The sequence below is a fragment of the Polymorphum gilvum SL003B-26A1 genome (assembly GCF_000192745.1).
Lineage (GTDB): Bacteria > Pseudomonadota > Alphaproteobacteria > Rhizobiales > Stappiaceae > Polymorphum > Polymorphum gilvum.
Genome location: NC_015259.1, coordinates 4,194,460 through 4,249,507, shown reverse-complemented (window position 1 = coordinate 4,249,507; position 55,048 = coordinate 4,194,460). Strand labels below are relative to the sequence as shown.

The following is a 55,048-nucleotide window of genomic DNA, read 5'->3' as shown; positions in this document are numbered from 1 at the left end:
ATTATGCCTCGATCACGCGCACGGCCCGCAACGAGACCGAACGAAGCTATCTGACCGACTGCCTGCAAACGGCGAACTGGCTGGTCAAGAGCCTCGATCAGCGGGCCAAGACCATCCTCAAGGTGTCCACCGAAATCGTACGCCAGCAGGACAGGTTCCTGATGGAGGGTATCGAATACCTGCGTCCCCTCAACCTGAAGACGATTGCCGACGCGATCGGGATGCATGAATCCACGATCAGCCGCGTGACCTCGAACAAATATATGGCGACGCCGCGCGGGATCTTCGAACTGAAATACTTCTTCTCCTCCGCCATCGCCGCCACGGAAGGGGGCGACGCCCATTCGGCGGAGGCCGTCCGCCACCGTATCAAGCAGATGATCGATGCCGAATCGCCGGATGCGATCCTGTCCGATGACACGATCGTGAAGCTTCTAAAGGGCGACGGCATCGACATCGCCCGACGCACCGTGGCGAAGTATCGTGAGGGCATGCGGATCTCCTCGTCGGTGCAGCGGCGCCGGGAGAAGCGGGGACGGGCCTGACCGGCCGTTTCTACGGGCAGGCCTGAAAAGGCAGCAAAACCCATGGGATGGCCTGTGGACGCGGGGCTCGCCCGTTCGCATCTCGGCCCTTCTGCGGAGCCGTGCAATTGACTTCGCGGACGTCGGCGCTTATAGCACCGCCCGCGAGACCGATGACCTGGGGTATGGCGCCGGAGCGCCGAGTGGTCCATGCTGCGAATATCGGAGCGCCTTGCGTTCCGCACGCCGGTTATGCCGGCAACCTGTCGGTCCAGAAAACAAGAAGAGGTCCTCATGACATTGCGGATTTCGGGAAAAAACGTCGACGTGGGTGATGCGCTGCGCGACCACGTCAACGACCGGATTGCCGATGCCCTGTCGAAATACTTCGACGGCGGATACAACGGCCACGTGACGCTGAGCCGCGAGGGAGCCGGGTTCAAGACCGAATGCGGCCTGCATCTGGATACCGGTATCGTCCTGCAGGTGTCCGGCGAGGATCATGATCCGCGCAACAGCTTCGACCGCGCGGCGGACCGTATCGAGAAGCGCCTTCGCCGCTACAAGCGCAAGCTGAAGGCCCATCACGGAACCAACGGGTCGAGCCGCGAAAGCTTCGAGGCCGCGTCCTACATTCTCGCCTCTCCGGAGGAGGAAGAGGAAGTGCCGGCGGATTTCAATCCGCTGGTGATTGCGGAGACGTCCGCCAGGATCAAGACGCTGACGGTCGGTATGGCCGTGATGGAGCTGGATCTTTCCGAGGCGCCGGTGGTTGTTTTCAAGAACGCGGCGAACGGAGGGGTCAACGTTGTCTACCGGCGCGCGGACGGCAACATAGGCTGGGTCGATCCGGCGCTCGTCGGGCAGCAGGCCAAGCAGTAATCCGGCTTTCCCCTGAACTCATCGCGGCCCCGGACGGACATCCGGGGCCTGCGTGCAGGATCATACGGACAGGAAAATGGATCTGAGCGATCTGATAACCCAAGACGCCGTGGTCGTAAGCTTGCGGGCGAACAGCAAGAAGCAGGCGATCCAGGAACTCGCGGGGAAGGCCGCCGAACTGACGGGGCTGACGGAACGCGAGATTTTCGACACGCTGCTGCAGCGCGAACGTCTCGGCTCGACCGGTGTCGGCCATGGCGTGGCCATTCCGCACGGCAAGCTGACCAAGCTGACCAGGCTTGTCGGCCTGTTTGCGCGGATGGAGAAGCCGATCGACTTCGATGCGCTGGACGATCAGCCGGTCGACCTCGTTTTCCTGCTGTTGGCCCCCGAAGGAGCCGGAGCCGACCATCTCAAGGCACTTGCCCGGATCGCCAGGCAGTTGCGAGATCCCAAGATCGCCGCCAATCTGCGCAGTGCCGCGGACGCCGAGACGATCTACGCACTGCTGACCCAGCCGTTGGCGTCGTCCAACGCGGCCTGACCCCGGCACACGAACTGTTCACACGGACCGGCCATTTGGCCGGTTTCGTCTTTTGGGGCTGGCTTGGTCTACGGGCCTGGATCGATCGGCGCCCTGACAGGGGCTGGCTCGGCCGGCAAGTCGAAGATAGGGATCGACCGTGGGGTTTGTCCTGTACCGCTCAGCGCCGGAAGCTGAAGCGGTGTCAGTGCGGCAGGAGGGTCGGTTTCCTCGGGAATACGCCAGAGAGTCGCGCCGATCGCCAGCCGGCCGACGGCCGGTGAGGACAAGGCAACCGCAAAGGGAATGGCGAGCAGCGGGCCGAGGCCGATCGGCAGCAACGGCCAGACCTGATCCAGCGGTTGGGCCGAGATCCATGCCGTCGCCAGCACACCGAACAGGGTTTGCGGCCACAGCTTGCGGGCGGCCAGCGTCACCGGCAGGCGAGCGAGAGCACGCCCCTGAGCCCCCCAGCCGACAGCCTTGCCGAAGACGAGGCCACCCATGAACAGGCTGTGGGCGATCGCCATCACCGGTGCCAGCATCGCCGAGTAGAGGATCTCCGTTGCCGTGCCGACGAGAATGCGCGGCGCGCCGCCGAAGGCCCGGCGCAGATCCGCCCTGGCGAGAATGTCCGCTACGGTGGCGAGTTTGGGCGCGAAGACCATCGTCAGGATGGCGATGAACAGGGCATAGCCGGTATCGGCCCGGAACGGCGCCTGGTGCGGCTCGGCGGTCAGGCCGAGCAGTGCGGCGCTGATCATGAAACCGATCCAGGCTGGCGAGCCGAGGAACATCAGGATCGCAAGGACGAGTTGGGCCCGACTGACCGGTTGCAGGCCGGGCAGGCCGAGCAGGCGGACATATTGCAGGTTGCCCTGGCACCAGCGCAGGTCGCGGCGGATGAATTCGAGCAGATGCGGTGGGTTCTCCTCGAAGCTGCCGCCCTCGCACGGCAGCACGCGGACTTCGTAGCCCGCGCGGCGCATCAGTGTGGCCTCGACCTGATCGTGCGACAGGACCCAGCCCGCCAGCGGTCCGGCCCCGGCCAGCCGCGGCAGCCGGCAGTGGTCCATGAACGGCCGCAGGCGCAGGATCGCATTGTGACCCCAGTAGGGCCCGCAGTCGCCCTGCCACCAGGCGCTGCCGAGCGTGTAGGAGCGCATCCCGAGGCGCATGCCGAACTGGAACACCCGCGCGAAGGCGCTCGGTGTCGGCAGGCCGACCACCAGAGTTTGCAGGATGCCGAGGCGCGGGTTGACCTCCATGTGCCGAACCAGATCGAGGATGGTGTCCGCCGACAGGTAGCTGTCGGCATCGAGGACCAGCGCGAAGTCGTGCTCGGCGCCCCAGCGGTCGCAGAAGTCCTCGATGTTGCCCGCCTTGAAGCCGAGGTTGCCGTCCCGGCGACGGTAGGTCACGGGCATGTGCGCATGCCATCTTTCCGCCAGCCGCATTGCGCTGGCTTCCTCCTGCGCGGTGATCGCTTCGTCGTCGCTGTCACTCAGAATATAGATCGAGAAAGCGCGGCCGTGTCCGCTGCGCACCAGGGCGGCGATCATGGCATTCAGGTTGGTTTCGACTCGGGTGACGTCCTCGTTGCGGATGCAGGACAAGACGGCGGTCCGGCAGGCAAGCGGGCGGTCCGGATCGGGTGCGGCGAGCGGGCAGACGGCATGCACGGGATCGCGGGCAAGCCGCATGACCAGCAGCCCGATGACCGCATTCCAGAAGCCGATCACGGTCCACGGCAGCGTCACGGCGAAACAGGCCAGCACCGCCAGGTCGAGCAGGCCGTAGCCGCCCGGCGCAAGGGTCAGCACCATCAAGGTGGCGAGGCCGAAGACGCTCGCCAGGCACAGGGCCGCGAAAAGAACCCGGCGCCAGGTCATCACAATCGGCGAGGGTTGCCGCACTGCCGGATCGATCTGAGGTCTGCCTAACACGAATTGACTTCCCAATTGCATGAACTGTCCTATTCAAGGGGGCAGTACGAACAGGATGGGCGATCAGTTCAAGGGCGAAGAGGTCCAATGCCATCACAAGAAGGTGCGCACTCCGCGACGCAGGCGACAGAGGAAACGGTGGCATCCGCACTCTGGTATGTCGGGCAGGACCGCTGCGCCATCGTTCCCGAGATCCTGCCGCCCCTTGCATCCGGCCTGTGCCGGGTGCGTGCGCTTGCCAGCGGCATCAGCCGAGGCACCGAACGTCTGGTCATGTCGGGTGCCGTGCCGCAAAGCGAGTGGACGCGCATGCGCGCGCCCCACCAGTCCGGCGTTTTCCCGTTTCCGGTCAAATACGGTTATGCCAGCGTGGGTCTCGTGGAGAACGGATCCGAAGCCCTCGTGGGAAAGCTGGTTTTCTCTCTCCATCCGCACCAGACTCTGTTCGACATTCCCGAAAGCTCTGCGGTGCCGGTGCCCGACGGTGTGCCGCCGGGTCGGGCGGTGCTGGCGGCCAATATGGAAACGGCGCTCAACGCCCTGTGGGACGCACAGCCGTCGCCCGGGGATCACATCTGCGTGGTCGGTGCAGGGGTGCTCGGCCTGCTTACCGCCTGGCTCGCGGCGCAGATCCCTGCGACCCGGGTTGTTGTGGTGGACATCAACCCAGCCCGGGCATGCGTCTGTGCCAAACTGGGGCTGGCCTTTTCGCGGCCAGAGGATGCGCCGCAGGATCAGGATCTCGTCGTCCATGCCAGCGCCAGCGCGGAGGGCCTCGCGACCGCCCTGCGCCTTGCCGGCGATGAGGCGACCGTGCTGGAGATGAGTTGGTACGGCACCCGGCCGGTACCCGTGCCGCTCGGTGCCGAATTCCACAGCCGCCGTCTGGTGCTGCGCTCGACCCAGGTCGGCAGCATTCCGGCCGCACGTCGCGCCCGCTGGACCCATCGCCGGCGCCTTGAGGTCGCCCTTTCGCTGCTTGCCGATGCGAGGTTCGACACGTTGCTGACGCCCATCGTCGGCTTCGCCGATCTGCCCGCCCTCCTGCCGAAGATCCTCGCCGATTGCCCGGAGGCGCTTGCTCCGGTCGTCGCCTATCCGCCCCAGAGGTAAGGAGCTTGTCCGTTCATGTTTGCCGTTGAAGTCCGGGACCATGTGATGATCGCCCATTCGTTCAGGGGCGAGCTGTTCGGTCCGGCCCAGGCCCTGCATGGGGCGACCTTCGTCATCGATGCCGCGTTCCTGAGCCGGACGCTCGACGCCAACGGAGTCGTGATCGACATCGGCCGCGCGCATGAGGTGCTCAAGGAGGTGCTCGGGCCGCTCAACTACCGCAATCTCGACGAATTGCCGCAGTTCGCCGGCGTCAACACGACCACCGAATACCTGACCAGGTATATCCATGATCACCTGTCCGCCGCTGCGCGATCCGGAAGCCTCGGTCGGCCGGCTGCGGAAATCGACGCCATCCGGGTCACGATCTCGGAATCCCACGTCGCCCGCGCCTGGTACGAGGCTCCGGTTGACTGAGCGGCGCGTCGCCTTCGCCGTCCCGGGCGACCTCTCCCGCCCGACCGGCGGCTACGAATACGATCGCCGGATCATCCAGGGCCTTCGCGCGTTGGACTGGTCGGTCGACCTCGTTGGTCTCGGCGACGGCTTCCCCTTCCCGCCGGAATCGGTCTCCGGCCACGCGGAGGGGCGTCTTGGCGCGCTCGAGCCGGGCACCACGGTCGTGATCGACGGTCTTGCCTGTGGAGCGCTTCCCGATGCGGTCGAGCGCCTGGCGCGCAAGCTGAATCTCGTGGCCCTGGTCCATCATCCGTTGTGCCTCGAGCAAGGACTGGCCCGAGACGAGGCCGAGGAATTGCATCGCACGGAGCGCGCCGCGCTGCGTGAGGTCCGGCAGGTGATCGTGACCAGCGCGGCGACCGCGCAACGGGTCGGCGCGCTGTTCGGACTCGCCGCCGACCGAATCCGTATCGTCGAACCGGGGACGCCGAGGGCCAGACGGGCGCAGGGCAGCGGCGGCCCCGACGTCCGTCTGCTCAGCGTTGGGTCGGTCGTGCCGCGCAAGGGCTACGACGTGCTGTTCGAGGCGCTCGCCTCGATGGCCGGCCTGGACTGGCGCCTCGACATCGTAGGGGAGCGCCGCGATCCGGCATGCTGTGCCGAACTGGAGGCGCGTCTTGTCCGCAGCGGGCTCGCCGACCGGATCCGCTTTTTCGGCGCGCTGCCACCCGGCCGGTTGGCCGCCTGCTACGAACGGGCCGATATCTTCGTGCTCGCCAGCCGCTACGAGGGCTACGGAATGGCCTTTGCGGAGGCCTTGGCTCACGGACTGCCGGTAATCGGCAGCGGCGGCGAGGCGGTGCGCGCCACGCTGTCGCGCGCAGGGGCGATCTATGTCGAACCGGAGGACAGTGCCAGCCTCGCAGAGGCGCTGCAACGCTTGATCGCATCGGGTTCGGAGCGGGTGCGAGTGGGGGATGCAGCGTGGCAGGCTGCTGGTGCGCTGCCGCGATGGGATGAAGCCGCAGCCCGGTTCGCGGCCTGTCTGGAGGAAGCACGATGACGGGATTTTCTGCCGAATGGCTCGCCTTGCGCGAGCCGGCCGACCGCGCGGCACGAAATCTCGATATAGAGGCGGCCTTCATCGCTGCGCTTCCCCAAGACGGGCCGGTTCGCCTTGTCGATCTCGCCAGCGGAACGGGGGCGACCGTGAGGGCTCTGACCGAACGCTTGCCTCGGCCGCAGGTGTGGGTGCTGACGGATGATGATCCGACGCTTTTAGCCGAGGCCCGTCGGAACGCCGATGCGACGATGCCGGCCAGCGTGACTGTCGAGGAGCGACGGATCGACCTGTCGGCGGACCTCGCGCGACTGGAGTTCGACGGCTTTCACGGCGTGACGACCTCCGCGTTCCTCGACCTCGTCTCCAGGCGTTTCCTGGATACGCTTGCCGACCGTCTCGCCGCCGCACATGTGCCGGTCCTGGCCAGCCTGACCTATGACGGCCGTGTCGCTTGCACGCCGGCGCATCCGGTCGACGAGCCGGTCCGGCGGGCGGTCAACGCCCATCAGAAGGGGAACAAGGGCTTCGGACCGGCTCTCGGTCGGGACGCTGCCGGCACCTGCTCCGGGATCCTGGCCGCGCGGGGATTCACGGTCCGCACCGGACCATCCGACTGGCTGATCGGACCCGAGGAACATGCCTTCCAGGATCAGCTGGTGCGGGGCTGGTTCGCGGCAGCGCGGGAGATGATGTCGAAGGTGGAACTGGACGCGGCTGCCCTGGACGATTGGCTGGCGTTCCGCCTCGATGCAATCGGACGCGGTCGGTCCACGATCTGCGTTGGCCACATAGACCTGGCGGCCGTGCCGGTCTGAAGCGGATACGCTGAAGCTGTCAGCCGCGCAGGTCGCAGTCGAGCAGCACCTCGTCACCCAACCGATGGGCCGTCATCGTCGGCCGCAGGGCCTGACTGAGGCACTCGATCGGGTTCAGCTCCAGGCCCGGCTGGCCGGCTCCGATAATCATCGGGGCGATCAGCAGGTGCAGTCGGTCGAGGCAGCCGGAGCTCAGGAAACGGGAGATCGTCCAGCTTCCGCCCTCGACGAGAAGGCGTCGAAAGCCATGGCTTGCGAGCGCCTCCACGATGGCGCGCGGGGCAAGGTGGCCGTCACGATCTCCGGCCAGACGGATGATCTCGACGGACTCGGGGACGTTCAGCCTCGTTCCCTCGAGCGTCACCACGAACCGTCTCGTACCGTCATCGCGCAATGCCTTCAACGTCGCCGGCAGGCGGCCGCGCGGATCGATCAGGACGCGCGCGGGATGCGGGCCGTCGACAAGTCTCACGGTAAGCTGGGGATCGTCCGCGATCGCTGTCCCTGCCCCGATCACCACGGCGTCGCAGACTGCCCGCAGCCGGTGCAGGTGGGACAGACAACCCGGACCGTTGATGTATTTCGACTGGCCGTTGACTGTCGCGATCCGCCCATCGAGCGACTGGCCGAGTTGTCCGACGACGAAGGTGGCTGAGCCGGGCGAGAAGAAGGGGGAAAAGAGCGACGTCCACCGAAGCGGCAGATTGCTGCGATTGCCGTTTCGCATCGCCAGCACCTGTGCCCAGCCGTCGCCCGTTTCCGGCAAGGCGTCCGGATGTCTCGGGTCGGGCGTGAGGGCGATGGTCACCGGTCCGTGACTCCTGCAGAACGGATTGCGGCTCTACGCGGCTGCTCTGCGTCAGGCCACGCCTTCGACATAGGTCACCCGCCGTGTGAAGTCGATGCCGCTCCGATGCCGGCATCGTCAAAACCGCTCACGACCGCGTGACAGGACTGCGTCACGTACGGCAGGCCGCAGCGGCTGTGATACGGTTAAGAAAACGGGAGAAGAGCCAGATGGTTGCATCCGCATTTCGTTATGATGCCGTTGCCCGGCTGTTCCATTGGGTTACCGTGGTGCTTGTCTTGGCCATGGTGCCGGCCGGCATCGCGATGACCCGCATCGGGCCGGGATCGTTGCAGAACACCTTGTTCGATTTTCACCGCTCGGTTGGTGTGTTGCTTCTGGTTTTGACCCTGCTTCGCTTGGTCTGGCGCTTGACCCGTCGGCCCGCGCCGCTTCCGCCGAGCGTTCCCGCCGTCCAACGCCTGGCCGCCGCCGCTGTTCATGGCGCCCTGTATCTGATCCTGATATTCAATCCGCTGCTCGGCTGGATCGCCACTTCGGCCTATGGTGCGCCGATTCCGGTTTTCGGCCTCTTCACGCTGCCGCCGCTGATCGCCCAGGACCGGCCCCTGTCGGAAAGCCTTTTTGCCGCCCACATGGCGCTTGGGATCCTGTTCACAGCGGCGATCATCGTCCATTTCGCAGCCGCGGTCTATCATGGGGCCGTCAAACGGGACGGCGTTATGTCCCGGATGCTTTGACCTTGCGAGGTGAATGGAATGCTGAATAATCCCTTGATATGACCTATAGATATTTTGACAATTCTTTCAGGAGTCGTTCATGTTAAAAAATTGAAATTTATTGTTATTTGAAAATTTACCCTGCACCTTAAGGGGAATTTATTCAAAATGACCTAGTAAGTTCTCTGGATAAGGCGGCACGCAGGAGTTTTAAGCGTGCCCGGACATAGCAGGGAAGACTAGGCATGAACACTCGGATTCGTGAATTGCTCGCCAGGCACGGCGCCTTGCCGGTCGGTGTCGACAGCCTTGCCGACGAGGCGGACCTGTACGAGGCCGGACTAACGTCCTTTGCCTCCGTTCAGCTCATGCTCGCGCTCGAAGAGGCGTTCGACATCGAGTTCCCGGACTCCCTGCTGAACCGCAAGTCCTTCTCGTCCATCGCGGCGATCAGCGCCGCGGTCGCATCGCTGCGGCCCGAACAGCAGGTTGCCTGATGAACAAGGTTTCCGAAGTCAAGGCGCTCAGCCTTGTCGAGCGTGCCCGCCGCGTGGCGGCGGTCGCGGCTCAGTGTGCCGACGACGTCGACGCCCGGGCCCGATTCCCGGGGGAAGCCGTCGCCGCGATGAAGGCCGAGCGCCTCATGGGCATCCAGATCCCGGTCGCCTTCGGCGGCGAGGGAGCGACGGCGGCGGAGATCGCTGAAGTCTGCTCGATCCTCGGCCAGGCCTGCGCCGCCGCGGCGATGACCTTCTCGATGCATCAGATCAAGGTCTCCAGCCTGGTGTCGCATGGCGCAGAAGCTCCCTGGCATCAAGCGTTCATGACCCGGATCGCCGCCGAACAGCTGCTGCTCGGCTCGGCGACCACGGAAGCCGGGATCGGCGGCAACCTGCGCAATTCGATCTGCGCGATCGAGGTCGACGGCGACATCTGCCGCCTGACCAAGGACGCGACGGTCATCTCCTATGGCGAACAATCCGACGCGATCCTGGTCACCTCGCGTTCCCATGCGGACGCCGCCCCCTCCGACCAGGTCATGACCGTGTTCCTCAAGGGGCAATACAGCCTCGAGAAGACCCACGACTGGGATACGCTTGGAATGCGCGGCACCTGTTCCGATGGATTCCTGTTCAAGGCCGAGGCGCCCGCGGAACAGATCTTGCCCAGGCCCTTCGCCGAAATCGCGGCGCAATCGATGCTCGCCAATGCCCACATTCTCTGGAGCGCGGTCTGGTACGGTATTGCCGCCGATGCAGTCGCCAGGGCGCAGGCCTTCGTGCGTGCCGCCGCTCGCCGCACGCCGGGAGAAACGCCGCCGGGCGCGCTGAGGCTCGCCGAAGTGTCGGGCCTGCTGCAGATGGTGAAATCGACCGTCGTCGCTGCCCTGCACCAGTTCGAGGCCGCCCAGGCCGACGAGGCGAAGCTGTCGTCGATGAGTTTCTCCGTGGCGATGAACAACGTGAAGATCGCCTCGTCGCAGTCCATCCTCACGATCATTAACCACTGCATGCTGATCTGCGGCATCCTCGGCTACAAGAACGGCACGCCTTACAGCCTCGGCCGGCACCTGCGCGACGCACATTCGGCCCAGCTCATGATCTCTAACGACCGCATCCTCGCCAACACGTCGACGATGCTGCTCGTGCAGAAGCAAGACACCAGCCTGTTGGGGTAAGCCGATGGACATGCAGAATTCCCTTCTGAATCGGCTGTTCGACGCCGGTCTGCTGATCGAGACGGGCGTGGATGGGCTGTACGGCCGCTCCGGCGCCTTCGAGGACGTCATCACCCGCTTCGAGGCCCTGATCGGCGCCTTCGGCGCGGCGGACAACGCGGAGGCGATCCGTTTCCCGCCGGGCATGAACCGGGCCCATTTCGAGGGGTCCGGCTACATGAAGAGCTTTCCGCAGCTCGCCGGCACCGTGCACAGCTTCTGCGGCTGCGAGCTTGACCACATGAACCTGCTGCAGTGCATGGCCGAGGGCGGCGACTGGACCAAGGGCCAGGAGGCGACGGACATCGTTTTGACGCCGGCGGCCTGCTATCCGCTCTACCCGACCATCGCCAAGCGCGGACCGTTGCCGGCCGGAGGCGGCCTCTACGACCTGCAGTCCTACTGCTTCCGCCACGAGCCGTCCAAGGATCCGGCCCGCATGCAGTTGTTCCGCATGCGCGAATATGTCCGCATTGGCACGCCCGACGCGGTCAGGGAATTCCGCCAGACTTGGATGGAGCGTGGGCGTCAACTCATTGAAACGGTTCAGCTTCCAGTCGAGATCGATGTCGCCAACGATCCTTTCTTCGGTCGTGCCGGGCGGATGATGTCCAACAACCAGCGCGACCAGAACCTCAAGTTCGAGCTGCTGATCCCGGTCACCTCGACGGCCAGGCCGACGGCGTGCCTGTCGTTCAACTACCATCAGGACCATTTCGGTACGACCTGGGGCCTGAAGACCGCGGACGGCGAGACGGCGCACACGGCCTGCGTCGGTTTCGGGCTGGAGCGGATCGCGCTGGCGCTGTTCGCCCATCACGGTCTCGACACCGCCGACTGGCCGGCGCCGGTGCGCAAAGCGCTATGGGGCTGACGGCGATGGCGGCGACAGACGACCGGAGCGCAGTATTTCCTGCCGCGAGACCAGAGACTTACGTGCGCCATGGACTGCACGCGATGACGCGCGACTGGCCGGAGACCAACTGCTACCTCGACATCTGGATCGAGGTGCTGCACGCGATGGGGTTGCCGCCGGAGGCGTGCCTGGCCTTTGCGATCACCCAGGATTTCGAGGGTGACCAGTTCACCTTCTTCAAGGTCCCGCTGGAAGACCTTGAATCGCTTTATGGAATCCGCGTGACGGAACTGGCGATCTATGACCGTGTCGAACGCCATGTCGCCGAGCAGATCGGACGAGGCCGGCTCGTGCTGGTGGAGATGGACAGTTTCCATCTTCCGGACACCCAGGGAACCACCTACCGCAGGGAGCATGGCAAGACGACGGTGGCGATCAACCGTCTCGACGTCGAGGGCCGGGTGATGGATTACTTTCACAATCTCGGCCTGCACCGCCTGGAAGGCGACGACTTCGCGGGGATATTCCGTCTGGACGCCCCGGAGGGAGCTGCGCCGTTCCTGCCCTATACCGAGTTCGTCAAGTTCCCGGAGCGCCGGCCGGACGCGAAGCGGCTGGTGGCGGGGGCGCAAGATCTGCTGCGGCACCATCTGGCGCGGCGGCCAAAGGCCAATCCGGTGCGCGCCTTCGCGGAGGTTATCCCCGCCCAGGTCGCGGCCATCAGCGAGCGGCCGTTCGGCTTCTTCCATCTTTACGCGTTCAACACCCTGCGCCAGCTCGGAGCGAATTTTGAGTTGTTTTCCAGTCACCTGGAGTGGCTTTCCGACCACGGCCGCAGAGGACTGGAAAAGGAAATCTCGAACGCCAAGGCAATTTCGGCGACCTGCAAGACGGTCCAGTTCCAGCTCGCCCGCGCAGTTATGCGACGCTCGTTCGACAAGCTGGCGCCGGCCCTTGCGCCGGCGGCGGAGGCGTGGGACGCGCTGATGGAGGGGTTGGAAAGCACCTGCGGACGGACCGGGTCGGCGGCTGCCTGAGCATGCGGCCGGACGGGCGGGAAGGAGCCATGCGGCGGATCTATCCAGCAGCGCGACAGGCCGGCGTCCGGCTCGACGCCAGCTGGCGCATGGCGGTCACCGACGCCGGCGCCGTGGCCGGCCCCGCAGACCTGTCCCCCGCCCTCGACTGGATTCCGGCGCCGGTGCCGGGCACCGCGGCCGAGGCGCTTCGCCTCGCGGGCCGGTATCGCGCCGAGGCGCCAAGTCCCTTACACGACAAAGATATCTGGTACCTCACCGAGGTCCGGTGCGAGGCGCCGGGCGACGCCGTACTGGTCCTCGACGGACTCGCGACCATAGCCGAGGTGTACTGGAACGGCGCCCTTGTCCTCCGGTCGGACTCCATGTTCCGCGCCCACGAGGTGGCGGTCGAGGCAGGGACGGAAAACACGCTGGCGATCTGCTTCCGCGCGCTCTATCCCCGCCTTGACGCGAAGGGGCCGAGGGCGCGCTGGCGACCGCAACTCGCCCTGCACCAGGGTCTAAGGCTCGTTCGCACGACGCTGCTTGGCCACATGCCCGGATGGTGCCCAGAAGTGCATGCGGTCGGGCCGTGGCGCCCTGTACATCTTATTGAAAATAAAGAATATTATTTAGAAGTCGAGCGGTTTTCGGCGATCCTGGCGGAGGACGGATCGGGACGTCTCGAGATTGTCCTGAAAGACTCCGGATTCCCGCCGGAAACCCGCCTGAAATGCGCCGGATCGTCTGCAGTCTTCGGGAAAGACCCCGATGGCAGGCGCGTCGCCCACCTGACGATCCCCGATGTCGCGCCCTGGTGGCCGCATACGCACGGCACGCCGACGCTGCACGAGGTGACGATCGAGGCTGCCGGAACGGTCGTCTCCCTCGGGCGGACCGGTTTCCGGCGGATCGAGGTCGATCGCGGAAGCGACGGCCGGGGCTTCGGGCTCAGGGTCAACGGCGTCGGCGTGTTCTGCCGGGGGGCGGTGTGGACCAGCGCCGACATCGTCCGCCTGCCGGGCGACCGCGACGCCTACCGGCCCTGGCTGGCGCTGGCCGCCGAGGCGGGCATGAACATGCTGCGAATCGGCGGCACCATGGCCTACGAGAGCCCCGCCTTCTTCGAACTGTGCGACGACCTCGGCATCCTGGTCTGGCAGGACTTCCAGTTCGCCAACTACGACTACCCGGTCGCCGACGAGGCCTTCGCCGCGTCGGTGCGCGAGGAGGCGCGCCAGCTGCTGGAGCGCACGCAGGCGAATCCGTCGCTCGCAGTGCTGTGCGGCGGCAGCGAGATCTACCAGCAGGGCGCCATGCTCGGCCTGCCGGAAAGCCGCTGGAAGGGACCGCTGACCGAGGACCTGCTGCCTTCTGTCTGCGCCGAGTTGCGCCCGGACGTGTCTTACGTGCCGAACGCGCCCTGCGACGGGGCGATGCCGTTCTCGCCCAACGAGGGCGTCGCGCATTACTACGGCGTCGGCGCCTACCGCCGGCCGCTGGAGGACGCGCGACGAGCCGAGGTCCGCTTCGCCGCCGAATGCCTCGCCTTCGCCAACGTGCCGCAACAGGCGACGCTCGACGCGCACCTTGCCGCCATGCCCGGCCACGATCCGCGCTGGAAGCAGCGGGTGCCGCGCGACCGCGGCGTTGGCTGGGATTTCGAGGACGTGAGAGACCACTATGTGCGCCTGCTCCACGGCGTCGAGCCGGCGGAGCTCCGCTACGGCGACCCGGCGCGCTATCTCGATTTCGGCCGGGCGGCCGGCTGCGCGGTGATGGAGGCCTGTTTCGCCGAGTGGCGGCGGGCGGCATCGACCTGCCGCGGCGCGCTGGTGTGGACCTTCCAGGACCTGCTGCCCGGCGCGGGCTGGGGCGTGGTCGACGCGACCGGCGAGCCGAAGCCGGTCTGGTATGCGCTGAAACGGGCGTTCCGGCCGGTGCAGGTGAGCCTGACCGACGAGGGCACCAACGGGCTGTCGGTCCATGTCCTCAACGAGACGGCCAGCGACCGGCCGGTGGTGCTGACGCTCGCCTGCCTGCGCGACGGCAGCGTGCCGGTCGTCTCGGGCCGGCGGGAGATGATGCTTGCGGCGCGCAGCAATGCCGAAATCGCCGCGACGGACCTGTTCGGCGCCTTCTTCGACACAACCTATGCCTACCGCTTCGGCCCGCCGGCCCATGACGTGACGGTCGCCCGCCTGCTCGATCCCGACACCGGCGCGGTCCTCGCCGAGGCGTTCCATTTTCTCCCCGGCTGTGAGGCGGGGCGCCTGCCGCCGGCGCTCGACGCAACGGTGGACCGGGATCTGGACGGGGCCTGGACGCTGACGCTGAAGACGGATCGCCTCGCCCGTTCGGTGCATGTCTTCGACCCGGCGTTCCGGCCGGCCGACGACTGGTTCCACCTCGCGCCGGGCGCGGACAAGCGCGTGCGGCTGGTCCGCCGCGCCGGGGCCGACCTCGAGGCCGTGCCGCAGGGCGAGATCGCCGCGATCAACGGTGCGGGGGTGCTGCGCTACAAGGCGGGCTGATGTCCTACTCGGCCACCTGCGCGGCCGCGGCGTCGGGGATCCGGGTGCGGGCGACCTCGGCGAGTTTGCGCCAATAGATCTCGCGGGCGGCCTGCGGCGTCAGATTGTGATCCGCCCTGTCGATGAGGGAGACGTCGAGATTGCCATACCCGGCGGCGCGGCAGCCGCCGGGGCCGAGAATCCGTTCGATATGGGCAATGCCGGGATCGCCGGCGCTGAACAGCAGTTCGACCCGGACGCCGCGCTCCGCCAGCGCCTGCAGGTCGCGGTGAACCTGCCGGTAGAGACGGGCGAAGGGCGTCAGTCCGAACAGCCAGGGCGATCCCTTCTGCTCGAGCCTGCGCAGGATCCGCACAAGGAGGAAGCGGGCGAGCGCGAAGACGGGCACCTGGCCGGTCAGCAGCTTCTTCAGCTTGTCGACATCGACCAGCTTGCGCGCATAGGCGGCGGTGTCGGTGTGATCGAAGCGCAGGGCTTCGGCGACGTCCTCGCGCGGGTCCCACAGCAGACGCTGGAGATTGACCGCCACGACGTCCGAGATGCGGGCGTCGGCGACCGCGCCGCGCAGGGCCAGATAGGCGCCGCCGCAGGTGCCGGCGGCGACCGCAGCCGGTTCGCCCAGGCTTTCCATCAGGTCGAGTGCGTCGCGCACGTCGTCGATCTGCTGCGCGTTGTAGTGGACGACAGCGGCGCCGCCGGCGATGGGCCGGCTGTCGCCGACATCGGCGACATCGATGCGCAGGGACGGGATGCCCTGGCCGGCGAGGCGGCGCGCGGCCTGGCCCACGCTGCCGGACCAGCCGGCGCGCGGCGTGGCGCCAGCGTTGAAGAACAGGATCGGCGTGCCGGAGCGCGGTCCGCTCGGCCGGCACCAGGTACCGACGAGATGGCAGCGGTGGCCGAAGACATGGACGGTGTCGACGAAGCCCGGACCGGCCAGGGACGCCTCGGCCGCGGTGCCGATCGCCGGGGCGGGAAGCGGATCGGCCGGTGCGGTCGCACCGATCCAGGCGGTGACCGTTTCGAAGTCGCCGGCGGGAACCTCGGCGGCGGTCGGGTCGCTCATTAAGGCGTCGTAACCGGTGAACGTCGCCGCGGCGCTGCGCGGCTCCCGGGCCGCGAGGGCGCGCGCGAAATCCTCCTCGGCGGCGCGGCCCGGCCGGGCGAGCGTGAGAACGGGCACCTGCGGCGGGAGATCGTCGGCCGACAGGCGGACGGCGCGCACCGCCGATGCCAGTCCCTCGCTCATGGCGAAGCCGGCCACGGACAGGGCCACTCCGTCGGCAACCTCTGCCGCCGCGCCGGTGACTTCGGCGATCATCGTGCCGCGTAGCTGGAGTTCGCGCACATAGGCGCGACCGGCGGCGACCGGCGCCATCAGCACCAGGCCCGCGATCCCGTCATCGGCGCGTGCCGCATGACGAGCGGCGAGCAGGGCGCCGAAACCGAGGCCGACCAGCACGATGCGTTCGACGCTGCGGACCGTGCGCAACGCCGAACAGGCGACGGCGAGAGTCGTGTCGAAAGGCTCCAGGCCGGCGATGCCGGCTGGATCGGCAAGCGAATCCCCCATGCCGGGCAGGTCGAAGCGCAGCACCGGATAGCCGTCTGCGGCCAGCCGGTCGGCAAGATGCCGCAGGCTGCGCCGCGCGCACAGGCCTTCATAGCCCCAGTCCTCGCAGACGATCACGCCGGTCGTGCCGGCGCCGCCGTGGAACAGGCCGAAGGTGTCGCCGAGCGCTACGGGCTGGCAGGGGGCAAACGGATCACGGACGGGCATTGTCTCCCTCCTTCGGGCCGCGCAACTGCCAGCCGGCGGTCGCTTCGAGTGCGGGACAGGCGCGCTCCGCCGCGGTCAGCCGCGCGACGAGCGGCTCGAGCGCGGCCATCTGGGGCCGCTCCGTGCCATCGGCCTCCGGCTGGATCGACAACGGGTAGTCACCCCACCAGTCGCCGGCCGCCCAGTAGGCCCAGCCGAACCAGGTGTCGGGACGGGCGTTGACGAAAGCGGCCATCGCCGCGATGCCGGCCAGACAGTCCGGCGAGCTGGTGCCGCCGAACTCGCCGAGGAAGGCGCGGTTGCCGGTGCGGGCCAGCCAGCCGGTGACCCGGTCGAGTGCGGCGAGCGCGTCGGCGACACGCGGGCAGTCCGCGTTGGTGCCCGAAAAGTCCCGGTCCATGTACTGGTGGACGTCGAAGGCGTAGTGATCGAGCGGATCCTCGACGCCCATCAGGACCTCGGCATTCGAGCCGCCGTCCTGGTCCTCGAACCAGTGCGAGGCGCCGGTCCAGATGGTGCCGGGCACAAGGATCAGGTTGTCGGCGCCAGCGGCGCGGATGGCGGCGATGGCCGCGTTGACCGCCGGCAGCCAGGCGCGCGCGGTGATCGATTGCGGCTCGTTCATCAGCAGATAGACGATGTCGTCGCGGCCGGCGTAGAGCGGCGCGAGGCGGCGCCAGAAATCGGCGAAGGCCTCGACCGGAACCGCCTGGGAGCCGATCATGGCCTCGCCGTACCTGGCGTAGTTGTGCGGATCGAGAATGACCGTCAGGCCGAGGGCGGCAGCCGTGTCGACACTCGCCCGGAGCAGCGTCAGTTCGGTGTCGTCGAGCCGACCGAACGGGGTCGGCTGCAGCCGTTCCCAGCGAAACGGCAGACGCACGACGTTCATGCCCTTGCCGGCGAGGTAGGCGAGCGTGGCCTCGGAGGGATAGAGGTGCGTCTGGCCGTGGCGTCCCGGCAGGGGGCCGAACTCGCCGCCTGCCGCATTGGCGCCGCGCAGGCATTCGCGCGCCGGCGCCGCGCCGGCCGAACCGAGGGCCAGGGCGGGAACCAGGGCTAGGGCGAGCGCCATGGCGCGCGGTGCCGGGCGCCGGTCAGCACGAGGCATCGGAGGCTTCCTTGCGGCCGTCGCCCGCCGCGACAGGACCTGCGCCGGCCCGCGAGCGGGCGAGATAGGGCAGGATCGCGGTGGCGGCGTTGTCGACCGACCAGCGCCGGATCACCCAGCGCCGGCTGAGCAGATGGACGGCGAGCAGCTGGAACCAGCCGGCGAAGGCAACGCCGGCCAGGCCCAACGTGAAGCCCAGCCCGCCGAGCACGCCGAGATAGACGACGAAGACGACGCTGCGCATGGCCAGCAGGTAGCGCTCGCCGCCGCCGATCATGATCAGCCAGGTGCCGGGGCCGAAGAAGGCATGGGTGATGGCGGCCAGGCACAGGATGGCCAGGATGGCGAAATGCTCCTCGAACTGCGGATCGAACAGGGCGAGCGCGATGTCGCCGGTGAAATAGAGCAGCAGCCCGCCGACGACCGCGCACAGGAAGCTGCCGGCCGACAGCAGCGCCGTGATGCGCTGGGCGCCGGCCGTGTCCCTGTCCTGGAACCGGGCCGAAATCAGCGGGATGCCGACAGTGTCGATCGCCAGCACCGGCAGAGTGAGCAGCATGGAGATGCGATAGGCGACGAAATAGACCGCCGCCGCCTCCAGGTCGAGGACGATGCCGATCAGGATCGTCTCCAGGTAGGCGGCCGCCGAATTGAAGAAGGTGTTGGCCGAGAAGAACCCGGTTTCCCGGTTCCAGGCCTTGAGCGTGCCCCGGTCGATCCGCGGCCGGGCGGCGCCGAGGAAGCCGAGGCCCTCGATCCGCACGAAGCGATAGACCTGGTAGCCGACGGCGACGCCGAGCAGCACGGTGACGACCTCCATCGCCGCGGCGCCGCTGTGCATCAGCCCGGCCCAGGCGAGCAGCGGCAGCGCCACGGCGCTGAGCAGCCGCCAGATGTTCTCGCGCGGGGCGAGGGCGAGCGCGATCAGGCCGTGGATGCGGAAATAGTTCTGAAAATATTCGCTGAGCGCGAAGGCGGCGGCAAAGGCGAAGGCGATCGGCAGGGCGTCGTAGGGCGGGCTGAGGCGGCCGGTGAAGGGCAGCATCGCGGCGGCCGCCAGCAGCAGGGCGCCGGCGCCGAGCGTCAGCCAGCAAGCGTTGACGAACAGGATGTCCTGATTGGTGCGGCCCTTGGCGTGGCCGTCGAGGCGGTAGTGCTTCACCAGCAGGACGTGCTGGCCGAAGACAAAGATCAGGCCGAGCGAACTGCCGATCGAAAACAGGAAGATGTAGAGGCCGTATTCGGCGGTCTCCAGCGACTGGCTGGCGGCGTAGAGGACCAGGAAGCTCAGCAGCGTGCTGCCGAAGCGGCTGCCCATCGACCACAGTAGGCCGACCGGGTCGATCTGGGCGAGACGCGCGCGCAGATCCTTCATTGCGCGGCCTCGGCGGCCAGCGGGGTGCCGGCGGCGTTGCGGCGGGCGAGGGTCTCCTCGAGCACGCCCGACAGCAGGCGCCCGACATGGGGCCGGAGGTAGCCCCGCGCGGCGTCGAGGGCGCCCCGCGACAGGCGTTCGTAGTCCTGCGGGTCTCCGGCCATGGCCTCGATGCGGGCGCGCAGCGCCTCGGCGTCGTCGGGCGCGACGTGATAGCCGTTGACGCCGGCCTCGACGTTCTCCGCCACGCCGCCGATGCTGGAAGCGATGACCGGCACGCCGTAGGAGAAGGCCTCGATGGTGGCGCGGCCGAAGGCCTCGCGGCCGATGGTCGGATAGACCAGCACGTCGACCTGGGGGAAGAAGCTCTCCGGCGTGGTCCAGCCGAGGAAGGTGGTGCGCTCGGGCGGGAACAGCGCGCGCGCCTCCTCGGCAAAGGCGTCGCGGCCCGTGCCGCCGACGAGGAACTCGACATCGGCGTCCGGCGACAGCATGCCCGCCGCGCGGGCGAGCGTGCCGAAGCCCTTGAAGCGCGTGTGCACGCCGAGGAAGCCGACGCGGAACGGCCGGCCGCGCGGAAAGGCCCGCGGTGTGGTCGCGTGGATCGCGTCGATCGCGGCCGGCACCCGACGCGCGACGGCGTTGGGGAAATAGCCCTCGTCGACGTGCCGGCGCAGGATGTCGTGGGATTCGCCGATCACCGTATCGACCAGGCGGGAGAACTGGCGCCGGCCGAAGGAGGTAACCTTGCAGCTCGTGCACTGGCCGGCGCAGTTCTCGCCGCGCTTCTGCATGACGCCGTTCCAGCACATCATGAAGGCACTGAAGACGGTATGCGCCACCGGGATGCCGGCTGCGCGGGCAGCCGCCCAGGTGGCGACGTTGACGTTCTCGATGCTGACCGTCAGCACGATGTCGGGAGAGAAGTCGGCGATCTCCCGGCGCATGGCCAGGAAGGCGCGCGGGTTGCCGTTCTCCAGCAGGTGCCAGGCCATCTTCTGCCAGGCCGGACGCGGGGTGTAGTAGTTCCAGTAAAGGTTCAGGCTCCTGAGCCGGTGCACCGGCACGCCGTCGAAGACCTCGTGACGGTCCTCGTCGGAGACATGCACGACGCGCAGATCGTGCCCCTCGGCCAGCAGCATCTTGGCCAGCATCAGCGACGAGACGGGACCGCCGCCGTCAATGACCGGGGGAAAGGCGGCGCAGGGCATCAGGATACGCATCGGGAGGAACTCTTTGACACTGCTGTCCGGATGAACACCGGATGTAGCGGATAAAACTTTAAAAGACGTAAGGCAGACGAAGAATTCGGACCGGCTTTTCCTGTTATTTGAAGATATTAAAGGCTTTAGAGGACATTTCGCGATAATTCTATACGTTAATCATAATGCATGGTTAAGGTAACGAATTGCACGCACACCCGGAAAGGGATCGTTAGCCATGGCGGGCGTCGCCGTGCGCATGTCCGGACTCGCAAGGACTTGTTCATTCTACCATGGGTATAGTGATCTCGTCCGGCGGTTTGCTGCCGGATCGTATTCACGGACATGGATTGCCCCGTCGCCAGGATGACCGAAATCCTTCACCGAGCCACGCCGAGACTGACTGCCATGGAAAAGATCAAGCGCCAGGTGAAGACCTACGGGCTCCGCTTCCTGTACCACAGCGGCGCGGCCGGGCTGATCGGCAGGATCTACGGCGGGCGCGGCGTGATCCTGATGTTCCACGAGTTCACCCATTGCCCGCATTCGATGCTGGACCAGGGCTGCCGGATCGACGACTTCGAGGCCGTGCTGGCGGCGGTCCGCGCCGACGGGCGCGACATCGTCGGCTTCGGCGAGGCGCTGCAACGGCTGGCCGATCCCGACAGCCCGCCGTTCGTCGTGCTGACCTTCGACGACGGCTACCGCAGCAATCTCGAGCTGGCTCTGCCGGTGATGGAGCGCTACGAGGCCCCGGCGATCATCTTCGTGCCGACCGGCATGGTGACGCGCACCGTCAACGCCTGGTGGCTGGGCCTGCGCGACATGATCGTGAGCAACGAGGCGATCGACGTCGAGCCGCTCGGCATGCGGCTCGACTGCGCCGACCTGGATGCGAAGATCGCCGCGCTGCGCCGGCTGACGGCCTGGGTTTGGGACGACTTCCGGCGCGTCGACCTGCTCGACGACGCGTTCGCCGCTCATGGCGTGCGGATGCCCGACCTAGTCGAGCGGCTGGCCATGTCCGAACGGGAGATGATCCAGGCGGACCGGCATCCGCTGATCGAGATCGGCGCGCACACCACCACCCACCGCGCCCTCGGCCTCCTGTCGGCGGACGAGGTCGCCACCGACATCGGCGACAACAAGCGCTTCCTGGAAGAGCGGCTGCAGCGCGAGGTACCCTATTTCGCCTATCCCTACGGCCCGCCGTCGATCACCGGTCGGCGCGAGGCCGACATCGTCAAAGCGCTGGGCTTCCGGGCGGCGATGACCACCGAACCGGGCTGCCTGTTTCCCGAGCATGGCGAGGATCCCTATCTCATCCCGCGCCAGGATGCCGAATACACCGAGGACGGGCTGGCGCAGGCGATGTGCGGCCTGCACGGCGTGTTCCGCGCGCTGGCGAGCCGGGGCGGTACGCCGGCCGTGCGGCTGGGCGTGGCGGCATGAACGCCATGGCGCAAGACCCCGTGGCGGTGGCGGAACCCGGGGCGGACGACGTCTTCGCCGGTCGGGTGCTGGTCCATGTCGTGCGCCAGTACCATCCGATGGTCGGCGGGCTGGAGGATTTCGTCCGCAATCTGGTGCGCCGGCAGGTCGGGCGTTTCGCCCGGGTGAAGATCGTCACCCTCGACCGACTGTTTACGGCGCCGCAGGACGTGCTGCCGGCGCGCGACACGCTGGACGGCGCCGAGATCGTGCGCATCCCCTATCGCGGATCGAGCCGCTATCCGCTCGCCCCGCAGGTCTTCCGCGAGATCCGCAGTGCCGATCTTGTGCATGTCCACGCGGTCGACTTCTTCTTCGACGCGCTGGCGCTGGGCGCGCCACTGCACGGCCGCCGGCTGATCGCCACCACCCATGGCGGCTTCTTCCACACGGACAGACACCGGGCGCTGAAGGCCGTCTGGTTCAACACCTTGACGCGCCTTTCGGCAAGCCGCTACCGGGGCATCGCCTGCTGCAGCGAGAGCGATCTCGAGACCTTCCGCCACATCGCACCCAGCCGCGTTCGGCTGATCGAGAACGGCGCCGACCTGGACAAGTTCGCCGCTGCGTCCGCATCGGAGCCGGTCAAGGGCCTGGTCAGTATCGGCCGGTTCTCCCGCAACAAGCGGCTGGACCTGCTGCTGGACGCCATGGCGGCCCTGCTGCGCAAGGACGACGGCTGGCACCTGCACATCGCCGGCAGCGCCTCGGACTGGAGCGTAGAGGACGTCGCCGGCATGATCGCCGCGCGCGGGCTGTCGCAGGCGGTCAGCCTGCATGTCCGTCCAAGCGACGAGGAGATCCGGCGGATCCTGGGCCGCTGCAGCCTGTTCGCCAGCGCCTCCGACTACGAGGGCTTCGGCATCGCGCTGATCGAGGCGCTGAGCGCCGGGCTGGTGCCGGTGGTCGAGGCCAACACGGCCTTTCGCGCGCTGGCCAGGAAGCACGACCTGATCCGTCTTGCCGCCTTCGCACAGCCGGAACGCGCCGCGCAGGAGATCCTGGCCGCCTGGGCCGGGCTGGGTGCCGCACCCGACGCGACCCGCCAGCGCGCCATCGCCTCGGCCGCGCAGCACGGCTGGGGGGAAACCGTCCGCCGGTACGACGACCTCTATCGCGACGCGCTGTAGCGTGCGACGTCGGGCGCGGGCTTTGAGCGCGCGGGCCTGCGGGCGCCGGCCGGCCCCGCCCACACATCGGCCGCCCCGGCGCAGATCCACAGCAGCGCCGCCGTCTTGATCGAATAGAGCGAGTTCGAGACGATCATCAGCAGGCAGATGTAGGTGACGGTCAGCACCTTGAACTGCCAGGCCCTGTCGGCCTTGACGCCGGCGAAGACATAGGCCGCCCACAGTCCCAGCGCGCCGACGAGACCGATCTGGTGCAGCGTGTAGGCGTAGCCGCTGTCGGCCAGGAACAGGTCTTCCGGCGAAACGCCGAAGCCGGCTGCCCAGTCGAGCTTCAGCAGAAGGCGGGCGGAATGCAGCCAGCGTCCGGCGAGATTGTCCTCCCAGACCACCTGGCCGGTCGAGGAGCCGTAGATCGCCAGCGCCAGAGCCACCATCACCGGGGCGAGCAGAAGCACTGCACGCGGCGCCAGCCGGTAGAACGGCGCCACGGCGAGGAAGGCGAGGCAGACGAACATGCCGAAGCGGGCGTCGCCGAGGACGATGATCGCAGCGGCAGCGGCGACCAGCAGCCAGCGCCGGGCCATGTCGGCGCGAAACAGCGCCCACATGAGCAGAAAGGCGCCGAAATTGCCCATCGACACCGGCTCGAGGAAGACCGAGGACACCCGGTGCGTGCCGAGGAAGGCCAGGAAATTGCGTCCCTCCATGCGCACGCCGCTGATGAACAGCTTTGAATCTTCGAGGAAATTGTCGCCCTGCTCGACCGTGCCGCGGGCGACGTAGTAATCGAAGATGTTCACGTTGGCGATGAAGGTATCGAAGAACAGGTATTCGACCAGAGCGACCAGGACCACCACCCCCGCCGACCACATCACCAGGCGGTCGACGTCGCGGATGTCGGTCATCCGGCGGCCGAGAAAGTAGAACACGATCGGGATGAGCGCGTCGCGGACCGCCTTGAGATCGAGTTCCGGTCGCATCGTCAGAATCAGGGCCATGTAGGCGAAATAGACGACGAGAACGGCATAGAAGGCTGCCTGGCGATCCAGGACCAGCAGCAGGGCAGCTCCGATCAGGGCGACCTCCGCCAGCATCACGTGGTTCGGCGAGATGCCGGCGACGCGGGTGTTGACGAAGGCGAGCACGAGATTGAACAGCAGACAGCCGAGGGCAACCGCGTAGACCAGGGCAAGCCAACGGCTCCCATCCGTGACGTCGGTCCGTGGACGTCCGACAGGCGGCAGGGCGAGGGCCTGACTCCGGCCCCTGTCAAGCGGCTTCGAGGACCACATTTCCGATCACCCGATCCTGCCAGGGCTGAAGATAGGCAAGCGTCCGGTCGAGGTCCGAAAGGCGCGTCTTTCCGATCTGGCTCACGAGGACGATGGCGTCGCAGTTCCTGAGCAGCACGGGGAGGATCGGATTGGTCTGCGTCGGACCGCAGTCGACGAGAAGGAAGTCCTGGTCCTCCCGCGTGACCGTGGCCGGCGCGGCATATTTCCGCCGGTCGTTGACCCGCTCGACGGTCAGGTAGCGCGACAGCGCGGTGTCGGAGGGAAGCGCGGCGCGGCGCGGCCGGTCCGGCTCGACCGGCCCCTTCGCCGGTGTCCGGGCGAACCAGGACAACGGGCCGCGCGGCGCCGGCCGGTCGGCCGGCGCATGGGCTGCCCTGGCAAACAGGACCTCCTCGTTCATGTCGTGGAGGCTCGCCGCGATGTCGCGGCTGAGCGGAAGCGTGTCGACGTCGTTGCTGGTCGGCAGGATCAGGATGTTCGCCGGCAGGTCCTCGCCGAGAGAATAGCGCAGGGCATAGGCGATGCGGGTCAGGGCGAAATAGCGCACGTTCGGATCGACGGGGGCCGGCGGACCGGTTCGTCTCGGCGGGCCAGCCGGAGCCGCAGGCAGGCAGGTCAGGATCGGTGCGCCGGTCCATGTCACCAGATCGCGCTCGGAATTGAGCCGGCCGCTGACGATTTCCAGGCCGACGATGGCGCCCGAGGCTGTGCCGAAGCCGAAGATGGCCCCGGCGATCAGCAGCAGGATCTTCGACGGCGCCGTGGGGCTTGCGGGGGGCTGAGCGGGCGACAGGACGCGGGAGTTGTTGGTATCGATGTCCTGCTGCTCTTCCAGTTCCCTGGCCCGCTTGAGAAACTGGTCATAGACGTTGCGGCTGCTGGCCGCTTCGCTCTCCAACTGGCGCAGTTCGATCTGGGCCTTGCCCTGGTCGGAATTGGCGACCTTGAGCTGATCGGTCCGGGCCTCGAGGCCGAGGACCGTCGCCTGCGCGCGCTCGAAGTCCGAGCGGATCGTGCGCTGCATGCGCGTCAGTTCGTCGGAGATCAGGCGGCGGACGTTCTGCAACTGGGATTGCAGTTCGCGCATCTCGGGATGGTTGGCCCCTAGCGTCGTCGCGGCCTGCGCCTCGCGTTCGGCGATCCGGGCATACTGGACGCGCAGGGAGCTCAGTACGGGGTTGGACACGTTCTGCGGCACCGCCCCGGCCTCGATGTCGGCAGGACTCAGGGCCCGCACCAGATCGTAGGTGGTGCGGGCCTTCTCCAGATCGACCCGCGCCTGGGTCAACTGGGTGTTGATGTCCTGGAGCTGCTGGTCGACGACGAGGCCGCGCTGGGTGGTACTGATCAGGCCGTTCTCGGCGCGGTATGTCTCGACCGCCGCCTCGGCCGCCTCGACCCGCACCTTGAGGCTCAGGGCCTGGGCCTGCAGCGACTGACTGGCGCGCAGGTAGCCCTCGGCGCGCGCCTGGCGCGTCTGCTGGAGGTAGGCGCTCGCGGTCTCGTTGGCGATCGCGGCGGCGCGCAGGCGGTCGGGGTGGCTTGCCACGATCTGGAACACGAAGGTGCGTTCGACGCGATTGACCTGCACGATCCGGCGCAGGGCATCGATGGTCGCCGCCCGCCGGTCCTCGGACGCCGCGGACCCGGCGAGCCGCGGCAGCAGGCGTGCAAGAAGGCGGGGCCTGGACAGGACCGGGTCGGCATCGAGATCGAGCTTGCGTGCGACCGCGTCGAGGACAGGTACCGAAAGCAGCACATAGGCCTGACTGTCGATGTCGAGCGTTTCGAGGGGCGAACTGCTGTCGCGGGCACCGAAATCGGCAGCCGCGATCTGCAGGCTCTGGGGTTCGATCAGGAGTTCGGCGGAGGCACGATAGACTGGCGTTTTAAGTACGCCGTAGGCGAACGCCAGGGCGGCGCAGGCGCCGGTCGCGGCCAGGACCCAGGGAAGGCGCCGTCGCAGCAGTCCTGGGATGTCGGAGATTTCGATCATGGTCGGCGGCCGGTTGCGCGATGCCCGAGAACCCTCGAGGAAAAGGACTGACGAACGGAACGGTTGGACGGCATGCGCTCCGGGCGCTGCCACTGCGCAAATCCTGGTCAAACATGATTAACAAGTCGCAAAGACCCCAAACCGCCAGGATTGTACGCGGCATCGTCGTGCCAGAACGTCAAGCACTCCCGCCATGCTGAACAGATCGTAAAAAAGTATGACGAAATCCATCCGCCTCAATTACGAAGAAGTAACAGTAAAGGTAATGTATTTTAATTTTTAATTTCTTGTTCAGCAGTGCAGATCCATCGTCGGGCGACATAAGAGAACATGATCTCTGGCTCCTGAGGCATTCCATGTTGATGTCGACCCCAAGCCCCGGCGTGCCGGCCGGGACAGAAGTTGTCCAGATCGGGCCGCTCGGACTGAACAAGCTCACGCGGGCGCAGGCCGTTGACCTTGTGCGCACGGCGATCCTGCTGCGCCGCAAGGCCGATTTCGCCATCTGCAATGCGCATACGGCCCTGCTGGCGATCGACGACCCGGCCTATGCCGAGACGCTCGGCAGAATGATCCTGCTGAACGACGGCATCGGCGTCGACATTGCCAGCCGGATCCTGACCGGTTCCGGCTTTCCCGCCAACCTGAACGGCACCGATTTCGTCCCCGACCTGCTGGCGTCGATCGGCGTGCCGCTGCGCATCTATCTTCTGGGCGCGCGGCCGGCCTCGGTCGAGGGCACCGCGCGGCACCTGTCGCAGACCTACCCGCAGCATGAGGTCGTCGGCCATCGCGACGGCTATTTCGGCGAGGCGGAACGCCCCGCGGTCATCGACGCGGTCAACGCTGCCCGCGCCGACCTGCTGCTGGTGGCAATGGGCAACCCGCTGCAGGAACGCTTCATCGCGGACAACCGCGACCGCCTCGCGCCGACCGTCTGCATGGGCGTCGGCGCCCTGTTCGACTTCCTGTCGGGCGAGGTCGTGCGGGCGCCGAAACCGGTCCAGGCGATGGGCCTCGAATGGCTGTTCCGCCTGCTGCAGGAGCCGCGTCGGCTCGGCCGGCGCTATACGGTCGGCGTCGTCCGCTTCCTGCTCGAGATCCGCCGCCAGCACCGCAGACAGCAGGGACGGCTCAGGTCCGCCTGAGGCCTCCGTTCGCCCCGTCCCCCAGCAGGCGCCGCGCCTCCGCCACGGCCACGTCGAGCGTGTCGACGCACGGCACCGGGGGAAGCGCCGGAGGAAGCGTCGGCCGGCGCACCAGCACGACGGGCAGGCCCAGACGGCGCGCAGCCGCAAGCTTGGCATAGGCGCGCGCGCCGCCGCTGTTCTTGGCGACGACATGGGTGATCGCGTGGCGTCGCATCAGCGCCTCCTCCTGCGCAACGTCGTCCGAAGGCCGCGCCAGCAGAACGGTCCACGGGGCGGGCAGGGTTCCGGGGTCGGGCGGCTCGATCATGCGGACGAGGCACCACAGGTCGGCGCGCGCGGCGAAGCAGGCGAGGTCCCTGCGACCGACGGCGAGGAACGCCCGCGCGCCGGACGGCAGGGCTGCGGCCGCCGCGTCCAGATCGTCGACTTCGGTCCAGGCGTCACCCGCGACGGCGTGCCACGGCGGCCGTTCGAGGCGCAGCAGCGCTACGCCCGTCGCGGCGCAGGCGGCGGCGGCGTTGCGGCTCATCCGCGCGGCAAAGGGATGGGTGGCGTCGATGACCAGCGACACGCCGTGCTCGCGCAGGTGGTCGGCAAGTCCGTCCGCACCGCCGAAGCCGCCGACGCGGGTCGGCACGCCGAGGTCGGGCAGGCGCGAGACGGCGCCGGCGAAGGAGACGGTCAGGCGGACGCCCGGCAGGGCCTGCGCCAGGCGGCGGGCAAGGGCATGGGCCTCCGCCGTGCCGGCGAGCAGCAGCAGGTGTGCCTCAGCCATCGAAGCCCGTCTCCCCGAGCACCCGGCCGTCGCGGTCGACCACCAGCACCTCGACGGCGACCGGCGCGTCGCGCAGGATGGCGCGCACCGCCGCACGGGTCCTGAACGCCAGCGGCGTGCCGAGATCGAGCCCTTCTCCGACGGCGCGGTCGACGATCTCCTTGGCCGTGTTGGCGTGTGCCGCGTGATCGATCAGGTCGGGCGAGGCGCCGGCCTCGGCCAGCAGTCCGGCGAGGAAGCCCGCATCGACCCGACTGCGCGCCGAATGCAGATCCAGCGCGCCCTGGGCGAGCTTGGTGAACTTGGCGAAGCCGCCGGCGAGCGTCAGCCGGGCAACGGGATGGGCGCGCAGGTATTTCAGCAGCCCGCCGGCGAAATCGCCCATGTCGAGATAGGCAGCGTCGTCGAGGGCGTAGCGCGCCCGCACGGCCGCCTCCGAGGTCGCGCCGGTGGCGCCGACGACATGGCCGAGGCCGCTGGCGCGGGCAACGTCGATGCCGCGGTGAATCGAGGCGATCCAAGCGGCGCAGGAGAACGGTCGCACGATGCCGGTGGTGCCGAGCACCGACAGGCCGCCGACGATGCCAAGGCGCGGGTTGAGCGTCTTCTTCGCCAGCTCCTCGCCGCTCTCGATCGAGACCTCGATCTCGACGTCGCCGGGAAGGCCGGTGCGCGCGCTGACCTCGGCGATGGCGGCAGCCATCATCGCGCGCGGCACCGGATTGATCGCCGGCTCGCCCGGTGGGATCGGCAGGCCGGGCCGGGTCACCGTGCCGACGCCGGGGCCGGCGCGGAAGGTCACGCCGCTGCCCGGCGCACCCGGACGAACGGTTGCGCCGACCAGCGCGCCGTGGGTGACGTCGGGATCGTCGCCGGCGTCCTTGACGATGGAGGCCTGAGCCTCGCCCGGCGCCAGGCGATGCCCGGCGAGGGAGAAGGCGACCGTGCCGCCGCGCGGCAGGGCGATCTCGACGGGATCGGGAAAGGTTCCCGTCGCCAACGCCTCGAAGGCCGCCTTGGCCGCGCCGGTCGCGCAGGCGCCGGTCGTCCAGCCGCGCCGCAGGTGAGGGGGATCCGTCTCCATCATCAGCTCATATATAGCCAAGCCGCCAGCCGACGCGAGGGATTCGCTGCAGGGCCCGAATGTCGTCCTGCGTCCTTAGGATGGCGCATCGCCGCTTGGCCCGGCCCGCGGAGACGGATAAAACCGAGGCATGGACGACGAGAAGATCGGATTCGCGCTGCCCCCCTCTCTGCCCCGCTTCGAGCCGGGCTGGGTGTGGCTGGCCGGCGCCGGGCCGGGCGATCCGGGTCTGCTGACGCTGCACGCGCTCAACGGCCTGCGCCAGGCCGACGTGGTCGTCTACGACGCCCTGGTCGACCCCTCGATCCTCGATTTCGCCCGGCCGGGCGTCACCTGCGACTATGCCGGCAAGCGCGGCGGCAAGCCGAGTCCGAAGCAGCGCGACATCACGCTGAAGCTGATCGAGCACGCCCGCGCCGGCAAGCGCGTGCTGCGGCTGAAGGGCGGCGATCCGTTCGTCTTCGGCCGCGGCGGCGAAGAGGCGCTGGGGCTCGCCGGCGCGCGAGTGCCGTTCCGAATCATCCCCGGCATCACCGCCGGCATCGGCGGACTTGCCTATGCCGGCATTCCGGCAACCCACCGCGACACCAACCAGGCGGTGACCTTCCTGACCGGCCACGACCAGACGGGCCTCGCCCCGGACGCCATCGACTGGGACGGCATCGCACGGGGCTCCCCGGTTATCGTGATGTACATGGCGATGAAGCACCTCAGTTTCATCGCCGGCAAACTGATAGCCGGTGGACGATCTGTGGACGAGCCTGTGGGTATCGTGTGCAATGCCTCGCTCGCCACCCAGCGCGTGCTCGAGACGACGCTGGGGCGCTGCCCCGCGGATGCCGAGGCCGCCGGCCTCGAGCCGCCGGCGATCGTCTGCGTCGGCGAGGTCGTGCGCCTGCGCGCCGGCCTCGACTGGCTGGGCGCGCTGGAGGGGCGGTTGCTCGACCCCGACCCGCTGCGGCTCGGCGGGCGCGGAAAGGCATCGGCGGCCGAATGACCCGGCCCGCGCCGCGTGCCCTGATGATCGCCGCGCCAACCTCGGGCGCCGGCAAGACGACGGTCACGCTCGCCCTGCTGCGCGCGTTCCGAACGGCCGGGCGGCCCATCGTCTCGGCCAAGTCCGGCCCCGACTACATCGACCCGAAATTCCACGAGGCGGCGAGCGGGGCAGCCTGCGTCAATCTCGATGCCTGGGCGATGGGCGCGGACGAGATCCGCGGCCGCGCCTTCGCCCATGCTGCAGGCGCCGACCTGCTGCTGGTCGAGGCGGCCATGGGCCTGTTCGACGGCGCGGCGGACGGTACCGGCTCGGCGGCAGACCTTGCCGACGCGCTCGCGTGTCCGGTCGTCCTCGTCGTCGATTGCGCGCGCCAGGCGCAGTCGGTGGCGGCCGTGGTGCGCGGCTTTCGCGACCACCGGGCAGACGTGCGGGTCGCGGCCGTGATCCTCAACCGCGTCGCCGGCGCGCGCCACGAAGCAATGCTGCACGCCGCGCTCGCTCCGCTCGCCCTGCCCGTTCTCGGCGCCCTGCCGCGGTCCGAGGCGCTGATCCTGCCCGAGCGCCACCTCGGCCTCGTGCAGGCCGGGGAACACGACGCCCTGGAGATCTTCCTCGACACGACCGCGGGGTTGTGCGCGCGGGCCATCGACCTCGACGCGCTTGCGCGCCTTGCCGCGCCGCTCGCCCCGGCGTCGGCGCCCGCCGGCCTGGCGCCCCTCGGCCAGCGCATCGCCGTCGCCGAGGACATCGCCTTCGCCTTCGCCTATCCGCATCTGCTCGACGGCTGGCGCCGGGCCGGCGCGGATCTGACGTTCTTCTCGCCGCTCGCCGACGAACCGCCGGCGCCGGACGCCGACGCGGTCTACCTGCCGGGCGGCTATCCGGAGCTGCATGCCGGCCGGCTGGCGGCGGCCGAGACCTTCCGGGCCGGCGTCCATCGGGCGGCGGCGCGCGGCGCGCGCGTCTTCGGCGAATGCGGCGGCTACATGACGCTCGGCGAGGGGCTGGTCGATGCCGACGGCGCGCGCCACGCCATGCTCGGCCTGCTGCCGCTCGAGACCAGTTTCGAACAGCGCCGGCTGCACCTCGGCTACCGGCGGCTGACGCCGCTCGGCGGCCTGCCCTGGGCGGACGGTCTCGCCGGTCACGAATTCCACTACGCGACGATCCTCCGCGAGGGCGCGGCCGACAGGCTGTTCGCCGCCCGCGACGCGCTGGGCGAGGACCTCGGTTGCCTCGGCCTGCGCGCCGGCACCGTCATGGGGTCCTTCGCGCATGTGATCGTCGGCCTGGCGGAACGCTAATCCTTCGCCTTTTTCTTCGGCCGAAGCACGTGGACGTGGTCGGCGTCGTAGAGGGCGCTGTCGCGGAACGTCCGACCGGGCTCGAGCGCGCGGCCGACGAAGATCAGCGCGGTGCGGGTGAGCTTGGCCGCGCGCACCTTTTCGGCGATGTCGGCGAGCGTACCGTGCAGGAACGCCTCGTCCGGCCAGCCGACCCGGTAGGCGACGACGACCGGGCAATCCGCGCCGTAGAGGGGGGCGAGCTGGCGCTCGATTTCGCGCAAGTTACGGATCGACAGGTGGATCGCCAGCGTCGCCCGGCTGCGCCCGAGCGTCGCGAGGTCCTCGCCCTCGGGCATGGCCGAGGACTTCATCGCCGTGCGCGTGACGATCACGGTCTGGGCGACCTCCGGGATGGTCAGTTCCATCTTAAGCGCCGCGGCAGCGGCGGCGAAGGCCGGCACGCCGGGCGTCACGTCGTAGGGAATGCCGAGCGCGTCCAGCCGGCGCATCTGTTCGGCCGTGGCGCCGTAGATCGACGGGTCGCCGGAATGGACACGGGCGACGTCGAGGCCTCGCGAATGGGCGTCTTCCATCGCGGCGACGATCTCGTCGAGCGTCATGGACGCGGTGTCGAGCACGCGCGCGCCCTCGGGCGCGGCGGCGACCACCCGTTCGGGCACCAGCGAGCCGGCATAGAGGCAGACCGGGCAGGTCATGATCAGCTTGAGCCCGCGCACGGTGATGAGATCCGGGTCGCCGGGACCGGCGCCGATGAAATGCACCGTCATGCTGCGCCTCCCGTTGTGTCTTTCGGCGCGTCGATACGCTTGGCATAGCCGCGCGGGGTGTAGACGAAGGGGCGACCGTCGCCGCGCCGCACCGCGCGGCTGTTGGACGACCCGACCAGCACTGTGGTCAGCATGTCGACCTCGTCGACGGTGAGCCGCTCGAGCGTCGTGACGCGCACGGTCTCGTCCCTGCGGCCGAGGTTGACGCCGAGCACCACCGGCGTGTCGGGCGGACGATGCTCGAGCAGGATGGCGCGCGCGGCGGCGAGCTGGGTGCGCCGGCGCTTCGACACGGGATTGTAGAAGGCGATGACGAAATCGCCCTCGGCAGCGGCCTTCAGCCGCTTCTCGATCGCCTCCCAGGGGGTGAGCAGATCCGACAGAGAGATGGCGCAGAAGTCGTGGCCGAGCGGTGCGCCGATGCGCGCGGAGGCCGCCTGCAGCGCCGAGATGCCCGGCGCGTTGACCACCTCGACCCGTTTGGCCGCGTCCGAGACGCCGCCGTTGCCGGGATCCCTGTCGAGCAGTTCGTAGACCAGCGCGCCCATGGCGTAGATGCCGGCGTCTCCCGAGGAGACCAGCGCGACCGAGCGGCCCTCGCCGGCGCGTTCCAGCGCGAAGCGCACCCGCTCCTCCTCCGCGCCGAGGGGGAAGTCGTGGCGCGGCTTGCCGCGGATCAGCGGCTCGATCAGGTCGAGGTAGAGCGTATAGCCGACGACCTCCTCGGCTTCGGCGAGGAGCCGGCTCGCCTCCGGCGTGCGCCAGTCGTCACGGCCCGGACCGATGCCGACGACGGCGAGCCTGCCGCGGGCGCGGCCGATCCGGGCCGGATCGAGCGGCTGGGGCGCGGCGGCGAGCGCGATCGTGGCATTGGCGCTCTTGCGCTTGGGAACGGCAAGCGCGCCGTCGGGGCCGACGGCCGCAAGCGCCGCGCCCTCGCTGACGCCGTGACAGCCGACCTCGGCGAAGACGACATCGGACGGGGTCGCCAGGCGCGGCGTCTCGGCCTCCAGCGTGGCGGCGCCGAAGACGCGCAGCGGCACGCCGAAATGCGCGGCAAGCGCCGCCATCGCGGCCTCGTCGGCCTTGAGATCGAGGCTGGCGACGCAGGCGAGCGCCTTCGGCGACACATTCGCCTCGGTCAGCGCCGCCTCGGCCAGGGCGATCAACTCTTCGGCCGGACAGCCGCGCGCGCAGCCGGCGCCGAAGACGAAGCGGCGCGGATGATAGACCAGTCGGGTCGGCGAGCCGCGCAGCGGCGCGTCGGTGACGGCGATGGCGATGTCGGCATCGGCGGCAAAGGGCAGGTCCGCCGCCGCGAGCCAAGGCGCGGAGCCTTCCAGGCGCAGCGGAGCGCCGGCGAGCAGTTCGGCCATCACCGGCCTGGCATCGTCCGGGTTGGCCAGCGTCCAGCCGGGCGGCGGCGCGTCGAGAGCAAGGCCGAGGGCGGTGTCGCCGGCGGTGGTGATCGCGGCATGCCCGCCGAGGCCGTCCGCGATCCGACGGGCGAGGTCGTTGGCGCCGTGGTGGCCGCCGAGCAGCGGCACGACGCTGGCGCCGTCTTCCGAGACGGCGACGACCGGCGGCTCGCGCCGCTTGTCGGCCAGCACCGGGGCGAGCGCGCGGATCAGGATGCCGGCGGCGCAGACGCCGACGATCGGCGTTCCGGCGGAAAACAGATGGCGGACATGGGCCATGGTCTCGCTGAACTGGGTCTCCGCCGCGCCGATGCGGCCTGCGAGGCCGTGGACGGCCGACCCGGGCAGCGCAGCCTCGAGGCGCCGGGCGGTGTCGAGCGCGACCGGGTTCAGAACGAGGATGACGGGGGAAGCGTCCACGCTTCGTCTCCCTTGTAGATCAGGATCATGGAGAAATACGGCGCCCGCTCGGCGGCGAGCGCGGCGAGCGGCATGACCCTTTCGTCCGGCAGGCTGGCGCGCTCGACATAGCCGGCGCGGTGGGTCAGCCCGAGATCGTCGAGAAGGGCGCGCAGGCGGCCGACATGGCGGCCGACCTTCATGATCGCCACCGACTGCGCAGCCTCGATGCGCGCGCGGATCTCGGCGTCGGAAAGCGTCGCCGGGATCACCGTCAGCACGTCGGTGCGGCCGGTCAGCGGCCGGCGCAGGGCCGCGGCGCAGGCGGTCAGAGACGTGACGCCGGGCACGATGACGGTCGGGTAGCGGGCCGACAGGCGTTCGAACACGTACATGTAGGAGCCGTAGAAGAACGGATCGCCCTCGCACAGGCTGATCACGTCGGTGCCGGTGTCGAGCAGCTCGGCGATTTCCTGCGCGGCGCGGTCGTAGATCTCCTTCGCCGGGAAGCGGCTTTCGCGCATCGGGATGACGATCGGGATCTCGCGCACGCCGTCGGGGAAATAGGGCGCGGCGATGGCGCGGGCGAAGCTCGGCCCGGTGTCGGGCGCGGGATAGGAGATGACGCGGGCGGTCGAGATCAGCCGGTGCGCCCTGAGCGTCAGAAGCTCCGGGTCGCCGGGTCCGAGGCCGACGCCGTAGAGGGTACCGGTCATCGCTTGACAAGGCTCCATTGGGTGACGGGCATCAGCGGCCGCCAGCCGGTCAGGCCGCCGACCGCATCGGCGCGCTGCACGGCGAGGCGCACGAGTTCGCCGCCGAACCGCCGCCAGGCGTCGGACAGCACCGCCTCGCCCTCCAGCGTGACGGCGTTGGCGACGAGGCGGCCGCCGGGCTTCAGCCGGCGGTGGCAGGTCTCGACGACGCCGGGGGCGGTCAGGCCGCCGCCGATGAAGATCGCGTCGGGATCGGGCAGGCCGGCGAGGCCGTCGGGCGCGGAAGCGTCTTGCAAGTCCAGCTGCGGCACGCCGAGGGCGGCGGCATTGGCGGCGGCCAGGGCCCGGCGTCCGGCATGCGGCTCAAGGCCGACGGCGCGCGCGCCGCGCGCCGCGCGCAGCCACTCGATCGCGACCGAGCCGCAGCCGGCTCCAATGTCCCACAGCAGCGCACCGGGATGGGGCGCGAGCGCGGCAAGCGTGACGGCGCGCACCTCGCGCTTGGTCATCTTGCCGTCATGGCGGAAGGCCGCGTCCGGCAGGCCGGGCACGCGCGCCGGCAGGACCGTTCCGGCGTCCGGCACGACCTCGACGGCGAGGGTGTGGAAGTCGGCTACCTCGGCCCGCCAGTCAGCCGCCGTGCCGGAGACGACCCGCTCCCTCGGCCCGCCCATGTGTTCCAGCACGGTCATGCGACTCGCCCCGCAGCCGGCCTCGACGAGAAGGCGCGCGGCGGCAGCCGGCGCCGACCCGTCGCCGGTCAGCGCCAGGATGCGCGCGCCGGGGGCGAGACAGGCGCGCAGCGGCTCGACCGGGCGGCCGTGCAGCGACAGCGTCTCGACCTCCTGCAGCGCCCAGCCGAGCCGGGCGGCGGCGAGCGAGAAGGCGGATGGCGCCGGGAACACGGCGAGTTCGTCCGCCTCGACGCGGCGGGCGAGCGTCGCGCCGATGCCGAACCATTGCGGGTCGCCGGTGGCGAGCACGGCGACCGGCGTCCCGCGCCGGGCGAGCAGCTCGGCGAGCGCGTCGGAGAACGGGCTCGGCCACGGCCGCCGCTCGCCCGCAAGGACGACGCCGGCAGCCTCGAGAATGGAGAAATGGCGCTCGCCGCCATACACGATCGCAGAATCCTTTATCCGGCTAATCGCAGCCGGCGCCAGATGACCGTCTTCGCCGAGGCCGACGACCGTGAGCCAGGGGCCGGCCACGGGCGAGAGCGCTCCGGCCCGGTTGTCGGGCGCAGGTGGCATCAGACCTCTCCGTCGCGGTGGGGCGGCGTCAGGGCCGCAGGCTTGAGCGGCGGTCGGGATTTCGGTGCCGGCGAGACGGGTGCGGGAACAGCGCAGGCCGGCTTCTCGCGCACGACGTCGTCGTGGCTGCGGATGCCACGGGAACGGCTCGGAGCGTCCTCGGGTGCGACGGTCGGCGTTCCATGGGACAGGAAGCCGCGCGAGCGCAGCGGACTGGACGGGCCGGGCGTCGGGCGCCCCGGCTTTCCGGCATCGTCGACCATCAGTCTTCCTCCGGCACGCCGGCGGCCAGCGCGTTGACGGCGGCAGCGGCGAGCGCCGAGCCGCCGCGGCGCCCGGCGAGCGTCAGGTACGGCACTGCGAACGGATTGTCGGAAAGCGCAAGCTTGGCTTCGGCAGCGCCGACGAAACCGACCGGAAAGCCGAGGATCGCGGCCGGCTTCGGCCAGCCGGCGGCAAGGCCTTCGAGCAGATGAAACAAGGCGGTCGGAGCGTTGCCGATCGCCACCACCGCGCCGGCGAGCCGGTCGCGCCACAGTTCGACGGCTGCCGCCGAGCGCGTGGTACCGAGGCGAGCTGCCATCTCCGGCACGGCGGGGTCGTTGAGCGTGCAGAGCACGGCGTTTTGCGCCGGCAAACGCGAACGGATAATGCCGTAGGCGACCATCTCCACGTCGGTCAGCACGGGCGCGCCGGCGGCGAGCGCGGTCCGCGCCCGCGCGACGACATCCGCCGACCAAGCGAGGTCGGAGACGATGTCAATCATACCGCAGGCGTGGATCAGTCGAACGGCAACAGATTGAAGGTAAGCCGGCAAAATACCCAGCTCCGCCTCGTGTCGCACGATGGCGAAGGACTGGCGGTAGATCGCCGCCGGATCGTGTTCGTAGTCGTAGATCGGCGGCGATGCCGGTTCGGTCATCCCTTGCGGCCTCCGGACCGCTTCAGCGACTTCGGTCCAAGCGGGTGGTCCGCGTGCGGATAGGGGGAGTGATGATGGCCATGATCGTGGCTGTGGCTGTGGCCATGATGATGCCCATGATCATGATCATGGGCATGGCTGTGATCGTGGTCATGGTCATGGTGGTGATGATGGTGAGGGTCGTGAGAATGAACCGCGGCGCGCACCTGCTCCTCGCAGGCGCCGGTGCAGAATTCCTCGCACAGCCGGCATTCCGCCTCCGCGCCGAGCCCCTCGACGTGATGGTGATGGCTTTCCTGGGCGAGGCCGACCTCCGCCTCGAAGCCGAGCACCTGTTCGCGGTACTTGCACATCTGGCAGTTCATTAGGTTGGCGCCGTGCAGGATCTCGGTCACCCGGTCGGCCATCGTGTCGATCACCTGCGGATGGTCGTTGAGGTAGCCGGCCTTGACGAACTCGATATCGGGATAGCGTTCGGCCGCTTCCTCCATCGCCGTGTAGATCCGCTGCACCAGCACGCCGGTGAACAGGAAATAGGGGAACACGACGATGCGCCGGTAACCGAGCCTGGCGGCGTGATCGAGGGCCGGCGCGACCAGCGGGAAGGTGACGCCCGAGTAGGCCGTCTCGGCCCAACCGAAGCCCATGCCTTCCCACAGCAGGCGGGTGATCTTGGCGACGTTGGAATTGGCGTCCGGGTCGGAGGCGCCGCGGCCGACCACCATCAGCAGAGTCTCGTGCAGCGGGATCTCGTCGCCGGCCTCCTTAAGCGCCTCGCGCAGCCGGTCTCCGGCGGCGCGCACCATGCGGGTGTCGACGGCGAGTTCCCGACCATAGTCGATCCGGATCCCCGGATGCTGGGCCTGATAGGTGTTCAGCACCGACGGGATGTCGTTCTTGGCGTGGCCGGCGGCGAACAGCATGCCCGGCACGGCGAGAATGCGGGTGCAGCCTGCGGCGCGCAGCCTGTCCAGCCCCTCCTTTATCACAGGGTTGGCGAATTCGAGATAGCCGTATTCAACCGGCCAGTCGGGGAAGCGGGCGCGCAGGCCTTCGGCGAGTTGGGCGAACTGCTTGACCGCTCCCTTGTTGCGGCTGCCGTGGCCGCAGATCATCAGGCCAAGCTTTTCGGTCATCGGGACACCTCGGTCTCGACGGCGTCCTCGGCCGGCGCGTCTTCGTCCGGCTGGTCCTCGGCCGTCCTGCGGCCCTTGAGCGCGACCAGGCCGGCGACCAGGGCGGCGCCGGCGAGAGCGGCCAGTCCGACCCAGTGTGAGTGGCCGGCCAGTTCCCCGGCGTGGCCGAGGTGGGCGGACGCCTGTTTCGGCGCGGCAAGGGCGCAGGCGGCAGTCAGGGCGGCCAAAGGAATGCGGGCCATCGCGATTCTCCCTCGCTGTTCGGGACAAGGATCCCGTTCGGCAGATCCGGGCGTGGGAAGAAAGCGACAGCAAACGCTCATCGGCTCCCGCACGGGCGCGGGCCGGTAAGGGTCAGACAGCTCCGGGCTGGGCCCCCGACTTGGGTCGGCCGTCACCGGAATCGCTTTCAGTCCCGTCGCGGGGACGCCGTCCAGTGCCGGAAACCTAGAGGACCCGCGGGGTACCTGCAAGCGGCAAAGCGACGGCAAATGGTATGAGGCCGTCCCGGCGGACCCCGGGAAGAGACTGTTGCGGCCGGCCGGCACAACGGCCATGCTCTGCCGACTGCGGACAGGACGGAGATCGGGGGCGCGCATGGCGACGGTTCGGCTGATTGGCGACGACGAGGCGGAAGGGTTGGTCGCGGAGGTCTTCGCCGACATACGCAAGACCCGAAAGACAGATTTCATCAACAACTTCTGGCGGGCGCTGGCGGCCGATCCGCCGCTGCTCAAGCGGACCTGGGAGGAGGTGCGCGACGTCATGACGGCACCGGGTGCGATCGATCCGCTGACACGGGAGATGATCTACATCGCCGTTTCGGTCGCCAACAGCTGTTCCTACTGCGTCCATTCCCACACGGCGGCGGCGCGCGCCAAGGGCATGACCGACGCCCAGTACGGGGAGTTGCTGTCGATCGTGTCGCTGGCCGGCAAGACGAACCATCTCGTCACCGCGCTGCAGGTTCCGGTCGACGCCGCCTTCGACGCCAGCCGAGGCGGCTAGAGCGAGCGACCAAAGAACCGGACGCGCGCCCTGTCCAACCGGGGCGTCCGGCGGGTATGGTGCCGACGGGGTCCCGCGGGCCGGGCCCCGCAACGACACTAGAAAGACACAGGGAGGGCTGTGCGATGACACGCCACATGGTACTGACCGTGATCGCCAAGGATCGGCCGGGTCTCGTCGACCGTCTGGCCGACCTGGTGGCGGATGCCGGCGCCAACTGGGTCGAAAGCTCGATGACGCGGCTCGGCGGCGAGTTCGCCGGCATCGTCGGCATTGAAGTGCCCGAAGCTGCCGCGGAGGGTCTTGCCGAGGCCTTCGCCGCTCTGGCGACCGAAGGAATCTCGGTCACCGTACGTGCCGGAGAGGCGCCGGCGGAGGTGCCCGGCGCCCGGGTCCGTCTGGACCTCGTGTCCCAGGACCATCCCGGCATCCTGCGCGCGGTCACCCATGTCCTCGCCGAACAGGGCGTCAGCATCGACGATCTGGAGACCGGCGTCTTTCCAGGATCGATGTCGGGAGAGGCGATGTTCAAGGCGACGGCCCTGCTGCGCCTTCCGGACGGCGTGGAACCGGCCCGCCTGCGCGACGCGCTGCAGGCGATCGCCGGCGACATCATGGCGGAAATCGACCTGGCCGACTGAGCGGGCCCTAGAACGAGATGCTTGGCAGTCGGCCGCCGCCAATCTGGATCTGACGCGTCTCCGGATCATAGGCGAAATGGGAGGCGGTGTTCACCAACTGCGCGATGACGCCGAACTTGGCGACGTCGGTGAACTCGATGCGGTGTTTCTGTCGGCCGCGCGCCATGGCGAACTCGATGACATATTTGTCCGTGTCGGGATCGATATAGAATCCGAATCCGAGAATCGGCTCCGCAGCCATTTGCAACCTCGCTGTATACCGCCGGTATATATATCAACGGGAGTGTGGAGTCCAATAGCGCTCGCAAAAAGTGTTTTCAAGGGTGAATGCGACCCTATTCGCCTAATTGCCAAGCTGAATTTTCCAAAACCGAAGGCCAGACTGAAGCTTTTTATCTTCCGAACAGGCTGTCTGGCTTCCGGCATCGTCGCAACAAGCCAAGCTGATCAAGCCTTCCCAAAGGGAACAGGAAGGCAGACCGCTCGATTGCAGATCCGCGCCGCGAAGATGTCGGAGAGTCCGAGAATAAACATGTGCTTCCCCGCGCCGGCAGTCGCAGCAGCCGCGGTGCCGGCAGTCAGACCGACCAGTCGGCAGCGTCGTCGCGCTGGCCGATCAGGGCGAGTCCCTTGGCGACCGAGGAAAGCTCGTCGCCACCCGACAGCCGCGCAGGGCCGAAGCGGGCCTCGAACAGGCGGCGGATCGCGGGCACGAAGGAGGTGCCGCCGGTCAGGAAAACCCTGTCGACGTCCGTGTCGCGCACACTGGCGTCGGCGAGCGTTCGGTCCAGCGCGCCGGCGACCCGATCCAGGTCATCCGCGATCCATGCCTCGAAGTCGGTGCGCCCGATCCGTGCGCTGAACGCTGCGCCGAGCGGCGCGAAGCGCAGCTCCGTCTCCGATTCCGACGACAGCCGCATTTTGGCGTCCGACACGGCCTTGTAGAGCGGATAGCCCTGATCCGTTTCGACCAGGTCTATGAACAGTTCGATCTTCTCCGGCTCCAGACAGGCGCGCAGCATCTTCTTCAGCTCGCGATAGTCGGCAGAGGTCTTGAACACCGACAGCATGTGCCAATGGGCGAAATTGGAGAACAGGTTCGGCGGGACGTCGAGCTCCTTGCCCATGCTGCGGTAGCGGCTGCCCTTTCCCAGATGCGGCAGGATCACCCGGTCGACGATCCGGTAGTCGAGCGTATTGCCGGCGATGCCGATGCCGCCGTGACCGAGCGGGCTTGCCTGCAGGCGCGCGCCCTCGCGGGAAAACCGCATCACCGAGAAATCGGTCGTGCCGCCGCCGAAATCGGCCACGAGAACCGTGGCATCCGCATCGAGGCGCTGGGCGAAGGCAAAGGCCGCCGCCACCGGCTCGTAGACGAAGAAGACATCCTGGAAGCCGAACCGCGACAGCGCCCGCCGGTAGCGCTCCATGGCGAGGCCATCGTCCGGCGCGCTGCCGGCGAAGGTCACGGGCCGACCGATCACCAGCCGGCAGTTCCCGTCGCCCAGCGGGCGCTCGCAGCGGGCGCTGGCGCGGCGCAGGAACGCCTCCATCAGATCCTCGAAGTCGTGGTGGCGGCCGAATACCCCTGTGCCCTTGAACAGGCGGCTCGCGACGAAGGTTTTCAGGGACTGGAGAAAGCGACATTCTCCAGTGCTCTCGACGAACTGGCGGATCGCCCAAGGCCCGACCTCAGCGCGCGGCATGCCTCCCGAGGCTTCCGGCTCGAGAAAGCAGAGCACGGACGGCAGGCTCGTCACCGCCTCGGGGCCCTGGCCGAACCGGCATGTCATGGCTGTGCCGGCGGAGTCGCAAGCGGTGACGACGGTGTTCGACGTGCCGAAATCGAGGCCGATCGCCGGGCGCATGACTGGAGTCTCCGATGGCAGCGCGCCCAGGGCGCGAAGGGGGACGTGGCCTCTAGCGGAATTGCCGCGGTCGCGCAAGCAGACGCGGTCCTGCAATCCGCTGCAGCGCCCGCCACGCAGGCGCCAGCCTCGGACAAGCTTTGCGTCCTAGTCCTGTAGCCGGACACAAACCGTTCGGAGATTCCAGGTGGAACCGGTCTATCTCACAAAGCTTGCCTCGCAGCACAACGACTGGCTGTCGGTGCGCCAGGCGACCATTGCGGAGAACATTGCGAACTCCGACACGCCGGGCTTTGCCGCCCGCGACGTCGTGCCCTTCGCTTCCGTCTTCGACCAGACCCGCCTCGCCATGACCGCGACCCACGGCGCCCATATGGGCGGCGCGGCGGAGCAGGCCGAGCCGGCGGAGGTGGAAAAGTCCGAGACGTGGCAGGTCACCCATTCCGGCAACAGCGTCAGCCTGGAGCAGGAACTGATGAAGGCCGGCGAGGTGGCGCGGTCGCATGCGCTCAACACCAGCCTCGCGAAGTCCTTCCATCGCATGTATCTCGCCAGCGTGAAGGGCTAGACCATGGTCGATCCGCTCGCCGCCACCCTGAAGATCTCCGCCTCCGGCCTGCAGGCCCAGTCCGAGCGCCTGCGCGTCGTGTCGGAGAACCTCGCCAACGCCCAGTCGACCGGCAAGACCAAGGGCGCCGATCCCTATGCGCGCAAGACCATCACCTTCGAGAGCGAGTTCGACCGCGCCACCGCCGCGTCGATGGTGAAGGTGAAGGACATCGGCAAGGACAAGGCGCCGTTCACGATCGAATACGACCCCGGCCATCCGGCTGCCGACGACGACGGCTACGTCAAGCTTCCGAACGTCAACCTGCTCGTCGAGATGGCCGACATGCGGGAGACCAACCGCTCCTATGAAGCCAACCTGAAAATGATGACGCAGGCCCGCACCATGGTCATGCGCACCATCGACCTGCTGAAGGACTGACCATGATCGACCAGCTTTCCGCCCTCACCGCAAGCGGCTCCGGCCTGACGTCCTCGGTGTCGCAGAGCCGCTACGTCGCCGCCCCGGCCCAGGCCGACGGCGTGGTCGAGGCAAGCTTTTCCGACACGCTCGCCAGCGTCTCGATGGAGGCCATCGAGCGGCTGAAGGGCGGCGAGGCCGCGGCCCTGTCCGGCATTCAGGGCAAGGTGTCGGCCCAGCAGGTGGTCGAGGCCGTGATGGCGGCCGAAGCCTCGCTCCAGACGGCCATCGCGATCCGCGACAAGGTCGTCTCCGCCTACCAGGAAATCAGCCGGATGACGATCTGACCGGATTGCCCGAACTAGGGAAGGACCTTGCGACATGAAAGCGCTGGCAATCGCAGCGACCGGCATGAGCGCCCAGCAGCTCAATGTCGAGGTGATCGCGAACAACATCGCCAACATGAACACCACCGCCTACAAGCGTGCGCGGGCGGAATTCTCCGACCTGCTCTACCAGGCCGAGCGCCTGCAGGGCGTGCCCAACCGCGGCGGCGAGGACCCGGTGCCCGAAGGCGCCCAGCTCGGCCTCGGCGTCAAGACGGCAGCGATCCGCAAGCTGCACATGCAGGGCACGCTGACCAACACCGACAACAAGCTCGACCTCGCCATCGACGGCCGCGGCTGGTTCCAGGTTACGGGACCGGAGGGAGAGACGCTCTACACCCGCGCCGGATCGTTCAACAAGAACGCGGAAGGCCGGCTGGTGACGCTGGACGGCTACGGCATCGAGCCGGCGATCCTGTTCCCGCCCGACACCGTCGACATCATCATCAACGAGTCCGGCCAGGTGTTCGCCCAGGTCGCCGGCGAGCTCAACCCGCGCGAACTCGGTCAGCTCGCCTTGACCAATTTCGCCAACGACGTCGGCCTGGAGCCGGTCGGCGGCAACCTGTTCCGCGAGACGCCGGCCTCCGGCATCGGCCTCGACGGCGTCGCCGGCGACCCGGGCTTCGGGGTGATCCGCCAAGGTTACCAGGAAGCCTCCAACGTCGACCCGGTCAAGGAGATCACCGAACTGATCTCGGCGCAGCGCGGCTACGAAATGAATTCCAAGGTCATCCAGGCCGCCGACGACATGGCCGGCACGGTGACCAAGGGCATCCGATAACCCGATCCCGGAGACCGGCGATGTTCGTCCGACTGCTTATCTGCGTCTTCATCGCCGGCATGGCCGCCTCCGCGGCCCTGTCCGGGGCCCGGGCCGCCGGCATCGACCTGCCCGTGCCGCGGGTAACGATCCATCCCGGCGACGAGATCGGCGCCGACCTCCTGATCGAGCGGCGCTTTCCGGCAAACACCACGCGCCAGTTCGCGATCGTCACGAGCCCGCGCGACCTGGTCGGCATGGTCGCCCGCCGTACTCTGCTGCCCGGCCAGCCGGTCCCGCTCGGCGCCGTCGCGCCGGTCATGCTGGTCAAGCGCGGCGAGCCGGCACGCCTGGTATTCAAGGAAGGCGGCCTGTTCATCATGACCCAGGTCGAGGCGCTGCAGTCCGGCGGCGCGGGCGCGGTCGTGCGCGTGCGCAACGTCGACAGCGGCGTCATCGTCACCGGGACGGTGCAGGCCGACGGTTCGATCCTGACGGAAAACTGACCATGCGTCTTCTCCTCGCCCTGCTGGCGATCCTGCTCGCCGTACCGCCCGCCGCCGCCATGGTGCGCATCAAGGACATCGCCTCGCTCCAGGGCGTGCGCGACAACCAGCTCGTCGGCTACGGCCTGGTCATCGGCCTGCAGGGATCCGGCGACACGCTGCGCAACTCGCCGTTCACCGAACAGTCGCTGCAGTCGATGCTCGACAGCATGGGCGTCAACGTGCGCGGCGCCCGGCTGCGCACCCGCAATGTCGCCGCCGTGGTGGTGACCGCCGACCTGCCGGCCTTCACCGGCAAGGGGTCGCGCATCGACGTCAGCGTCTCCTCGCTCGGCGACGCCGGATCGCTCGCCGGCGGCACGCTGATCGCGACGCCTCTGATGGGCGCCGACGGATCCGTCTACGCGGTCGCCCAGGGCGCGGTGGCGGTGTCCGGCTTCTCTGAGGCCGGTCAGGCGGAAAGGCTGAAGCAAGGCATCCCGACCGTCGGCCGGATCCCGAACGGCGCGCTGATCGAGCGCGACATTCCGGACCGCTTCGCCAACATTCCCGCGCTCGTGCTCGAGCTCAGCAACCCGGACTTCCGCACTGCCGTGCGGGTCGCCGATGCGATCAACCGCCACACCAAGGCGCAGTACGGCATGACTGCCGCCCGCGAACGCGACTACCGGTCCATCGACCTGAAGGCGCCGGCCAACGTCGGCGTGACCCGCTTCATCGCCGAGATCGAGGGCCTGCTGGTGCAGCCCGACCAGGCCGCCCGGGTGGTCATCGACGAACGCACCGGCACGGTGGTCATCGGCCGCGACGTGCAGGTCTCGACCGTGGCGGTCACCCACGGCAACCTGACGGTGCGCATCACCGAGGCACCCGAAATCTCGCAGCCTGCCCCCTTCTCCTACCAGGGCCAGACCGCCGTTGCGCCGCGCACCTTCATCGATGCCCAGCAGGACGGCGGCCAGCTCGCCATCGTCGGCGGCTCGGACCTGCAGACCCTCGTGCGCGGCCTCAACCGGATCGGCCTCAAGCCCACCGGCATCATCGCCATCCTCCAGGCCATCAAGACCGCGGGCGCGCTGCAGGCGGATCTGGTGATCCAGTAGCAGCGACCGTCTCAAGCCCCGCACAAGCCAGCCGCCCCATTCTGTGCCGCAGCAGCGACAGGAAAGGACGATCCGTCCATGGTCAAGAAACTTCCGAACGGCCGAACGCTCTATCCCTTCTGCCTCGCCGCGGTGCTGGCAACCGGGTGTCTCGGCGCCGCGGCGCAGGACGCCGGAGCAGGCGACAAGGGTCAGGAAACCGACGCCGCTCTGTACTGCCGCAACACGGCAGACACGGCGGCCGAGGCGCGACTTGCCTGGCAGACATGGAACCTGGTCGCCCTCGAGGAGAAGGTGAAGCTGCGCATCGACGAACTGGAGCGCAAGCGCGCCGAATTCCAGGAATGGGTCGAGCGGCGCGAGCGGGTGCTCGAGGAAGTCGAGGGCCATGTCGTCTCGATCTTTTCGCGCATGCGCCCGGAAGCGGCCGCCGCGCAGCTGGCGACGCTGGAGGAGAACACCGCCGTCGCGGTGCTCGTGAAGCTCAAAGCACGCCAGGCCAGCCAGATTCTCGACGAGATGGAGCCAGCCCGCGCCGCGCAGCTCACCCATTCAATGGCGGGCCTGTCCCGCGCCAGCGCCGAGGAGAGCCACTGATGCGCGCAGTCCCCGCCCTTCTCGGATCCCTTCTGCTCGCCGGCTGTGCCGGTCAACTGAACGAGGTCGGGCGCGAGCCGACCATGTCGCCGGTCGGCTATGGCCTCATGGCCCAGCCGGGCGCAATGTTCCCGCTCAACACCTTCAGCCCGAGCGCCCGCAAGGAATACAATTCGCTGTGGGTGAGCGGTCGTGAAGATTTCTTCTCCGATCCGCGCGCACGGCGGATCGGAGACGTGCTGACCGTCCGCATTGCCATCAATGACAAGGCGACCCTCGACAACACCTCCAACCGCCGGCGCAATTCCTCCATCGGCTTCGGCGGTGAAGCCTCGGCGGGCTGGGACGGCAGTTCGACGGGCGGCGACGCGGCGCTGGATGCAAGCTCTGCGTCGAGCTCGACCGGCAAGGGAAGCATCGACCGCAAGGAGGAGATCGCGCTGTCCGTCGCGGCGGTGGTCACCGACCGGCTGCCGAATGGCAACCTGGTCATTTCCGGTTCGCAGGAGGTCCGCGTCAACTACGAGATGCGCGTCCTGCACGTGACCGGGATCGTCCGCCCGCGCGACATCGGTGGCGACAACACGATCGCCTACGACAAGATTGCCGAGGCACGGATCTCCTACGGCGGCCGAGGCCGCATTTCCGAGATCCAGCAGCCTGGCTGGGGCCAGCAGGTCCTCGACATCGTGACCCCCTTCTAGCCGGACGCGGAGGCTTCCAGATGGCCGACACAGCCTTTCCAGGATCGACGCGCCGGGTGCGCGCGTCCGGCGGTTCGTCCGCCGGCTTCGTCGGCATGCTGGCGTTCCTGACCCTGCTTGCCTGCGGCGTCGGTGCGGTTGCCGGCCTGCATCTGGCGGAGACCGTGCGCGAGGCGGCGGCGCGGGAGGCACGCGGCGCGTCGGCCTCCGCGCCAGCCGCGCCCGTCTACGCCGTCAACGCGCGCCTGCGCGGCCTCAAGCCGCTGGTGACCAATCTGGCGGCGCCGCGCGACGCCTGGATCCGCCTGCAGGCCTCGATCGTGCTCGACGACGGCGACGTGGAGGAGGCCGGCATGCTTGCCGGGCGCATTGAGGAAGACGTCGTCGCCTACCTGCGCACCATCACCCTGTCTCAGGTCGAGGGCGCTGCCGGCTTGCAGCATCTGCGCGAAGACCTGAATGAGCGCGCCGTCGCCCGTTCGGGCGGCCGCGTGCGCGAACTCATCCTCGAATCCCTGGTGATCCAGTAATGCGTCTTGTCCTCGCCGCCGCCTTCCTGCTGGCCACCGCAACGGCGGCGGGCGCGCAGATCCCCGACCTGTCGACCCTGATTCCGGAGGGCGAGGGCAGCGCCAGCGGGCGCATCGTCCAGATCATCGCGCTGCTGACGGTCCTGTCCGTCGCGCCGGGCATCCTGATCATGGTCACCAGCTTCACCCGCTTCGCGGTGGCACTGTCGTTCCTGCGCTCGGGCATCGGCCTACAGACGACGCCGGGCAACCTGATCCTGATCTCGCTCGCCCTGTTCATGACCTTCTATGTCATGGCGCCAACCTTCGACCGGGCCTGGACGCAGGGCGTCGTGCCGCTGATGAACAACGAGATCGACGAACAGGAGGCCTACGGCCGGATCACCGAACCGTTCCGCGAGTTCATGCTGTCGCAGGTGCGCGAGCAGGACCTGGTGCTGTTCGACGACCTGGCCGCCGGCCGGCTGACCGACACGCCGGCGGCCTCGCCCCGCGAGGTCGAGTTGCGCGTGCTCATCCCGGCCTTCATGATCTCGGAATTGCGGCGCGGCTTCGAGATTGGATTTCTGATCGCGCTGCCGTTCCTGGTCATCGACATGATCGTCGCTACCATCACCATGTCGATGGGCATGATGATGCTGCCGCCTACGGTGATCTCGCTGCCCTTCAAGGCGCTGTTCTTCATCCTGATCGACGGCTGGAATCTGCTCGTCGGCAGCCTGGTGCGATCGTTCTTCTGATGCCCAACGGCGTCTCCAGCTTCGCGCAAGCCTGACCGGCTAGCGTGAAATCCACGGCAGGTTGGACCGCAGACAGACAAGGTCCAAAGGCATGAAGCCGCCCTGCCGTACCGGTGCAAACCCGGTATGTCCCGCACGAACTCCAATTCATGAAAGGGACACATCATGTCTAGCCTTATGACGAACGCCTCCGCGATGACCGCGCTGCAGACCCTCAGCGCGACCAACAAGGCCCTGGCCGAAACCCAGAGCCGCATCTCGACCGGCTACCGTGTTGCCACCGCTGAGGACAATGCGGCCTACTGGTCCATCGCCACGACCATGCGGTCGGACAACATGGCCCTGTCGGCCGTCGAAGACGCTCTCGGCCTCGGTGCCGCGACGCTCGACACGATGTACACGGCCATGGACAGCACCGTCGACCTCGTGAACGAGATCAAGGCCAAGCTCGTCGCCGCGCGTCAGCCGGGCGTCGATCGTGGCAAGATCCAGGAGGAAATCACCGCCCTGCAGGACAACCTGCGGTCGATCGCCGATTCGGCGGTGTTCAACGGCGAGAACTGGCTGTCGGTCGACTCCTCGGATGCGGCCTACAATGCCACCAAGTCCGTCGTCGGTTCGTTCAGCCGTCAGGGCGGTGCGATCACGATCGAGAAGATCGATATCGACATCACCAGGACGGAACTCTACGACGATGCCGACCAGTCCGGCATCCTCGACAAGGCTCAGGCGAACGGCAACACCGTTGCCACGATCAACATCGCTGCCCTGACCGACTCCGCTGCCGACCTGACCACCCTGGAAGGCATGATCTCCGACGTCGACGACGCGCTCGGCGAGATCACCGATGCGGCCACCTCGCTTGGCGCTGCCAAGCGGCGCGTGGAACTGCAGCGTGAGTTCATCTCGGCTCTGACCGACGCTCTCGACCGTGGTATCGGTCAGCTGGTCGACGCCGACATGAACGCGGAATCGACCCGTCTGCAGGCCCTTCAGGTCCAGCAGCAGCTCGGCATCCAGGCGCTGTCGATCGCCAACTCGAGCAGCCAGAACATCCTGTCGCTGTTCCGCTGATCCCTTCCGGTTTCGGAAGGACCAGGGCCGCGCTCTCCGGAGCGCGGCCTTTTTCATGACCCGCAATCCTCGCGCAAGCTCGGCCAGCAATAGTCGGCACAAGCATTGGTCGGACCTGACACAGGGGAAATGCATGCCTGGCCGCGAACACGCAGAAAAACTCTTGGCGAACCTGCTCGAACTGGGCACCCGAAGACTGATCGCGCTGGCGCTGATCGGCGTCGCGACGATCGCCACCGTCGGGCTCGGGGCCTACTATCTCAGCCGTCCCCAGCAGACCACTCTCTACACCGGGCTGCAGGGCGAGGACGTCAGCCGTATCGGGTCGGCCCTGCAAGATGCCGGCATTCCCTATGACGTCAGTTCGGACGGTACCGCCGTTCTGGTCAATCACGGCGCGGCGGCGCGGGCGCGCATGCTGCTTGCCGAGCGCGGCCTGCCGCGCGGCGCCGACGCCGGCTACGAGCTGTTCGACGATCTCGGTTCGCTCGGCCTGACGTCCTTCATGCAGGAAGTGACGCGGGTTCGCGCGCTCGAAGGCGAACTGGCGCGCACCATCCAGCTGATGCAGGGCGTGCGGGCCGCACGGGTGCATATCGTCCTGCCCGAGAAGGGCTCCTTCCGACGCGACCAGCAGCCGCCGTCGGCCTCGGTGGTGATCCGCTCCGACGTGCCCGACGACTTGCGCACCGCCGACGCGATCCGCCATCTGGTGTCCGCGGCCGTGCCGGGCATGAGCGCCGACAAGGTCACTGTCCTGGACACCAGCGGCGGTCTGCTGGCCGCCGGCAAGGATCCTGCCAACGCCTCCGCCGGCCAGATCGCCTCGCTCGAGGCCGCGGTCAGCGGCCGGATCCAGGAAAACATCCGCAAGACGCTGACCCCCTATCTCGGCCTCGACAACTTCCAGGTCAGCGTGGCGGCCGACCTCAACACCGACCGCCGGCGCATCGCGGAGACCATCTACGATCCCGAATCGCGGGTCGAACGCTCCGTGCGCACGCTGCGCCAGAACGAGATGTCGCAGAATTCGAGCACCGAGACGCCGACGACGGTGCAGCAGAACCTGCCAGACGAAACCGTCACCGCCGAGAACGGCGAACGGTCGAGCGAGGAGAACCAGCGCCGCGAGGAGACGGTCAACTACGAGATCTCGTCCAAGACCATCGAGACTTCGCAGGACGGCTACAGCGTCGAGCGGCTATCGATCGCCGTGCTGGTCGACCGGGCCCGCCTGGAAGCGTCGCTCGGCGGATCGCCGGACCCCGACACGGTCGCGGCGCAACTCGTCGAGATCGAACAACTCGTCGCGTCCTCGGCCGGCGTTAGCAGCCGGCGCGGCGACGTCATCAAGGTGTCCGTGGTCGACTTCGTCAACGGCGGGCGTGCCATGGAGCCGGTGCCGCCGATGTCGGTCTCCGAGCTGCTCATCCGCCAGTCCGGCAACCTGATCAACGCGTTTGCGATCCTGACCGTCGCCGGCCTGCTGATCTGGTTCGGTCTGCGGCCCGCGCTGGCGGTGCTCGTACCGCAGAAGAGCGCGGCGCCGGCCGAGATCGGCGAACTCGCCATGATGACGGAGGGCGAAGGGCTTGCCGGCGAGTTCTCCGAGGCGCGCCAACTGGCCGGACCCGATCATTCCGGCATGCTCCAGGACCTGACCAACAAGCTCAACCAGTCGCCGCTCAAGAAGCTGGAATCGCTGCTCGACCTCGACGAACAGCAGTCCGCGGCGATCCTCAAGCAGTGGATGTATGAAGGGGAGCGGGCGTGATGGCTCACCGATCGATCGCGGCCCATATCCCGACGCTGGCCGGCCCGTCGTTCCAGCGGCTGAGCAAGGACGAGATCGTCCTCGCCGAGGTCGTGGCCATGCCGGACCGTCCGGCGGAGCCGTCATCGGAGGAGCGGCTGGCGGCCGAATACGCTCGCGGCCGGGCCGATGCACTGGCCGAGGCGCGCGCCGAAGCCGAGGCGATCCTCGCCTCGGAGCGGCAGGCGCTGGAGGCGGCGGCCGAAGCCGAGCGCTGCCGCTTCGAAGCCGACTTTGCCGAGCGCCTTGGCGCCGACCTTGCCGCCTGCATGGCGGAACTCGAACGGCAACTGGCCGATGCGATCGCACGGTGCCTGGAGCCAGTGATCGAGCAGGCGATGGTCGAGCGGACCGTCGACGCGTTTTCCGCCACGCTCAGCGACCTGCTGTCCGGTTCCGAAGCGCCAACGATCGTGGTGTCGGGTCCCGCGGCGCTTCTGCAGCGCCTGTCCGAAGGGCTCGGCGCCGCGGGTCGGGCGGCGGTCCGCCTGGATCCTTCCAATGACGTCGAACTGCGTTGCGTCCTCGATGACACGACGGTCGAGACCCAACTGGCCGACTGGCTGAGCGAGTTTCATATGGCGCGGGAGCAGCAGTCATGACAGCGGAAATCTCTTCGGGCGAAATCGTCATCGTCCGGCGACGACCGGCCTGGGACGCCGACCATCACAAGGGCGGCGTGTGGAAGATTGCCTTTGCCGACTTCATGACCGCCATGATGGCCTTCTTCCTCGTCATGTGGCTGATCAACGTCACCGACGAGAACGTCCGTCAGGGCGTTGCGCAGTATTTTAACCCGGTCAAGCTGGCGGCGACGTCGCCGACCCGCAAGGGGCTCAACGACGCTGGCGAGTCGGGCGACGCCATCGGTGAGGAGAGCGACCGGCCGCCGGCCCAGGGCGGCTCCGAGAACAAGCCCGCCGGCCCGGCCCGCCATTCTACAGGCGGCGAATATCGGCAGTTCTATTCCGAAGCGGCGCTGTTCAGCGATCCCTACGCCGTGCTGGATACGCTCGCGCGCAGCATCACCCTGCCCGAGGCGGAGGGGCCGGCACCGGAAAAGGCCGGTTTCGGAACCCGGGAGGGCGAAGGCGCCCAGGGCGGCGACGCTTACCGCGATCCGTTCGATCCGCTCTACTGGCAGTTCCTGCCCAACCGCGGCGCCGGTGCCGCCGAACGACCGATTGAACTGGCCATGGAGCCGGCCCGCACCGAAGCGGCGGAAGGCATGCCTGAACCGCGCCCAGAGGCGTCCCCGGAATCGCGCAGTGCCGAAGGGGTTGGGAAGCCGGCACCGCCCAGCCCGTTGGTGGCGTCCGTGGCGCCATCGCCGTCGGCAAAGCCCGACCCGAACGCAGCCGACGCGGTCGCGTCCGGCGTATCGGCCCCGCAGGCTCCGAGTGCCGCCGCGCCGGCGTCGCCCGAGGCGTCGGACCTGGCCAAGACGGCCGCGGCGCTGCAGGCGGATCTGCAAGGCCTCGCCGAAACGCCGCTCGGCGCGGCGGCGAGCCGCATCACCGTGGAGCGGACCGGCGCGGGCCTGCTCATCAGCCTGACCGACGATCAGGACTTCGGCATGTTCGCCGTCGGCTCGGCCGAACCGCGCCCGGAACTGGTTCGACTGATGGAGCGGATCGGCTCTACCCTGTCGGCCAGACCCGGCCGGATCGTGATCCGCGGTCATACCGACGCGCGGCCGTTCCGTTCCAAGACCTATGACAACTGGCGGCTGTCGAGCGCGCGCGCCCATATGGCCCTCTACATGCTCGCGCGCGGCGGCGTCGACGCCGGCCGGGTGGAGCGGATCGAGGGCTATGCCGACCGCGACCTCAAGCGGCCGTCCGATCCCTATTCCGCCGTCAACCGGCGCATCGAGATCTTCCTTCTGGAGCCAGGCGCATGATCCGTTCCGTGTCCGTCCTGAGAGGCGCCGCTCTCGCGTTGATTGTCCTGTGGGCCGCTCCGGCCGCCCAGGCCGAGGATGCGAAGTCGCCCTACCGCATGGTCCGCACCCTGCAGGCGCTGCAGGGTGAGGTCGCCCAGGGCAACAGCCATGCCCATACCGCACAGCGCGCGTTGCTGCTGCAGATGGATGAGGTGTTCGCGACGGCGCCCGCGGAGACCTGGTCGGATCCGCGCAACGCGCGGGCGGCGGTGATCCATCTGCTGAGCGGTGGCCATCCGAGGGTGATGCGGCAGCTGCTCGACCTCGATCCGCAGCCGGATCTCGACCCGGCCTTGATGCGCGGTGCGCTCGCCTATGTCGAAGGACGCCAGGAAGAGGCCCGGGACTTGCTGACAGCGATCGATCCGATGGATCTTCCGCCCAATCTCGGCGGCCAGGTCGCGCTCGTGCGCGCCGCGCTCGCCGTCGGCGACGATCCCGAGGCAGCGATGAAGATGCTGGGCGTCGCGCGCCTGCTGATGCCGGGCACGCTGGTCGAGGAAGCGGCCTTGCGTCGCGAGGTGTTCGTGGCCGGCAAGATCGGCGATATCGAGCGCTTCCAGTCGCTGTCGATCCGCTATCTGCGCCGCTTCCGCGGCTCGATCTACGAGGGCGACTTCCGCCGCCGCTTCGCGCTGGCGCTCGAGACGCTCGGCTTCGGCGAGAACGACGCGAAATTCGCCCTGCTGGAAAGCCTGCTTGCCGAGTTCGACAGCGACAGCCGGCGTATGCTCTACCTCCGCCTCGCCCGCCAGGCCCTGGTCGGCGGCCATCTCGAAATCGTCCGCAAGGCGACCGAACGGGCCCTGCCGCTGGCCATGGCCGGCACCAGTGAACACCGCCTGCTGCGAATCTACCGCGCCGGCGCGCTGCTCGATCCGCGCGACATCGGCGAGGCGCGCGACTTGCTCTGGTCGATCGACCGGGGCGAGTTGACGCCGGAGGAACGCGAACTCATGGACGCCGTCTATGCGGTTCTCAACCGGGTCCGTCACTGGCCGGAGCCGCCGCCGGGAACGATCGGCGAGTTCGGCGCCTTCGCCGACATCGGCGCGCCGAAGGCGCCGGACTGGCACCGCCCGACGATGGCGGCGGCCGACAGGATCCTCACCGAAACCGGAGCCCTGCTCCAGCAGTCTGGCGGGAGCGCACGATGACCGTGAACACATATGCGCAGGTACAGGCCTTTGCCGCCCCGGTGAAGGCAAGCCGGGTTCCGGACGGTTCGGCGTCAGGGCGGCAAGGCGGCCGCGACGACGGCGACGGCTTCACAGAGCTGTTGCGTAAAATGGCCGGTGCGCCAGCATCGACGCAGCCTGCGGAGACTGCATCCGCCGAGCCGGGTACGGTCGGCGGCAGCTTCCCGGCTTTGCCGGCTGGACAAGCGCAGGACGCCACTCTCGCGGGGCTGCTGCCGGGAGGAGCGGCGACCGGCCTTGCCGGTGCCGGCAACCACGCTCCGGCCGCCGGCACGCCGCCGTCCGCCGTCGACGACGCGGCTCGTGAGTTGCAGGTTTCGGCGGACACCTTGCCGGCTCCGGCACCTGCGAGCGCGCCGCCGGTCGAAGCCGGCTTGGCCGCTGCCGCATCGGCGACGGCCAGGCCGATGCAGACGAACGGCACGGCTCCGGCGCCTGTGCAAAATCCCGCCGGTGGGCAGTCCGCAGCGCTCGCCCGCGTCCTGATCGCGAGCGATGGGACGACGTCCGGCTCGGGCGGCGTCGACCTGTCCGGAGTCGACGACGACGGTCTGTTCGCCCGTTTCGCGTCCGCCGGCGAACCGGTCTCGACCAGGGCCGGTGCAGAGGAAGGCGAGGCCAGCGGCCGGCCGAAGGTCGACATCGGCCAGATTCGTGTCCTGCGCGAGGAGACCCATTTCGCGCCCTCCATGCGCCTGTCCCCGGTGCAGCAGATCGGGGGTGCGATTTCCACGGCTCTGTCCGAGACGCGGCCGGGCAATCCCGCAGCGACCTTTACGGCACGGCCCGACGGACCGACCGTCAAGGTTCTGCAGATTCAGCTTCAGCCGATGGAACTCGGCAGCGTCAAGGTGACCATGAAGATGGTCGGCGATGCGGTCGAAGTGGTCCTGCAGGCAAGCAACCCCGACACGGTCGAGGTGCTCCACCGGGACCGCCATCTGCTCGACCAGATGCTGCGCGCCACGGGCCACAAGCCCG

General features: G+C 68.4%; 56 protein-coding genes (2 of these 56 running past the window's edge). 36 read left to right on the top strand and 20 right to left on the bottom strand.

What is annotated here, in order from left to right; genetic code table 11:
* The 3 genes from rpoN to ptsN all read left to right on the top strand — a co-directional run.
* Positions 1–545: the final stretch of an RNA polymerase factor sigma-54 gene (rpoN, locus tag SL003B_RS19830; RefSeq protein ID WP_013654662.1), read on the top strand. It extends 994 nt beyond the left edge of the window; only the last 545 of its 1,539 coding nucleotides appear in the window; its start codon lies off the left edge, out of view; it ends in the stop codon at positions 543–545.
* 189 nt (positions 546–734) lie between these two features.
* Positions 735–1,406, top strand: coding sequence for a ribosome hibernation-promoting factor, HPF/YfiA family (gene hpf, locus SL003B_RS19825; RefSeq protein WP_013654661.1), 672 nt, complete (start codon positions 735–737; stop codon positions 1,404–1,406).
* A gap of 76 nt (positions 1,407–1,482) precedes the next feature.
* Entirely contained in the window at positions 1,483–1,950 is a 468-nt protein-coding gene (gene ptsN, locus SL003B_RS19820; protein ID WP_013654660.1) for a PTS IIA-like nitrogen regulatory protein PtsN, read from the top strand.
* Positions 1,951–2,018: 68 nt separating this feature from the next.
* Here the strand turns inward: ptsN and mdoH are convergent, their stop codons facing one another.
* Positions 2,019–3,875, bottom strand: coding sequence for a glucans biosynthesis glucosyltransferase MdoH (gene mdoH, locus SL003B_RS19815; protein WP_242390285.1), 1,857 nt, complete (start codon positions 3,873–3,875; stop codon positions 2,019–2,021).
* A gap of 138 nt (positions 3,876–4,013) precedes the next feature.
* Here mdoH and SL003B_RS19810 point away from each other — a divergent pair, with 138 nt between their 5' ends.
* The 4 genes from SL003B_RS19810 to SL003B_RS19795 are packed head-to-tail and all read left to right on the top strand — an operon-like array spanning position 4,014 to position 7,265.
* Positions 4,014–4,988 carry a zinc-dependent alcohol dehydrogenase gene (locus SL003B_RS19810; protein WP_242390284.1) on the top strand — a complete coding sequence of 325 codons (975 nt, stop codon included), beginning with the start codon at positions 4,014–4,016 and terminating at the stop codon, positions 4,986–4,988.
* A gap of 15 nt (positions 4,989–5,003) precedes the next feature.
* The gene (locus tag SL003B_RS23885; RefSeq protein WP_013654656.1) at positions 5,004–5,405 is read left to right on the top strand and encodes a 6-pyruvoyl trahydropterin synthase family protein; all 402 of its coding nucleotides are present in this window, start codon (positions 5,004–5,006) and stop codon (positions 5,403–5,405) included.
* Complete coding sequence (locus tag SL003B_RS19800) at positions 5,398–6,450, top strand: glycosyltransferase family 4 protein (RefSeq protein WP_013654655.1); 1,053 nt, start codon at positions 5,398–5,400, stop codon at positions 6,448–6,450. The genes SL003B_RS23885 and SL003B_RS19800 overlap by 8 nt, the downstream gene beginning before the upstream one ends.
* Positions 6,447–7,265 carry a class I SAM-dependent methyltransferase gene (locus SL003B_RS19795; RefSeq protein ID WP_013654654.1) on the top strand — a complete coding sequence of 273 codons (819 nt, stop codon included), beginning with the start codon at positions 6,447–6,449 and terminating at the stop codon, positions 7,263–7,265. The genes SL003B_RS19800 and SL003B_RS19795 overlap by 4 nt, the downstream gene beginning before the upstream one ends.
* Positions 7,266–7,284: 19 nt before the next feature.
* Here SL003B_RS19795 and SL003B_RS19790 read toward each other — a convergent pair whose 3' ends face one another.
* A complete protein-coding gene (locus SL003B_RS19790) occupies positions 7,285–8,073 on the bottom strand; it encodes a RibD family protein (protein ID WP_013654653.1) in 789 nt (262 codons plus the stop codon).
* Between the two features lie 209 nt (positions 8,074–8,282).
* Between SL003B_RS19790 and SL003B_RS19785 the strand changes: the two genes are divergently transcribed.
* From SL003B_RS19785 to SL003B_RS19760, 6 genes are all read left to right on the top strand, one after another.
* On the top strand, positions 8,283–8,813 hold the full coding sequence (locus SL003B_RS19785) for a cytochrome b (RefSeq protein WP_013654652.1): 531 nt from the start codon (positions 8,283–8,285) through the stop codon (positions 8,811–8,813).
* Between the two features lie 224 nt (positions 8,814–9,037).
* Entirely contained in the window at positions 9,038–9,289 is a 252-nt protein-coding gene (locus SL003B_RS19780; RefSeq protein ID WP_013654651.1) for an acyl carrier protein, read from the top strand.
* Positions 9,289–10,470 (top strand): acyl-CoA dehydrogenase family protein, encoded by a 1,182-nt coding sequence (locus SL003B_RS19775; protein WP_013654650.1) that lies wholly within the window; start codon positions 9,289–9,291, stop codon positions 10,468–10,470. The genes SL003B_RS19780 and SL003B_RS19775 overlap by 1 nt, the downstream gene beginning before the upstream one ends.
* 10 nt (positions 10,471–10,480) lie before the next feature.
* Positions 10,481–11,383 (top strand): amino acid--[acyl-carrier-protein] ligase, encoded by a 903-nt coding sequence (locus SL003B_RS19770; protein ID WP_242390283.1) that lies wholly within the window; start codon positions 10,481–10,483, stop codon positions 11,381–11,383.
* A gap of 62 nt (positions 11,384–11,445) precedes the next feature.
* Positions 11,446–12,402: a DUF1839 family protein gene (locus SL003B_RS19765; RefSeq protein WP_242390282.1), complete on the top strand. Its 957-nt coding sequence runs from the start codon at positions 11,446–11,448 to the stop codon at positions 12,400–12,402.
* Between the two features lie 29 nt (positions 12,403–12,431).
* On the top strand, positions 12,432–14,918 hold the full coding sequence (locus SL003B_RS19760) for a glycoside hydrolase family 2 protein (RefSeq protein WP_013654647.1): 2,487 nt from the start codon (positions 12,432–12,434) through the stop codon (positions 14,916–14,918).
* Positions 14,919–14,922: 4 nt separating this feature from the next.
* Here SL003B_RS19760 and SL003B_RS19755 read toward each other — a convergent pair whose 3' ends face one another.
* From SL003B_RS19755 to SL003B_RS19740, 4 genes are read right to left on the bottom strand one after another with little or no spacing between them, the layout of a single operon-like run.
* Positions 14,923–16,698: an alpha/beta fold hydrolase gene (locus tag SL003B_RS19755; protein WP_013654646.1), complete on the bottom strand. Its 1,776-nt coding sequence runs from the start codon at positions 16,696–16,698 to the stop codon at positions 14,923–14,925.
* Complete coding sequence (locus SL003B_RS19750; RefSeq protein ID WP_013654645.1) at positions 16,685–17,809, bottom strand: glycoside hydrolase family 5 protein; 1,125 nt, start codon at positions 17,807–17,809, stop codon at positions 16,685–16,687. Before SL003B_RS19750 ends, SL003B_RS19755 begins: the two co-directional genes overlap by 14 nt.
* A complete protein-coding gene (locus SL003B_RS19745; protein ID WP_013654644.1) occupies positions 17,796–19,184 on the bottom strand; it encodes a lipopolysaccharide biosynthesis protein in 1,389 nt (462 codons plus the stop codon). Before SL003B_RS19745 ends, SL003B_RS19750 begins: the two co-directional genes overlap by 14 nt.
* Complete coding sequence (locus tag SL003B_RS19740; protein ID WP_013654643.1) at positions 19,181–20,407, bottom strand: glycosyltransferase; 1,227 nt, start codon at positions 20,405–20,407, stop codon at positions 19,181–19,183. The genes SL003B_RS19745 and SL003B_RS19740 overlap by 4 nt, the downstream gene beginning before the upstream one ends.
* Before the next feature lie 387 nt (positions 20,408–20,794).
* Between SL003B_RS19740 and SL003B_RS19735 the strand changes: the two genes are divergently transcribed.
* Together SL003B_RS19735 and SL003B_RS19730 are read left to right on the top strand one after the other, a co-directional pair.
* Positions 20,795–21,838: a polysaccharide deacetylase family protein gene (locus tag SL003B_RS19735; RefSeq protein WP_013654642.1), complete on the top strand. Its 1,044-nt coding sequence runs from the start codon at positions 20,795–20,797 to the stop codon at positions 21,836–21,838.
* A gap of 5 nt (positions 21,839–21,843) precedes the next feature.
* Positions 21,844–23,007, top strand: a complete 1,164-nt coding sequence (locus tag SL003B_RS19730) for a glycosyltransferase family 4 protein (protein WP_148259350.1) — start codon at positions 21,844–21,846, stop codon at positions 23,005–23,007.
* Here SL003B_RS19730 and SL003B_RS19725 read toward each other — a convergent pair.
* On the bottom strand, positions 22,989–24,299 hold the full coding sequence (locus SL003B_RS19725; protein WP_013654640.1) for a hypothetical protein: 1,311 nt from the start codon (positions 24,297–24,299) through the stop codon (positions 22,989–22,991). The two genes, SL003B_RS19730 and SL003B_RS19725, sit on opposite strands and share 19 nt — an antisense overlap.
* Positions 24,277–26,298: a GumC family protein gene (locus SL003B_RS19720; protein ID WP_013654639.1), complete on the bottom strand. Its 2,022-nt coding sequence runs from the start codon at positions 26,296–26,298 to the stop codon at positions 24,277–24,279. The genes SL003B_RS19725 and SL003B_RS19720 overlap by 23 nt, the downstream gene beginning before the upstream one ends.
* A 356-nt stretch (positions 26,299–26,654) precedes the next feature.
* Here SL003B_RS19720 and SL003B_RS19715 point away from each other — a divergent pair, with 356 nt between their 5' ends.
* Positions 26,655–27,446 carry a WecB/TagA/CpsF family glycosyltransferase gene (locus SL003B_RS19715; protein ID WP_013654638.1) on the top strand — a complete coding sequence of 264 codons (792 nt, stop codon included), beginning with the start codon at positions 26,655–26,657 and terminating at the stop codon, positions 27,444–27,446.
* Here SL003B_RS19715 and SL003B_RS19710 read toward each other — a convergent pair.
* Both SL003B_RS19710 and SL003B_RS19705 read right to left on the bottom strand, forming a co-directional pair.
* Positions 27,433–28,224 (bottom strand): cobalt-precorrin-6A reductase, encoded by a 792-nt coding sequence (locus SL003B_RS19710; RefSeq protein WP_013654637.1) that lies wholly within the window; start codon positions 28,222–28,224, stop codon positions 27,433–27,435. The two genes, SL003B_RS19715 and SL003B_RS19710, sit on opposite strands and share 14 nt — an antisense overlap.
* Positions 28,217–29,308: a cobalt-precorrin-5B (C(1))-methyltransferase gene (locus SL003B_RS19705; RefSeq protein WP_013654636.1), complete on the bottom strand. Its 1,092-nt coding sequence runs from the start codon at positions 29,306–29,308 to the stop codon at positions 28,217–28,219. The genes SL003B_RS19710 and SL003B_RS19705 overlap by 8 nt, the downstream gene beginning before the upstream one ends.
* Positions 29,309–29,438: 130 nt before the next feature.
* On the opposite strand from SL003B_RS19705, the gene cobA reads away from it, so the two are divergent.
* Both cobA and SL003B_RS19695 read left to right on the top strand, forming a co-directional pair.
* Positions 29,439–30,305, top strand: a complete 867-nt coding sequence (gene cobA / locus SL003B_RS19700; RefSeq protein ID WP_013654635.1) for a uroporphyrinogen-III C-methyltransferase — start codon at positions 29,439–29,441, stop codon at positions 30,303–30,305.
* Entirely contained in the window at positions 30,302–31,612 is a 1,311-nt protein-coding gene (locus SL003B_RS19695; protein WP_013654634.1) for a cobyrinic acid a,c-diamide synthase CobB, read from the top strand. The genes cobA and SL003B_RS19695 overlap by 4 nt, the downstream gene beginning before the upstream one ends.
* Here the strand turns inward: SL003B_RS19695 and cobM are convergent.
* Genes cobM through SL003B_RS19655 form a run of 8 tightly spaced genes read right to left on the bottom strand, consistent with a single transcriptional unit; the run spans position 31,609 to position 38,465 of the window.
* Complete coding sequence (cobM, locus tag SL003B_RS19690) at positions 31,609–32,382, bottom strand: precorrin-4 C(11)-methyltransferase (protein WP_013654633.1); 774 nt, start codon at positions 32,380–32,382, stop codon at positions 31,609–31,611. The two genes, SL003B_RS19695 and cobM, sit on opposite strands and share 4 nt — an antisense overlap.
* A complete protein-coding gene (gene cobJ / locus SL003B_RS19685) occupies positions 32,379–34,220 on the bottom strand; it encodes a precorrin-3B C(17)-methyltransferase (RefSeq protein ID WP_013654632.1) in 1,842 nt (613 codons plus the stop codon). Before cobJ ends, cobM begins: the two co-directional genes overlap by 4 nt.
* A complete protein-coding gene (gene cobI, locus SL003B_RS19680) occupies positions 34,190–34,915 on the bottom strand; it encodes a precorrin-2 C(20)-methyltransferase (RefSeq protein WP_013654631.1) in 726 nt (241 codons plus the stop codon). The genes cobJ and cobI overlap by 31 nt, the downstream gene beginning before the upstream one ends.
* Complete coding sequence (locus tag SL003B_RS19675) at positions 34,912–36,123, bottom strand: bifunctional cobalt-precorrin-7 (C(5))-methyltransferase/cobalt-precorrin-6B (C(15))-methyltransferase (RefSeq protein ID WP_013654630.1); 1,212 nt, start codon at positions 36,121–36,123, stop codon at positions 34,912–34,914. Before SL003B_RS19675 ends, cobI begins: the two co-directional genes overlap by 4 nt.
* A gap of 41 nt (positions 36,124–36,164) precedes the next feature.
* Positions 36,165–36,428, bottom strand: coding sequence for a hypothetical protein (locus SL003B_RS19670; RefSeq protein WP_013654629.1), 264 nt, complete (start codon positions 36,426–36,428; stop codon positions 36,165–36,167).
* The gene (locus tag SL003B_RS19665) at positions 36,428–37,087 is read right to left on the bottom strand and encodes a precorrin-8X methylmutase (protein ID WP_013654628.1); all 660 of its coding nucleotides are present in this window, start codon (positions 37,085–37,087) and stop codon (positions 36,428–36,430) included. Before SL003B_RS19665 ends, SL003B_RS19670 begins: the two co-directional genes overlap by 1 nt.
* Positions 37,084–38,223 carry a sirohydrochlorin chelatase gene (locus tag SL003B_RS19660; protein ID WP_013654627.1) on the bottom strand — a complete coding sequence of 380 codons (1,140 nt, stop codon included), beginning with the start codon at positions 38,221–38,223 and terminating at the stop codon, positions 37,084–37,086. Before SL003B_RS19660 ends, SL003B_RS19665 begins: the two co-directional genes overlap by 4 nt.
* Positions 38,220–38,465 (bottom strand): DUF6732 family protein, encoded by a 246-nt coding sequence (locus SL003B_RS19655; RefSeq protein WP_013654626.1) that lies wholly within the window; start codon positions 38,463–38,465, stop codon positions 38,220–38,222. The genes SL003B_RS19660 and SL003B_RS19655 overlap by 4 nt, the downstream gene beginning before the upstream one ends.
* Positions 38,466–38,820: 355 nt before the next feature.
* On the opposite strand from SL003B_RS19655, the gene SL003B_RS19650 reads away from it, so the two are divergent.
* Together SL003B_RS19650 and SL003B_RS19645 are read left to right on the top strand one after the other, a co-directional pair.
* Positions 38,821–39,231 carry a carboxymuconolactone decarboxylase family protein gene (locus SL003B_RS19650; RefSeq protein ID WP_013654625.1) on the top strand — a complete coding sequence of 137 codons (411 nt, stop codon included), beginning with the start codon at positions 38,821–38,823 and terminating at the stop codon, positions 39,229–39,231.
* A gap of 125 nt (positions 39,232–39,356) precedes the next feature.
* Entirely contained in the window at positions 39,357–39,872 is a 516-nt protein-coding gene (locus tag SL003B_RS19645) for a glycine cleavage system transcriptional repressor (protein WP_013654624.1), read from the top strand.
* A 7-nt stretch (positions 39,873–39,879) separates the two neighbouring features.
* On the opposite strand, the gene SL003B_RS19640 is transcribed toward SL003B_RS19645, so the two are convergent.
* Both SL003B_RS19640 and SL003B_RS19635 read right to left on the bottom strand, forming a co-directional pair.
* Positions 39,880–40,113 carry a hypothetical protein gene (locus SL003B_RS19640; protein WP_013654623.1) on the bottom strand — a complete coding sequence of 78 codons (234 nt, stop codon included), beginning with the start codon at positions 40,111–40,113 and terminating at the stop codon, positions 39,880–39,882.
* Between the two features lie 337 nt (positions 40,114–40,450).
* Positions 40,451–41,740 carry an Hsp70 family protein gene (locus tag SL003B_RS19635; RefSeq protein ID WP_013654622.1) on the bottom strand — a complete coding sequence of 430 codons (1,290 nt, stop codon included), beginning with the start codon at positions 41,738–41,740 and terminating at the stop codon, positions 40,451–40,453.
* 187 nt (positions 41,741–41,927) lie between these two features.
* Between SL003B_RS19635 and flgB the strand changes: the two genes are divergently transcribed.
* The 16 genes from flgB to fliK all read left to right on the top strand — a co-directional run.
* On the top strand, positions 41,928–42,308 hold the full coding sequence (flgB, locus tag SL003B_RS19630; RefSeq protein ID WP_013654621.1) for a flagellar basal body rod protein FlgB: 381 nt from the start codon (positions 41,928–41,930) through the stop codon (positions 42,306–42,308).
* A 3-nt stretch (positions 42,309–42,311) separates the two neighbouring features.
* Positions 42,312–42,728, top strand: coding sequence for a flagellar basal body rod protein FlgC (flgC, locus tag SL003B_RS19625; RefSeq protein WP_013654620.1), 417 nt, complete (start codon positions 42,312–42,314; stop codon positions 42,726–42,728).
* A 2-nt stretch (positions 42,729–42,730) separates the two neighbouring features.
* Entirely contained in the window at positions 42,731–43,054 is a 324-nt protein-coding gene (gene fliE, locus SL003B_RS19620) for a flagellar hook-basal body complex protein FliE (protein WP_013654619.1), read from the top strand.
* Positions 43,055–43,088: 34 nt separating this feature from the next.
* Positions 43,089–43,877 carry a flagellar basal-body rod protein FlgG gene (flgG, locus tag SL003B_RS19615; RefSeq protein WP_013654618.1) on the top strand — a complete coding sequence of 263 codons (789 nt, stop codon included), beginning with the start codon at positions 43,089–43,091 and terminating at the stop codon, positions 43,875–43,877.
* A gap of 20 nt (positions 43,878–43,897) precedes the next feature.
* Entirely contained in the window at positions 43,898–44,362 is a 465-nt protein-coding gene (gene flgA / locus SL003B_RS19610; protein WP_013654617.1) for a flagellar basal body P-ring formation chaperone FlgA, read from the top strand.
* 2 nt (positions 44,363–44,364) lie between these two features.
* A complete protein-coding gene (gene flgI / locus SL003B_RS19605) occupies positions 44,365–45,465 on the top strand; it encodes a flagellar basal body P-ring protein FlgI (protein ID WP_013654616.1) in 1,101 nt (366 codons plus the stop codon).
* 78 nt (positions 45,466–45,543) lie between these two features.
* The gene (locus tag SL003B_RS19600) at positions 45,544–46,062 is read left to right on the top strand and encodes a MotE family protein (protein ID WP_013654615.1); all 519 of its coding nucleotides are present in this window, start codon (positions 45,544–45,546) and stop codon (positions 46,060–46,062) included.
* Positions 46,062–46,766, top strand: a complete 705-nt coding sequence (flgH, locus tag SL003B_RS19595) for a flagellar basal body L-ring protein FlgH (RefSeq protein ID WP_013654614.1) — start codon at positions 46,062–46,064, stop codon at positions 46,764–46,766. Before SL003B_RS19600 ends, flgH begins: the two co-directional genes overlap by 1 nt.
* A 20-nt stretch (positions 46,767–46,786) precedes the next feature.
* Entirely contained in the window at positions 46,787–47,296 is a 510-nt protein-coding gene (locus tag SL003B_RS19590) for a flagellar basal body-associated FliL family protein (protein WP_013654613.1), read from the top strand.
* Positions 47,296–48,036: a flagellar type III secretion system pore protein FliP gene (fliP, locus tag SL003B_RS19585; protein WP_013654612.1), complete on the top strand. Its 741-nt coding sequence runs from the start codon at positions 47,296–47,298 to the stop codon at positions 48,034–48,036. The genes SL003B_RS19590 and fliP overlap by 1 nt, the downstream gene beginning before the upstream one ends.
* Before the next feature lie 165 nt (positions 48,037–48,201).
* Complete coding sequence (locus SL003B_RS19580) at positions 48,202–49,110, top strand: flagellin N-terminal helical domain-containing protein (RefSeq protein ID WP_013654611.1); 909 nt, start codon at positions 48,202–48,204, stop codon at positions 49,108–49,110.
* 163 nt (positions 49,111–49,273) lie between these two features.
* Entirely contained in the window at positions 49,274–50,884 is a 1,611-nt protein-coding gene (gene fliF / locus SL003B_RS19575) for a flagellar basal-body MS-ring/collar protein FliF (protein ID WP_242390281.1), read from the top strand.
* Positions 50,884–51,525: a hypothetical protein gene (locus SL003B_RS22485; protein WP_013654609.1), complete on the top strand. Its 642-nt coding sequence runs from the start codon at positions 50,884–50,886 to the stop codon at positions 51,523–51,525. The genes fliF and SL003B_RS22485 overlap by 1 nt, the downstream gene beginning before the upstream one ends.
* Positions 51,522–52,826: a MotB family protein gene (locus SL003B_RS19565; protein WP_013654608.1), complete on the top strand. Its 1,305-nt coding sequence runs from the start codon at positions 51,522–51,524 to the stop codon at positions 52,824–52,826. Before SL003B_RS22485 ends, SL003B_RS19565 begins: the two co-directional genes overlap by 4 nt.
* Positions 52,823–54,025, top strand: a complete 1,203-nt coding sequence (locus tag SL003B_RS19560; RefSeq protein ID WP_013654607.1) for a chemotaxis protein — start codon at positions 52,823–52,825, stop codon at positions 54,023–54,025. Before SL003B_RS19565 ends, SL003B_RS19560 begins: the two co-directional genes overlap by 4 nt.
* Positions 54,022–55,048, top strand: the 5' portion of a protein-coding gene (gene fliK, locus SL003B_RS19555; RefSeq protein ID WP_013654606.1) for a flagellar hook-length control protein FliK. Its footprint extends 266 nt past the window's final position; 1,027 of the gene's 1,293 nt are visible here — the first part of the coding sequence; it begins with the start codon at positions 54,022–54,024; its stop codon lies beyond the right edge, outside the window. The genes SL003B_RS19560 and fliK overlap by 4 nt, the downstream gene beginning before the upstream one ends.

What these genes read in the sequence shown, in the direction of transcription:
- SL003B_RS19565 (WP_013654608.1), top strand. Translation starts at nt 51,522, where the DNA reads ATGACAGCGGAAATCTCTTCGGGCGAAATCGTCATCGTCCGGCGACGA.
- flgG (WP_013654618.1), top strand. Translation starts at nt 43,089, where the DNA reads ATGAAAGCGCTGGCAATCGCAGCGACCGGCATGAGCGCCCAGCAGCTC.
- SL003B_RS19645 (WP_013654624.1), top strand. Translation starts at nt 39,357, where the DNA reads ATGACACGCCACATGGTACTGACCGTGATCGCCAAGGATCGGCCGGGT.
- SL003B_RS19655 (WP_013654626.1), bottom strand. Translation starts at nt 38,465, where the DNA reads ATGGCCCGCATTCCTTTGGCCGCCCTGACTGCCGCCTGCGCCCTTGCC.
- flgI (WP_013654616.1), top strand. Translation starts at nt 44,365, where the DNA reads ATGCGTCTTCTCCTCGCCCTGCTGGCGATCCTGCTCGCCGTACCGCCC.
- flgH (WP_013654614.1), top strand. Translation starts at nt 46,062, where the DNA reads ATGCGCGCAGTCCCCGCCCTTCTCGGATCCCTTCTGCTCGCCGGCTGT.
- SL003B_RS19695 (WP_013654634.1), top strand. Translation starts at nt 30,302, where the DNA reads ATGACCCGGCCCGCGCCGCGTGCCCTGATGATCGCCGCGCCAACCTCG.
- SL003B_RS19665 (WP_013654628.1), bottom strand. Translation starts at nt 37,087, where the DNA reads ATGACCGAACCGGCATCGCCGCCGATCTACGACTACGAACACGATCCG.
- ptsN (WP_013654660.1), top strand. Translation starts at nt 1,483, where the DNA reads ATGGATCTGAGCGATCTGATAACCCAAGACGCCGTGGTCGTAAGCTTG.
- SL003B_RS19730 (WP_148259350.1), top strand. Translation starts at nt 21,844, where the DNA reads ATGGCGCAAGACCCCGTGGCGGTGGCGGAACCCGGGGCGGACGACGTC.
- flgA (WP_013654617.1), top strand. Translation starts at nt 43,898, where the DNA reads ATGTTCGTCCGACTGCTTATCTGCGTCTTCATCGCCGGCATGGCCGCC.
- SL003B_RS19735 (WP_013654642.1), top strand. Translation starts at nt 20,795, where the DNA reads ATGGAAAAGATCAAGCGCCAGGTGAAGACCTACGGGCTCCGCTTCCTG.
- SL003B_RS19715 (WP_013654638.1), top strand. Translation starts at nt 26,655, where the DNA reads ATGTTGATGTCGACCCCAAGCCCCGGCGTGCCGGCCGGGACAGAAGTT.
- SL003B_RS19710 (WP_013654637.1), bottom strand. Translation starts at nt 28,224, where the DNA reads ATGGCTGAGGCACACCTGCTGCTGCTCGCCGGCACGGCGGAGGCCCAT.
- SL003B_RS19785 (WP_013654652.1), top strand. Translation starts at nt 8,283, where the DNA reads ATGGTTGCATCCGCATTTCGTTATGATGCCGTTGCCCGGCTGTTCCAT.
- SL003B_RS19580 (WP_013654611.1), top strand. Translation starts at nt 48,202, where the DNA reads ATGTCTAGCCTTATGACGAACGCCTCCGCGATGACCGCGCTGCAGACC.
- SL003B_RS19775 (WP_013654650.1), top strand. Translation starts at nt 9,289, where the DNA reads ATGAACAAGGTTTCCGAAGTCAAGGCGCTCAGCCTTGTCGAGCGTGCC.
- SL003B_RS22485 (WP_013654609.1), top strand. Translation starts at nt 50,884, where the DNA reads ATGGCTCACCGATCGATCGCGGCCCATATCCCGACGCTGGCCGGCCCG.
- SL003B_RS19750 (WP_013654645.1), bottom strand. Translation starts at nt 17,809, where the DNA reads ATGCCTCGTGCTGACCGGCGCCCGGCACCGCGCGCCATGGCGCTCGCC.
- SL003B_RS19795 (WP_013654654.1), top strand. Translation starts at nt 6,447, where the DNA reads ATGACGGGATTTTCTGCCGAATGGCTCGCCTTGCGCGAGCCGGCCGAC.
- SL003B_RS19720 (WP_013654639.1), bottom strand. Translation starts at nt 26,298, where the DNA reads ATGATCGAAATCTCCGACATCCCAGGACTGCTGCGACGGCGCCTTCCC.
- SL003B_RS19600 (WP_013654615.1), top strand. Translation starts at nt 45,544, where the DNA reads ATGGTCAAGAAACTTCCGAACGGCCGAACGCTCTATCCCTTCTGCCTC.
- flgC (WP_013654620.1), top strand. Translation starts at nt 42,312, where the DNA reads ATGGTCGATCCGCTCGCCGCCACCCTGAAGATCTCCGCCTCCGGCCTG.
- SL003B_RS19770 (WP_242390283.1), top strand. Translation starts at nt 10,481, where the DNA reads ATGCAGAATTCCCTTCTGAATCGGCTGTTCGACGCCGGTCTGCTGATC.
- fliP (WP_013654612.1), top strand. Translation starts at nt 47,296, where the DNA reads ATGCGTCTTGTCCTCGCCGCCGCCTTCCTGCTGGCCACCGCAACGGCG.
- SL003B_RS19670 (WP_013654629.1), bottom strand. Translation starts at nt 36,428, where the DNA reads ATGGTCGACGATGCCGGAAAGCCGGGGCGCCCGACGCCCGGCCCGTCC.
- SL003B_RS19745 (WP_013654644.1), bottom strand. Translation starts at nt 19,184, where the DNA reads ATGAAGGATCTGCGCGCGCGTCTCGCCCAGATCGACCCGGTCGGCCTA.
- SL003B_RS19705 (WP_013654636.1), bottom strand. Translation starts at nt 29,308, where the DNA reads ATGGAGACGGATCCCCCTCACCTGCGGCGCGGCTGGACGACCGGCGCC.
- SL003B_RS23885 (WP_013654656.1), top strand. Translation starts at nt 5,004, where the DNA reads ATGTTTGCCGTTGAAGTCCGGGACCATGTGATGATCGCCCATTCGTTC.
- SL003B_RS19755 (WP_013654646.1), bottom strand. Translation starts at nt 16,698, where the DNA reads ATGCCCGTCCGTGATCCGTTTGCCCCCTGCCAGCCCGTAGCGCTCGGC.
- SL003B_RS19590 (WP_013654613.1), top strand. Translation starts at nt 46,787, where the DNA reads ATGGCCGACACAGCCTTTCCAGGATCGACGCGCCGGGTGCGCGCGTCC.
- cobI (WP_013654631.1), bottom strand. Translation starts at nt 34,915, where the DNA reads ATGACCGGTACCCTCTACGGCGTCGGCCTCGGACCCGGCGACCCGGAG.
- hpf (WP_013654661.1), top strand. Translation starts at nt 735, where the DNA reads ATGCTGCGAATATCGGAGCGCCTTGCGTTCCGCACGCCGGTTATGCCG.
- SL003B_RS19660 (WP_013654627.1), bottom strand. Translation starts at nt 38,223, where the DNA reads ATGACCGAAAAGCTTGGCCTGATGATCTGCGGCCACGGCAGCCGCAAC.
- SL003B_RS19635 (WP_013654622.1), bottom strand. Translation starts at nt 41,740, where the DNA reads ATGCGCCCGGCGATCGGCCTCGATTTCGGCACGTCGAACACCGTCGTC.
- SL003B_RS19640 (WP_013654623.1), bottom strand. Translation starts at nt 40,113, where the DNA reads ATGGCTGCGGAGCCGATTCTCGGATTCGGATTCTATATCGATCCCGAC.
- SL003B_RS19650 (WP_013654625.1), top strand. Translation starts at nt 38,821, where the DNA reads ATGGCGACGGTTCGGCTGATTGGCGACGACGAGGCGGAAGGGTTGGTC.
- SL003B_RS19760 (WP_013654647.1), top strand. Translation starts at nt 12,432, where the DNA reads ATGCGGCGGATCTATCCAGCAGCGCGACAGGCCGGCGTCCGGCTCGAC.
- fliE (WP_013654619.1), top strand. Translation starts at nt 42,731, where the DNA reads ATGATCGACCAGCTTTCCGCCCTCACCGCAAGCGGCTCCGGCCTGACG.
- SL003B_RS19725 (WP_013654640.1), bottom strand. Translation starts at nt 24,299, where the DNA reads ATGTGGTCCTCGAAGCCGCTTGACAGGGGCCGGAGTCAGGCCCTCGCC.
- SL003B_RS19780 (WP_013654651.1), top strand. Translation starts at nt 9,038, where the DNA reads ATGAACACTCGGATTCGTGAATTGCTCGCCAGGCACGGCGCCTTGCCG.
- SL003B_RS19740 (WP_013654643.1), bottom strand. Translation starts at nt 20,407, where the DNA reads ATGCGTATCCTGATGCCCTGCGCCGCCTTTCCCCCGGTCATTGACGGC.
- SL003B_RS19560 (WP_013654607.1), top strand. Translation starts at nt 52,823, where the DNA reads ATGATCCGTTCCGTGTCCGTCCTGAGAGGCGCCGCTCTCGCGTTGATT.
- cobM (WP_013654633.1), bottom strand. Translation starts at nt 32,382, where the DNA reads ATGACGGTGCATTTCATCGGCGCCGGTCCCGGCGACCCGGATCTCATC.
- cobA (WP_013654635.1), top strand. Translation starts at nt 29,439, where the DNA reads ATGGACGACGAGAAGATCGGATTCGCGCTGCCCCCCTCTCTGCCCCGC.